Source organism: uncultured Campylobacter sp. (assembly GCF_944323605.1).
GTDB lineage: Bacteria > Campylobacterota > Campylobacteria > Campylobacterales > Campylobacteraceae > Campylobacter_D.
The window spans coordinates 1-57,128 of record NZ_CALUTC010000001.1 but is presented as its reverse complement, the minus strand read 5'-3'; the positions used below and the strand labels follow the sequence as shown (position 1 = coordinate 57,128).

General features: G+C 31.1%; 64 protein-coding genes and 5 tRNA genes (1 of these 69 running past the window's edge). 52 read left to right on the top strand and 17 right to left on the bottom strand.

The genetic code is table 11. The annotated features are described in order from the left end of the window. From pyrH to acpP, 7 genes are all read right to left on the bottom strand, one after another. On the bottom strand, window positions 1–661 hold the 5' portion of the coding sequence (pyrH, locus tag Q0J35_RS00345; RefSeq protein ID WP_297191922.1) for a UMP kinase. It extends 53 nt beyond the left edge of the window; the window shows 661 of its 714 coding nt (coding positions 1–661); the start codon lies at window positions 659–661; the stop codon falls past the left edge of the window. Window positions 662–712: 51 nt separating this feature from the next. After that, window positions 713–1,855 (bottom strand): M23 family metallopeptidase, encoded by a 1,143-nt coding sequence (locus Q0J35_RS00340; protein ID WP_297191920.1) that lies wholly within the window; start codon window positions 1,853–1,855, stop codon window positions 713–715. Further along, window positions 1,852–2,658, bottom strand: a complete 807-nt coding sequence (locus Q0J35_RS00335) for an FtsX-like permease family protein (RefSeq protein WP_297191918.1) — start codon at window positions 2,656–2,658, stop codon at window positions 1,852–1,854. Before Q0J35_RS00335 ends, Q0J35_RS00340 begins: the two co-directional genes overlap by 4 nt. Beyond that, window positions 2,645–3,310, bottom strand: a complete 666-nt coding sequence (locus tag Q0J35_RS00330) for an ABC transporter ATP-binding protein (RefSeq protein WP_297191916.1) — start codon at window positions 3,308–3,310, stop codon at window positions 2,645–2,647. Before Q0J35_RS00330 ends, Q0J35_RS00335 begins: the two co-directional genes overlap by 14 nt. Before the next feature lie 107 nt (window positions 3,311–3,417). Then, window positions 3,418–4,365, bottom strand: coding sequence for an acetyl-CoA carboxylase carboxyltransferase subunit alpha (locus Q0J35_RS00325; protein WP_297191913.1), 948 nt, complete (start codon window positions 4,363–4,365; stop codon window positions 3,418–3,420). Window positions 4,366–4,369: 4 nt separating this feature from the next. Beyond that, complete coding sequence (locus tag Q0J35_RS00320) at window positions 4,370–5,584, bottom strand: beta-ketoacyl-ACP synthase II (protein ID WP_297191911.1); 1,215 nt, start codon at window positions 5,582–5,584, stop codon at window positions 4,370–4,372. A gap of 36 nt (window positions 5,585–5,620) precedes the next feature. Continuing rightward, the gene (gene acpP / locus Q0J35_RS00315; RefSeq protein WP_297191909.1) at window positions 5,621–5,854 is read right to left on the bottom strand and encodes an acyl carrier protein; all 234 of its coding nucleotides are present in this window, start codon (window positions 5,852–5,854) and stop codon (window positions 5,621–5,623) included. A 165-nt stretch (window positions 5,855–6,019) separates the two neighbouring features. On the opposite strand from acpP, the gene Q0J35_RS00310 reads away from it, so the two are divergent. The 16 genes from Q0J35_RS00310 to Q0J35_RS00235 all read left to right on the top strand — a co-directional run bounded on the left by Q0J35_RS00310 (window position 6,020) and on the right by Q0J35_RS00235 (window position 28,045). Beyond that, a complete protein-coding gene (locus tag Q0J35_RS00310; protein WP_297191907.1) occupies window positions 6,020–7,189 on the top strand; it encodes a sialidase family protein in 1,170 nt (389 codons plus the stop codon). After that, window positions 7,180–7,764 (top strand): hypothetical protein, encoded by a 585-nt coding sequence (locus Q0J35_RS00305; RefSeq protein ID WP_297191905.1) that lies wholly within the window; start codon window positions 7,180–7,182, stop codon window positions 7,762–7,764. The genes Q0J35_RS00310 and Q0J35_RS00305 overlap by 10 nt, the downstream gene beginning before the upstream one ends. Continuing rightward, window positions 7,745–9,763: an alkaline phosphatase family protein gene (locus tag Q0J35_RS00300; RefSeq protein WP_297191903.1), complete on the top strand. Its 2,019-nt coding sequence runs from the start codon at window positions 7,745–7,747 to the stop codon at window positions 9,761–9,763. Before Q0J35_RS00305 ends, Q0J35_RS00300 begins: the two co-directional genes overlap by 20 nt. Further along, a complete protein-coding gene (locus Q0J35_RS00295) occupies window positions 9,750–12,053 on the top strand; it encodes a nucleotidyltransferase (RefSeq protein WP_297191901.1) in 2,304 nt (767 codons plus the stop codon). Before Q0J35_RS00300 ends, Q0J35_RS00295 begins: the two co-directional genes overlap by 14 nt. A 2-nt stretch (window positions 12,054–12,055) precedes the next feature. Beyond that, window positions 12,056–13,849, top strand: coding sequence for a glutamine--fructose-6-phosphate transaminase (isomerizing) (gene glmS / locus Q0J35_RS00290; protein ID WP_297191898.1), 1,794 nt, complete (start codon window positions 12,056–12,058; stop codon window positions 13,847–13,849). Then, window positions 13,846–15,615: a 6-hydroxymethylpterin diphosphokinase MptE-like protein gene (locus Q0J35_RS00285; protein ID WP_297191897.1), complete on the top strand. Its 1,770-nt coding sequence runs from the start codon at window positions 13,846–13,848 to the stop codon at window positions 15,613–15,615. The genes glmS and Q0J35_RS00285 overlap by 4 nt, the downstream gene beginning before the upstream one ends. Further along, window positions 15,612–17,660, top strand: a complete 2,049-nt coding sequence (locus Q0J35_RS00280) for a motility associated factor glycosyltransferase family protein (RefSeq protein WP_297191895.1) — start codon at window positions 15,612–15,614, stop codon at window positions 17,658–17,660. The genes Q0J35_RS00285 and Q0J35_RS00280 overlap by 4 nt, the downstream gene beginning before the upstream one ends. A gap of 16 nt (window positions 17,661–17,676) precedes the next feature. Next, window positions 17,677–19,593 carry a motility associated factor glycosyltransferase family protein gene (locus tag Q0J35_RS00275; RefSeq protein ID WP_297191893.1) on the top strand — a complete coding sequence of 639 codons (1,917 nt, stop codon included), beginning with the start codon at window positions 17,677–17,679 and terminating at the stop codon, window positions 19,591–19,593. A gap of 84 nt (window positions 19,594–19,677) precedes the next feature. Next, window positions 19,678–21,066, top strand: coding sequence for a C4-dicarboxylate transporter DcuC (dcuC, locus tag Q0J35_RS00270; protein ID WP_297191891.1), 1,389 nt, complete (start codon window positions 19,678–19,680; stop codon window positions 21,064–21,066). A gap of 36 nt (window positions 21,067–21,102) precedes the next feature. Then, window positions 21,103–21,594: an S-ribosylhomocysteine lyase gene (gene luxS / locus Q0J35_RS00265; protein ID WP_297191889.1), complete on the top strand. Its 492-nt coding sequence runs from the start codon at window positions 21,103–21,105 to the stop codon at window positions 21,592–21,594. 107 nt (window positions 21,595–21,701) lie between these two features. After that, a complete protein-coding gene (locus Q0J35_RS00260; RefSeq protein ID WP_297191888.1) occupies window positions 21,702–23,363 on the top strand; it encodes a 2-isopropylmalate synthase in 1,662 nt (553 codons plus the stop codon). 3 nt (window positions 23,364–23,366) lie between these two features. Continuing rightward, window positions 23,367–24,629 carry a 3-isopropylmalate dehydratase large subunit gene (gene leuC, locus Q0J35_RS00255; RefSeq protein ID WP_297191887.1) on the top strand — a complete coding sequence of 421 codons (1,263 nt, stop codon included), beginning with the start codon at window positions 23,367–23,369 and terminating at the stop codon, window positions 24,627–24,629. Between the two features lie 9 nt (window positions 24,630–24,638). Then, window positions 24,639–25,133, top strand: coding sequence for a 3-isopropylmalate dehydratase small subunit (gene leuD, locus Q0J35_RS00250; protein ID WP_297191885.1), 495 nt, complete (start codon window positions 24,639–24,641; stop codon window positions 25,131–25,133). After that, window positions 25,130–26,203: a 3-isopropylmalate dehydrogenase gene (gene leuB / locus Q0J35_RS00245; protein ID WP_297191883.1), complete on the top strand. Its 1,074-nt coding sequence runs from the start codon at window positions 25,130–25,132 to the stop codon at window positions 26,201–26,203. Before leuD ends, leuB begins: the two co-directional genes overlap by 4 nt. A gap of 8 nt (window positions 26,204–26,211) precedes the next feature. Further along, a complete protein-coding gene (locus Q0J35_RS00240; protein WP_297191881.1) occupies window positions 26,212–27,015 on the top strand; it encodes a glycosyltransferase family 2 protein in 804 nt (267 codons plus the stop codon). Further along, the gene (locus Q0J35_RS00235) at window positions 26,990–28,045 is read left to right on the top strand and encodes a glycosyltransferase family 4 protein (protein WP_297191879.1); all 1,056 of its coding nucleotides are present in this window, start codon (window positions 26,990–26,992) and stop codon (window positions 28,043–28,045) included. Before Q0J35_RS00240 ends, Q0J35_RS00235 begins: the two co-directional genes overlap by 26 nt. Window positions 28,046–28,102: 57 nt before the next feature. On the opposite strand, the gene Q0J35_RS00230 is transcribed toward Q0J35_RS00235, so the two are convergent. The 5 genes from Q0J35_RS00230 to Q0J35_RS00210 all read right to left on the bottom strand — a co-directional run bounded on the left by Q0J35_RS00230 (window position 28,103) and on the right by Q0J35_RS00210 (window position 32,736). After that, a complete protein-coding gene (locus tag Q0J35_RS00230) occupies window positions 28,103–28,609 on the bottom strand; it encodes a MotE family protein (protein WP_297192811.1) in 507 nt (168 codons plus the stop codon). A 14-nt stretch (window positions 28,610–28,623) separates the two neighbouring features. Beyond that, entirely contained in the window at window positions 28,624–29,049 is a 426-nt protein-coding gene (locus Q0J35_RS00225) for a flagellar FliJ family protein (RefSeq protein ID WP_363315687.1), read from the bottom strand. After that, window positions 29,046–30,293 (bottom strand): adenylosuccinate synthase, encoded by a 1,248-nt coding sequence (locus tag Q0J35_RS00220; protein ID WP_297191875.1) that lies wholly within the window; start codon window positions 30,291–30,293, stop codon window positions 29,046–29,048. Before Q0J35_RS00220 ends, Q0J35_RS00225 begins: the two co-directional genes overlap by 4 nt. After that, on the bottom strand, window positions 30,294–31,673 hold the full coding sequence (gene ccoG / locus Q0J35_RS00215) for a cytochrome c oxidase accessory protein CcoG (protein WP_297191873.1): 1,380 nt from the start codon (window positions 31,671–31,673) through the stop codon (window positions 30,294–30,296). It lies immediately after the preceding gene. 187 nt (window positions 31,674–31,860) lie between these two features. After that, window positions 31,861–32,736: an EamA family transporter gene (locus tag Q0J35_RS00210; protein WP_297191871.1), complete on the bottom strand. Its 876-nt coding sequence runs from the start codon at window positions 32,734–32,736 to the stop codon at window positions 31,861–31,863. A 61-nt stretch (window positions 32,737–32,797) separates the two neighbouring features. On the opposite strand from Q0J35_RS00210, the gene murA reads away from it, so the two are divergent. The 36 genes from murA to Q0J35_RS00030 all read left to right on the top strand — a co-directional run bounded on the left by murA (window position 32,798) and on the right by Q0J35_RS00030 (window position 55,556). Further along, window positions 32,798–34,054, top strand: a complete 1,257-nt coding sequence (gene murA, locus Q0J35_RS00205; RefSeq protein WP_297191869.1) for a UDP-N-acetylglucosamine 1-carboxyvinyltransferase — start codon at window positions 32,798–32,800, stop codon at window positions 34,052–34,054. Window positions 34,055–34,057: 3 nt separating this feature from the next. Continuing rightward, on the top strand, window positions 34,058–35,227 hold the full coding sequence (locus Q0J35_RS00200; RefSeq protein WP_297191867.1) for a molybdopterin molybdotransferase MoeA: 1,170 nt from the start codon (window positions 34,058–34,060) through the stop codon (window positions 35,225–35,227). Window positions 35,228–35,259: 32 nt separating this feature from the next. Then, window positions 35,260–35,334 (top strand) — tRNA-Gly (locus Q0J35_RS00195). A gap of 110 nt (window positions 35,335–35,444) precedes the next feature. Then, window positions 35,445–35,870 (top strand): PepSY-like domain-containing protein, encoded by a 426-nt coding sequence (locus Q0J35_RS00190; RefSeq protein WP_297191865.1) that lies wholly within the window; start codon window positions 35,445–35,447, stop codon window positions 35,868–35,870. A gap of 265 nt (window positions 35,871–36,135) precedes the next feature. Beyond that, window positions 36,136–36,447, top strand: coding sequence for a 30S ribosomal protein S10 (rpsJ, locus tag Q0J35_RS00185; protein ID WP_297191863.1), 312 nt, complete (start codon window positions 36,136–36,138; stop codon window positions 36,445–36,447). Window positions 36,448–36,468: 21 nt separating this feature from the next. Then, window positions 36,469–37,047 carry a 50S ribosomal protein L3 gene (gene rplC / locus Q0J35_RS00180; RefSeq protein ID WP_297191861.1) on the top strand — a complete coding sequence of 193 codons (579 nt, stop codon included), beginning with the start codon at window positions 36,469–36,471 and terminating at the stop codon, window positions 37,045–37,047. Then, on the top strand, window positions 37,044–37,658 hold the full coding sequence (rplD, locus tag Q0J35_RS00175; protein ID WP_297191859.1) for a 50S ribosomal protein L4: 615 nt from the start codon (window positions 37,044–37,046) through the stop codon (window positions 37,656–37,658). Before rplC ends, rplD begins: the two co-directional genes overlap by 4 nt. A gap of 1 nt (window position 37,659) precedes the next feature. Further along, window positions 37,660–37,941, top strand: a complete 282-nt coding sequence (locus Q0J35_RS00170; protein ID WP_297191857.1) for a 50S ribosomal protein L23 — start codon at window positions 37,660–37,662, stop codon at window positions 37,939–37,941. 1 nt (window position 37,942) lies between these two features. After that, window positions 37,943–38,773, top strand: a complete 831-nt coding sequence (rplB, locus tag Q0J35_RS00165) for a 50S ribosomal protein L2 (RefSeq protein WP_297191855.1) — start codon at window positions 37,943–37,945, stop codon at window positions 38,771–38,773. Window position 38,774: 1 nt separating this feature from the next. Further along, window positions 38,775–39,056 carry a 30S ribosomal protein S19 gene (rpsS, locus tag Q0J35_RS00160; protein WP_297191852.1) on the top strand — a complete coding sequence of 94 codons (282 nt, stop codon included), beginning with the start codon at window positions 38,775–38,777 and terminating at the stop codon, window positions 39,054–39,056. 12 nt (window positions 39,057–39,068) lie between these two features. Then, window positions 39,069–39,458: a 50S ribosomal protein L22 gene (gene rplV, locus Q0J35_RS00155; protein ID WP_297191850.1), complete on the top strand. Its 390-nt coding sequence runs from the start codon at window positions 39,069–39,071 to the stop codon at window positions 39,456–39,458. A 1-nt stretch (window position 39,459) separates the two neighbouring features. After that, window positions 39,460–40,170: a 30S ribosomal protein S3 gene (rpsC, locus tag Q0J35_RS00150; protein ID WP_297191848.1), complete on the top strand. Its 711-nt coding sequence runs from the start codon at window positions 39,460–39,462 to the stop codon at window positions 40,168–40,170. Window positions 40,171–40,172: 2 nt separating this feature from the next. Then, window positions 40,173–40,598, top strand: a complete 426-nt coding sequence (gene rplP / locus Q0J35_RS00145) for a 50S ribosomal protein L16 (RefSeq protein WP_297191846.1) — start codon at window positions 40,173–40,175, stop codon at window positions 40,596–40,598. Continuing rightward, a complete protein-coding gene (rpmC, locus tag Q0J35_RS00140) occupies window positions 40,585–40,779 on the top strand; it encodes a 50S ribosomal protein L29 (RefSeq protein WP_297191844.1) in 195 nt (64 codons plus the stop codon). The genes rplP and rpmC overlap by 14 nt, the downstream gene beginning before the upstream one ends. A gap of 3 nt (window positions 40,780–40,782) precedes the next feature. Continuing rightward, window positions 40,783–41,034: a 30S ribosomal protein S17 gene (rpsQ, locus tag Q0J35_RS00135; RefSeq protein ID WP_297191842.1), complete on the top strand. Its 252-nt coding sequence runs from the start codon at window positions 40,783–40,785 to the stop codon at window positions 41,032–41,034. Beyond that, window positions 41,034–41,402: a 50S ribosomal protein L14 gene (gene rplN / locus Q0J35_RS00130; RefSeq protein ID WP_297191841.1), complete on the top strand. Its 369-nt coding sequence runs from the start codon at window positions 41,034–41,036 to the stop codon at window positions 41,400–41,402. Before rpsQ ends, rplN begins: the two co-directional genes overlap by 1 nt. Further along, window positions 41,402–41,623: a 50S ribosomal protein L24 gene (gene rplX / locus Q0J35_RS00125; RefSeq protein ID WP_297191839.1), complete on the top strand. Its 222-nt coding sequence runs from the start codon at window positions 41,402–41,404 to the stop codon at window positions 41,621–41,623. The genes rplN and rplX overlap by 1 nt, the downstream gene beginning before the upstream one ends. 7 nt (window positions 41,624–41,630) lie before the next feature. Next, complete coding sequence (gene rplE, locus Q0J35_RS00120) at window positions 41,631–42,176, top strand: 50S ribosomal protein L5 (protein ID WP_297192810.1); 546 nt, start codon at window positions 41,631–41,633, stop codon at window positions 42,174–42,176. Window position 42,177: 1 nt separating this feature from the next. Further along, on the top strand, window positions 42,178–42,363 hold the full coding sequence (locus Q0J35_RS00115) for a type Z 30S ribosomal protein S14 (RefSeq protein WP_094324350.1): 186 nt from the start codon (window positions 42,178–42,180) through the stop codon (window positions 42,361–42,363). Window positions 42,364–42,374: 11 nt separating this feature from the next. Continuing rightward, window positions 42,375–42,770 carry a 30S ribosomal protein S8 gene (rpsH, locus tag Q0J35_RS00110; protein WP_297191834.1) on the top strand — a complete coding sequence of 132 codons (396 nt, stop codon included), beginning with the start codon at window positions 42,375–42,377 and terminating at the stop codon, window positions 42,768–42,770. Between the two features lie 59 nt (window positions 42,771–42,829). Further along, on the top strand, window positions 42,830–43,366 hold the full coding sequence (gene rplF, locus Q0J35_RS00105) for a 50S ribosomal protein L6 (protein WP_297191832.1): 537 nt from the start codon (window positions 42,830–42,832) through the stop codon (window positions 43,364–43,366). 9 nt (window positions 43,367–43,375) lie between these two features. Then, window positions 43,376–43,732 (top strand): 50S ribosomal protein L18, encoded by a 357-nt coding sequence (rplR, locus tag Q0J35_RS00100; protein WP_297191830.1) that lies wholly within the window; start codon window positions 43,376–43,378, stop codon window positions 43,730–43,732. Window positions 43,733–43,743: 11 nt separating this feature from the next. After that, window positions 43,744–44,187, top strand: a complete 444-nt coding sequence (gene rpsE / locus Q0J35_RS00095) for a 30S ribosomal protein S5 (protein ID WP_297191828.1) — start codon at window positions 43,744–43,746, stop codon at window positions 44,185–44,187. Between the two features lie 4 nt (window positions 44,188–44,191). Further along, window positions 44,192–44,581 (top strand): 50S ribosomal protein L15, encoded by a 390-nt coding sequence (rplO, locus tag Q0J35_RS00090; protein WP_297191825.1) that lies wholly within the window; start codon window positions 44,192–44,194, stop codon window positions 44,579–44,581. A gap of 2 nt (window positions 44,582–44,583) precedes the next feature. Continuing rightward, entirely contained in the window at window positions 44,584–45,849 is a 1,266-nt protein-coding gene (secY, locus tag Q0J35_RS00085; protein ID WP_297191823.1) for a preprotein translocase subunit SecY, read from the top strand. Window positions 45,850–45,957: 108 nt separating this feature from the next. Next, a complete protein-coding gene (locus Q0J35_RS00080; protein WP_297191820.1) occupies window positions 45,958–47,154 on the top strand; it encodes an MFS transporter in 1,197 nt (398 codons plus the stop codon). A gap of 63 nt (window positions 47,155–47,217) precedes the next feature. Beyond that, the gene (locus tag Q0J35_RS00075) at window positions 47,218–48,054 is read left to right on the top strand and encodes a biotin synthase (protein WP_297191818.1); all 837 of its coding nucleotides are present in this window, start codon (window positions 47,218–47,220) and stop codon (window positions 48,052–48,054) included. After that, window positions 48,035–49,198 (top strand): cation:proton antiporter, encoded by a 1,164-nt coding sequence (locus tag Q0J35_RS00070; RefSeq protein ID WP_297191815.1) that lies wholly within the window; start codon window positions 48,035–48,037, stop codon window positions 49,196–49,198. Before Q0J35_RS00075 ends, Q0J35_RS00070 begins: the two co-directional genes overlap by 20 nt. 134 nt (window positions 49,199–49,332) lie before the next feature. Beyond that, entirely contained in the window at window positions 49,333–49,545 is a 213-nt protein-coding gene (gene rpsU, locus Q0J35_RS00065) for a 30S ribosomal protein S21 (protein ID WP_002780697.1), read from the top strand. 36 nt (window positions 49,546–49,581) lie between these two features. Continuing rightward, window positions 49,582–50,124, top strand: a complete 543-nt coding sequence (locus tag Q0J35_RS00060; RefSeq protein WP_297191813.1) for a CPBP family intramembrane glutamic endopeptidase — start codon at window positions 49,582–49,584, stop codon at window positions 50,122–50,124. 45 nt (window positions 50,125–50,169) lie between these two features. Continuing rightward, on the top strand, window positions 50,170–50,769 hold the full coding sequence (locus Q0J35_RS00055; protein ID WP_297191811.1) for a UPF0323 family lipoprotein: 600 nt from the start codon (window positions 50,170–50,172) through the stop codon (window positions 50,767–50,769). A gap of 8 nt (window positions 50,770–50,777) precedes the next feature. Next, window positions 50,778–51,950 carry a glutathionylspermidine synthase family protein gene (locus Q0J35_RS00050; protein WP_297191807.1) on the top strand — a complete coding sequence of 391 codons (1,173 nt, stop codon included), beginning with the start codon at window positions 50,778–50,780 and terminating at the stop codon, window positions 51,948–51,950. Between the two features lie 2 nt (window positions 51,951–51,952). Then, window positions 51,953–52,885, top strand: a complete 933-nt coding sequence (locus tag Q0J35_RS00045) for a D-2-hydroxyacid dehydrogenase (RefSeq protein WP_297191805.1) — start codon at window positions 51,953–51,955, stop codon at window positions 52,883–52,885. Continuing rightward, the gene (locus tag Q0J35_RS00040) at window positions 52,875–53,366 is read left to right on the top strand and encodes a YajQ family cyclic di-GMP-binding protein (protein ID WP_297191802.1); all 492 of its coding nucleotides are present in this window, start codon (window positions 52,875–52,877) and stop codon (window positions 53,364–53,366) included. The genes Q0J35_RS00045 and Q0J35_RS00040 overlap by 11 nt, the downstream gene beginning before the upstream one ends. Window positions 53,367–53,375: 9 nt before the next feature. Continuing rightward, entirely contained in the window at window positions 53,376–53,843 is a 468-nt protein-coding gene (locus Q0J35_RS00035) for a hypothetical protein (protein ID WP_297191801.1), read from the top strand. Next, window positions 53,844–55,556, top strand: coding sequence for an ATP-binding protein (locus Q0J35_RS00030; protein ID WP_297191798.1), 1,713 nt, complete (start codon window positions 53,844–53,846; stop codon window positions 55,554–55,556). A 4-nt stretch (window positions 55,557–55,560) separates the two neighbouring features. On the opposite strand, the gene Q0J35_RS00025 is transcribed toward Q0J35_RS00030, so the two are convergent. The 5 genes from Q0J35_RS00025 to zupT all read right to left on the bottom strand — a co-directional run bounded on the left by Q0J35_RS00025 (window position 55,561) and on the right by zupT (window position 56,828). Further along, a tRNA-Ser gene (locus Q0J35_RS00025) sits at window positions 55,561–55,648 on the bottom strand. Between the two features lie 26 nt (window positions 55,649–55,674). After that, window positions 55,675–55,748: transfer RNA gene (locus tag Q0J35_RS00020), tRNA-Cys, on the bottom strand. Between the two features lie 5 nt (window positions 55,749–55,753). Further along, window positions 55,754–55,843: transfer RNA gene (locus Q0J35_RS00015), tRNA-Leu, on the bottom strand. Window positions 55,844–55,846: 3 nt separating this feature from the next. Beyond that, window positions 55,847–55,921 (bottom strand) — tRNA-Gly (locus Q0J35_RS00010). A gap of 70 nt (window positions 55,922–55,991) precedes the next feature. Further along, window positions 55,992–56,828, bottom strand: coding sequence for a zinc transporter ZupT (zupT, locus tag Q0J35_RS00005; RefSeq protein WP_297191796.1), 837 nt, complete (start codon window positions 56,826–56,828; stop codon window positions 55,992–55,994). Window positions 56,829–57,128: the final 300 nt, after the last annotated feature.

Sequence of the window (57,128 nt, the reverse complement as noted above, 5' to 3'; positions counted from 1 at the left end):
TATCCTCTTCAAACATATTGCAAACCACTATAGGTAAAGAATTGTCTCTAGCTAAAGCTATGGCAGTATTGTCCATCACTTTTATCTCATCTTTCATAGCGTCTTCATAGCTTAAGGTATCTAAAAATCTAGCATCTTCAAATTTGTGTGGATCTTTATCATAAACTCCATTTACTTTAGTGGCTTTTATAACCATATCAGATTGAGTTTCTAATGCTCTTAATATAGCGGTGGTATCGGTTGTAAAATAAGGATTACCAGTGCCTGCTGCAAATATCACTACCCTACCCTTGTCTAAATGTCTTTGTGCTCGTCTCATTATGTAGGTTTCGCAAAAAGCTTCCATTTGTATAGCACTTTGAACTCTCACTTCAAGCCCAGAGCTTTCCAAAGCTTCTTGCATAGCTATGGCATTTATAACGGTTGCTAGCATTCCCATATGATCGCCACTTGTTCTTTTTATCAAACCATCTCTTGCAGCAGAAACGCCTCGTATAATATTTCCACCGCCTATAACTATGCCAACTTCTATATCGCTTAATATTAGTTTTTTAATCTCAGAAGCTATATATTTTAAAATAGAATTTTCTATACCAAAGCCGTTATTTCCAGCTAAAGCTTCCCCTGAAAACTTTATCAAAATTCTTTTTTTCTCGCTCATAAATTCTCCTCATAATCAAAAGCAATTATACTCTAAAAGGCTTAACAATGGCTAATTTAAGCTTATTAATTCTAAAGGATTTATATGAAATTTTTCTTGAGTTACTTCAAATGTTAAATCATCTTGAACTCTACCTAAAACTTCGCCTTTTTTTACATTTTTACCGACCTTTATAGTAGGAGAAATCCTATCTAAATGTGCATAAATAGTGTGCAAAGAATTACTATGCTCTACAATTACAACTCTTTGAAGCAAATTTGTTTCCTTTGCAAATACAACCTTGCCGGACAAAACGCTTTTTACGGTAGCGTTTTGGGTTTTACTTCTTAAAACTACATTTTCATTAAATATCTTTATCTTGTAAATTGGGTCTGTAAAATTTCCAAATTTTTGCTTTACGGTAAAATTTTCAAGCGGTGCTATGGTTTTTCTACCAGTGTATTTTTTTACCTTACTTCCTTGATAGCTAGAGCCAAGCTGTCTTACATTTGTTTTGTTGCTTTTTGGTGGTGGGCTTTGAGTTATCTGAAGCTCTTCTAATGTGGCTCTTAGCTCTTTTTGCTGTTTTTGCAAATCATCTAATCTTTTATTATAAATAGCCCTATTTGTTTTTTGCTCTTTTATTTCATTGATTTGCTTTTGTCTTAAATTCTCAAGGCTATTTAATTCATTTTTGTATTTTTGTAAATTTGTATTAATTCCTTCTATTTGTCCTTGTTTTTGGGTGATTAATTTTGAAATTTCCTCATAATCCTTAGAAAGCTTGTAAAATTCTTCCTTAAAAACAGAATCTAAACTGCTTAAAAGCTCAAAAGCCATAAAACTTTCCTCGCTTTCTAAATAACCGCTGGGTATGCTTATATCAAGTGCAAAATCTTTAGCTATTAAATTTATAAGCTTATTTTCCATTTCATTTTTATCTTTTAAAAGGTTTTGATTTTGGGAATTTAAAAGCTCTAGCTCTTTATTTTGAGCATCAACTATAGTATTTAATTCATTGCGTTTGCTGCTTAAATTTTGAATTTGAGAAGCTATCTGTTTTAAATTTTGTTCGCCCTTTACTATATCTGCTGCTAATTCCTCTAATTTTTTATTAAGTTGCTTTTGTATTTTTTCATTTTCTTGCAAATTTTTATCAACATCATTTGCAAATAAAAAAAAAGAAAGGCTTAAAAATATAAAAATATATCTCATTTTTTAACTTTAAACATAACAGAATTTACGCAAAGCAAAGAAACTATTATGGTAACAGTAAATATTATGCTTATGTGGAGTAAAAAATTTATATCTAAAACCTGCATATTTAAGCTTAAAAATGTATTTGCTATAAAATCTAAAGAAAAAACATATTCAAAACAAGCAAAAAGTAAAGCACAGGCTACAAAACAGTCAAATATTACTATTTTATAGAGTATAAGAGAACGAAACCAAAATGCAGCCCCAAACAGACACATAATTTCTATACGCTCGGTATGCTCGTAAAGCCAAATTCGCATTTGTTTTAAGAATAAAACTAAACTAAGTAAAATAATAATAAATAAAAATAACCACAAAATAGACTTAACAAGATTTAACAAGGTATATACATTATCATAAGTTTTAGCAAAAACTTCTACCTTAGATATGCCAGACATACTAGAAAGCTTTTGTTTTATCTCATTTAATTCGGATTGATGTGGTAAATAGTCAAGTTTTAAACTATAAAATTTTGGCAAAGATTTTTCTAATAACACAAGATTGTTCTGGGATATGTCGTTTTTTACTCTTTCTAAAAGATATTTAGAATCAATTTGTCTTAAAGAAAAAATTTGTGGAAGCTGTGCTTGTAATTTTTCCTTTCTAAGTTCATCTTTGCTTACTATTATTATATTATAATCCTCATTAAAACTTTGCTCGTAATGCTTTACTGTTTGATTTATGATGAGTATGCACTCAAAAGCAAAGGTCATAAAAAATAACGGCAATATAAGCGATAGATGTGTCCTAAAAAATTTCATCCATTTTTCCATTTATTATGTTAAACAATCTATAATTAAGCCTTAAATTTGTAGGAATTCTGTGCGTTACCACGACTACACAAGTGCCTAATAACTCTTTTGCTGACTTTAACAAAGTCCAAATAATATCAGATGAATACTCATCTAAATTTCCTGTCGGCTCATCACAAAGCAGGAGTTTAGGATTATGTGCCAAGGCTCTAGCCATAGCTGCTCTTTGTTGTTCTCCGCCCGAAAGCTGGTCTGGTTTTTTCTTTGCTTTAAAGGTTAGTTCTACGTGCTTTAAGAGCTTTGCACTCTGCTCTTCACAAATTTTCTTGCTATATCCTTTTATCATCAAAGGAAGCATAACATTTTTTTCTATGCTAAATTCCTTTATAAGCTTATAGTCTTGAAAAATAATACCTATCTTTTGTCTAAGTGCTAAAAGTTCATTGTTTGATATATTTTCTAATGCACTTTCGCAAACAGTTAGCTTGCCAGAAAGAGGTTCTAAATCTCCATAAAAAGATTTCAAAAGAGTGGATTTGCCACTTCCACTTTTACCCGTTATAAACACAAAATCGCTATCATTAAAGACAAAATTAGCCTTATTAATCACAAGCTCATCATATCCTAAACATAAATTTTGTGCTTTGATTAAAACAGGCATAACAATCTCCTAATTTTGTTTTATACTGTGATAAAATATAGTAAATTAAGGATTAACAAACTTAAAAATAAAAGCATTTTTTAGAATTTCAAAGAAAAAGAATAAACTTATTTAGCTTGCTCTTCGCTATAAACACCTTTTGTAAGTATTTTATGCATACGGTCTGCTACAAGTTCTCTTATATCCACTTTTTCTAATTCATCTAAAACCTTGCCTACATAGTTAGCCAAATTAGAAGCTGCTTTTTCCTTATTTCTATGTGCCCCATTCACAGGTTCATCGATAACGAAATCTATAAGTTCTTGTTTTTTTAAATCATCAGCTGTTATTTTTAAAGCTTTAGCAGCTTGCTCACTCTTAGTAGGATCATTCCAAAGTATAGCAGCACAACCTTCTGGAGATATTACAGAAAAGACAGAATTTTTCATCATAGCAAGTCTATCAGCAACACCTACGGCTAATGCTCCGCCACTCCCTCCTTCTCCTATAACCACTCCTATAGTTATAGTCTGTAAAGAGCTAAGTTCATACAAATTTCTAGCTATAGCCTCACTTTGTCCTCTTTCTTCTGCACCTATTCCAGGATACGCTCCGGGAGTATCTATGAGAAATAAAACCGGTATTGAAAATTTTTCTGCTAATTTAGCTACTCTCAAAGCCTTTCTGTATCCTTCAGGGTGAGGCATACCGAAATTTCTATAAATTTTATCATTTGTTCCTCTACCTTTTTGCTCACCTATAACCATAATCTTTCTTGATCCTAGATAACCAGCAAAACAAACTATTGAAGGGTCATCTCTAAATGTCCTATCCCCGTGAATTTCATAAGCATCATTTAGTATAAGTTCTATATAATCAAGTGCATAAGGTCTATCAGGGTGTCGTGCAAGTTGCAATCTCTGAAAGTCGGTCAAATTTTTATAAGTTTTTGAAATCTCTTTTTCTAGATTCTTTTCTAGTATTTTTACCGCTTCTTTGTCGCCCTTTATTTTTGCGTTAGTTATATCCTCATCTATTTGCTGTATATTTTTTTCAAAATCCAAATAAGAAGCCATTTTATCAATCCACTTTTGCAAAAATTAAAGAACCATTAGTGCCACCAAAACCAAAAGAATTACTCATAACCGCTTTTAAGTCGGCTTTTCTAGCGGTATTTGCTACATAATCAAGATCGCAATCATCATCTTTTTCTTCTTGATTTATGGTAGGCGGAACTATGCCTTTGTTTAAAGCCATTATAGATATAACAGCCTCTAAAGCACCAGCAGCACCTAAACAATGCCCAATTTGACCTTTAGTAGAACTTACAAGCGGTGTATAATCCTTAAATAAAGCTCGTATGGCAGCCGTTTCATTTTTATCGTTTGCAGGAGTTGAAGTGCCATGTGCATTTATGTAGTCTATTTTTACATTATTAGCCATTTTCAAAGCCATTTGCATAGCTCTTAATGGACCATCAAGAGTAGGAGAAGTTATATGATGCGCATCAGCACTTTCGCCAAAACCTAATAATTCAGCATAAATTTTAGCACCTCTTTTTTTAGCGTCTTCGTATTCTTCTAGCACTAAAGCAGCTGCACCTTCTCCCATAACAAAACCGTCTCTACCCTTATCAAAAGGTCTTGAAGCTTTTTTTGGATCATCATTTCTAGTGGAAAGTGCTTTCATAGCAGCAAAACCACCTATACCAACCGGACAAATAGCAGCTTCAGCACCAACAACCAGCATTTTTTTAGCAGTCCCTAAACTTATACTTTTGTAAGCCTCTCCTATAGCGTGAGTGCTTGCAGCACAAGCAGTTACACAGGCCAAATTTGGTCCCTTTAAGCTATGTTCTATAGATATAACACCACCTAACATATTAACAAGTGCTGATGGTATGAAAAATGGAGTGATTTTTCTAGCTCCTTTTTCAAAACAGGTAATAGAATTTTTCTCTATATTTGGCAAACCACCTATACCAGCTCCAGAAACTACTCCAAAACTATCCTTATCAAAATCATCGCCTAAAGCAGCATCTTGCATAGCGTCTCTAGCAGCTTTTATGCCAAGTTGTATAAAACGGTCTAGTTTTTTTATTTCTTTTGGGTCTATATACTGTGCTGGATCAAAGTTTTTAACTTCGGCAGCAATTTGCACAGGAAAATCACTCGCATCAAAGAGACTTATTTTATCTACCCCGCTTTTACCTTCGCATATGGCATTAAAAGAAGAATCTTTATCTAAGCCAAGTGCATTTATCATTCCTATACCTGTAATTACAATTCTTGCCAAAATTTTCTCCTTGAAAAGCCAGTAAAATAGGCTAAATTATTTTTGTATTTTTTCTATATAATCCACCACATCTTTTATAGTAAGAAGTTTTTCAGCTTCGCTATCAGGTATCTCTACGCCAAATTTCTCCTCTAAAGCCATAACAAGCTCAACAACATCTAGCGAATCAGCACCTAAATCTTCTATAATCTTGGATTCCATTTTAACAGAATCAGCCTCAACACTTAGTTGTTCTACAACAACAGCTTTAACATCTTCAAAAGTTGCCATTTTTTCTCCCTAATTTTTTTGTTACTAAAAAAGTATTTTATAATAAAAAAGTTTAACAAAGTAAAAGTATTTTAAAAAAAATGTTTTTTTTGAAAAAAATTGTGGGATTTTACATCTTTATTTTGTATAATTTAACTTTTATTTAAAATACAAAAAAGGCTTTGAATGAAAAATTTTATATTTTTCACAACTTTATCCTTAGTGCTTAGCTTTTTACTTTTTACAAATAATCCTTTGCATAAAGATTTTTCAAACTCAAATTTTATTTTAAATAAAAAAAATGAAGAAAATAAATACATATTTCACACAAGATATTTTACTAAAGATAAAGAAGATAAAACTGCAAGCCTTCACTCACACTCAAGCTCTTTAACACATACTAAAAAAGGAAATATGCTGGTTTTTTTTGCTGGGACAAGAGAAGGTGCAACTGATGTAGCTATATATCAAATCTTTTTAGATGATTTAAATTCAATGAAAAATCCTAAAAAAATTTTAGATTCATCTATGCTTTCTGATATGAGTGGCAAATTTATAAAAAAGCTTGGTAATCCAGTAGTCTTTACAGATTTAAACGGAAAAACTCATCTTTTTGTTGTCGGAGTTAGTCTTGGAGGCTGGGCTACTTCAAAAATTTATCATCTTGCTTTTGATGAAGAAGTAGAAAAACTACAATATAAAGAAGAGTTAAAACTAGGGCTTATAGCGAATTTATCACATCTTGTTAGAAATAATGCTGTTTTAATGCAAGATAATCAACTCAATCAAAGTGGTTTTATGCTGCCTATATATCATGAATTAGCCAGAAAATATCCACTTTTAGCATATTTTGATGAGAATGGAAAATTCTTATACGCAAAAAGGATAAATTCTCTTAAAAATCAACTTCAACCAAGTATGACAGTATTAAATGAAAAAGAAATTTTGCTTTCTTTTAGAAATTACAATACTTATGATAATACTTTATTTTTGCAAAAATGCGATATAAATGCAAAGTGTGAAAAACCGTTTGAAACAGGGCTTAAAAATTACGACAGTGCGAATTTGCTCTTTTCATTTTACCAAGACAAAAAATTACATACATTTTTAATACAAAACAAAAGCGATGATGAAAAAAATCGTCGTAAAGAGCTTGTAATATACGCTTTAAACGGCAAAAAACTTTGCGAAATTTATACCTTAGATAAATCTCAAGAAATCTCCTATCCTAGTGTGTTGATAGAAAATTCTATGCTTTACACAAGCTATACATACGATAGAGTTAAAATAGGGCTTAATATCTTGCCATTAATCTTTCTAGCTCAAGCAAATTTAAAGGATAAGCCTTGTTTTTAACAGCTAGTGCATTTTTTATAAGTCTTTTGTTGTGTGTGGATAAGATTTTATCTAAAAAAATGTATAAAATTTTAGTTTTTACCATTATAGGTTTAGCAAGCATCGTGCCATTTTACAAGAGTGATTTTGGTGTTTATTATTCGTTTTTAGAGCTTTTGTATTCTTTTTTTGATGAGCCGTCTATATTTGCAGTGCTTTTGCTTTGTTTTGCATTGCTTAAAAAAATTCTAAATATCACAAGCAAATTTAATCCCTATGCTTTTATTTTTTTAAGCCTTATAATAGCTTTAGTATTTCTTATAAATTTAAACTTAATAAAAATAGATACAACAAATATAAATTTAATCTTTTTAGATTCTATTTTTGCATTTGTTTTCTTAGTCTTGCTATATATTTTTGATAAAAATATGGCTTACATAGCTTTAATATGCGTTTTTATATCTTGGTTTTTAGATAAAAATATTTTTAATGTCTTATTTTGTGTATATATTTTCATATTTTCTATAGTATTTAGCTCGTTTTTTCTGATAAAAAAATTCATAAAAAGGTGTAAAAGTGCAAAAACAAAGCTTTAAATCCCTACTATATCAATGTTTTATATTTTTCTTTTTCTTGTATTTTTTATTTTTTGTTTTAAGACTTTTATTTTTTTTATATATTGGAGTGTATCAATCAGAGCTTGGCGAAGCTAGTCTTGATGATATATTTAAAAGTGCATATAATGCCTTTAGATATGATGGGCAGATTATAGGGGCTTTGGCAGTTTTGTTTTTTTTGCTAAGAATTTTTAGTTATAAAATAGCAAAATTTTACGCATTTATAACAATCTTAATAACTGTTTTTGTAAATATAGCCAACATAGGCTTTTATGAAATTTATAAAGATGTTTTTAATGCTACTTTACTTGGCTTGGTGTTTGATGATAAAAAAGCTATATTTGATACAGCATTAAGCGGAGATTTTAATCTTGGCTTTAAATTTTTAATATGGCTTATTTTAAGTGTATTTTTTTATATTATTTTAAAATTTTTACTACAAATTTCAAGCTTTGATGAAAATAAAAAATCATATATTAAAAATTTTGCTCTCTTCATAATCTTTGCACTGCTAAGCACATTTGCTATAAATTCAACATTTGGTTTTAAAGGCATATCGCTTGGAAAAGAGCTTGTGCCTGTAGAAAACATTTTCTTAAGAAAAACCACCTTTGGAAGCTTTAGGGATTTGTTTTATGTATTTAAGGCTTACAAACAAATTTATAATTCAAATTTTAAAGATTATATAGATGAAGATCCATTACAAGTAGCCAAAGCGTTTGTTAAAGATAAAAATATCTCCGAACAAAACTCAAGCATAAATTTGTTAAAAGCTTTAGAACATACAGTGAAAAATCCTTCTCACAAAGAAGTAAAACATATATTTTATTTGATAGCAGAGTCTTATTCTGCTTGGCATTTTGATGAGGAATTTGATGAGTTAAATTTAAGCTCTGCTATGAAAGAACTTTTAAAATCTCCTCACGCTTTTAAGGCTAAAAATTTCTTGCAAGACGCATCTGGCACTATAAAAAGTTTAGATGTTCAAATCAGTGGTCTTTTGCAGTTTGAAATACCTTTAAATTTATCTGTTGGAAAAAGCCCTGTTTTTGAGACGTCTCCGGGCTTTATATTTAAAAAGTTAGGGTATAAAAATTATTTTTACTACGCTGGTTCTGGGACTTGGCAAAGGATAGATGCTTACACTGCATCTCAAGGCTTTGATAATATTTTTTACAATACAAATATAATAAATTTTGCAAAGGAGAATGGATTAAAAGCTCCTTTTGCAAATGCTTGGGGAGCCTATGATCACCATTTATATGATTTTATAAGAGCAAATACTAAAAAAGACGAAAAAACCTTTTCTATGATTCTTAGCACCTCATATCATCCTCCACACGATGTCCCTCTTGAGCAATTTGACATACCGTTTGATAAGATAGATTCTTTTATAGAAAAAAATAAAAACAAAATTGCAAATAAAGAATTAGCAAGAAAGGTTTTATCGCATATATATTATCAAGATAAGCAAATAGCAAATTTTATACAAAAAACCTCCAAAGAATTCCCTGATAGCCTTTTTGTGGTAACGGGAGATCATTATGATATGAAATACATATATGGAGCTGAAAGCTTAAACATAAGAAATCAAATTCCATTTATACTTTATGCACCCAGCCTAGACTTTAGCACAGTTTATGAAAGTGGTTCTCACATCGATATAGTGCCTAGTATAGTAAATTTAGTAGCAAAAGATGGTTTTAAATATTCTAGTTTTGGAAAGGCTATGCTAAGCACAGATAAAACCTCATCTTTGCAAAATAGAGATAGAATTTTAGGATACTTAGCTAGTGCAAACGACCGTTTTATTACCGATTCATCTAGCATAGAATATTTTAAAGATAAGCAAAAGCAAGAAAAGGATTTAGAGTTAGCCAAGGATCTTATGAAAGATTTAAAAAGAGCTAAAGCACTTTCTTGGTGGATTTTTTATAATGGCTATGAGCTTTACGAGGATAAACTTGATAAATATTGAAATTTTAAGTCAAATAAAAAAAGAGCTAAAAGATACACAAGAAAGCTCTTATAAGCATTTTGCAAAACAAGGTTCTTTTGCCTTGTATTATTCTAAAGATGTAGATTATTTTGTAAAAAAGGCGTATGATATAGTGCTTGAAAACTTTTTTGAGGACTTTTTACCAAACAATGTGCCATTTTGCATATGTGCTAGTAAGTCTTATGCCTCATTTAAGCTTTGTCCAAAACAAGAGCTTCCTTTACTTTTTATCTACAAGGATTTAAAAGCTTATAAAATAAGGCAGATTATAAAGGCTATAATAAGCTTACTAGGGGATTTAGGATACGTGATGTCATACGAGATAAAAGAATTATCCGCCTTTGATAATGATGTAATAAATTTTAATCTAGTAAATACTCGCTTCTTGTGCGGGTCTAAACTTATATTTAAAATTGCAAAAACAAAGATAGATGAGATAAAAAAACAAAAAGATTACATAAAAACTATGTGTGAAAAAGAATTTAATCTTAGTAAAATTCCTTTTATAAGACAAGAATTTAACATAAAAAAAGATTTCGGCGGACTTTCTTTTATATATATGCTAGATATTATATTTAAACTTTACAAAGATAAAATAAGTGAAAATTTTGATGAGGATATACTTAGCAAACTTAGACTTTGTAGTGATTTTTTGCTGTCTTTAAGCTCTGCTATGAATTTGCAAAACGACAAAGAAAGTGATATTTTTTTATTAGAACAAATGGACGAATTAAGCACGGTATTACTCATAAAAAGCAAAAAAAACAAAAGTGCAAAAGAAGTGCTTTTAACAAGGGCTATGTCAAATTTGCATTTCATAGGCATTTTTTGCTCTTACGTGTTTTCTTTGCTTGATAGCAATGAAAAAAAAATTTATGAAAATTTAAGTCTTACTAAACTTATGCAAAGACTTTGCGAATACAAATCAAAAGAGGAATTTAAAGCATATATGGCTTTTGAGATTAAGAAAATAGATTTTGACAAAGATGAACTCTTGCTTTGCTATGAGTATTTTTTACAGCTTTTATATAATGATAATTCATTTTACACCTTAAAACTCCTACTTGATAGTGATCTTCTAAAAGAATTTTTAAAACCCTTTTACAACATACGTTTCTTAATAGACTTTGAAAGGGAATTTAGCCTATGTGAAAATGCTTTTTTATGCTTAAAGACTTACGAGGAAAATTTAAGCGAATTTAAGGATTTAAACTTAAGCAAAGATGAAACAATGATTCTAAAACTAAGCATACTTTTAAGCTCTTTAAGAGAGGAAAATGAGCTTTCATTAGCAAATGTTTTTAGATCTTATTGTGCAAAACTTGATTTAGATATGCAAACAGTGGAATTTGGGCTTGTATTTTGCAAAAATTACTTTCTTATGAGAGAGACTATTTTAAAAGAAGATATTTACAATGAAACAGTAATTTTTTCACTTACTTCAAAGCTTAAAAATGAGAGATTTTTAAAAATTTTACATAAACTAAGCCTTATAAGTGCTATAGCCTTAAAAGAAAATAACAGTTTTTTTATAAGAAATTTAAATGAACTGCTTAAAAACTGTCTTGAAGCCTTAAGTGATGAAAATTTTTTAGATGAAAGTTTTAGAAGAGTTAAAAAAGAGCAAATTTTAAAAAGAAGCAAAATTTTTACAGAACTTGATGAAAATATGCAAGATAAGATAAGACATATAAAATCAAATTTATTTTTTATTAAACATAACAATGATGAAATAGTAAATATAGCACTTTTGGCAAGAAAGGGGGAAAATTTTATACTAAACATAGAAGAAAATTTTTGCTTGGAAGTATTTGCGAATCGAGATTTAAGAGTGGCTAATATACTAAAGGCTCTATCTAATTTAAATTTGATTAATATGAGTTTTTATGAACTTTTTGATGAAAAAATTTACATAAAATTTATATATGATAATCTTATAAACAAAGAGCAAAAGGATAAAATTTATGAGCTTTTAAAAGAGTGCTTAAAAACAAATTTTAAAATGACTAAAAAACCGACCATTAAAAAAGATGAGCTAAAATTTGACCTTGCTTATTCTAAAAATTATGTTAAATTAAATTTAAATAGCAAGGACACGAAGGGCTTAATGGCTTTTGTTATGGATATTTTTGCTAATTTTGGCATAATACTTAGTGAAGCAAGAATAAAAACGGTTAGACAAAGGACTAGAAATACCTTTATCTTTGAAAAAAATGAGCTTTTCTTACAAAAAAAAGATGAGTTTATAAAATCTTTAACAAGCGAGTAAAAATGTGTGGTATAGTTGGTTACATCGGTTCTAGGGAGAAAAAAAATATTATCTTAGAAGGCTTAAAAGAGCTAGAATACAGAGGCTATGATAGCGCTGGATTAGCTGTATTAAAAGACAAGGAGCTTGATTTTTTCAAGGCAGTTGGAAAGCTTGAAAATTTAGCTAATAAATGCGAAGCTTTTTCTAGCGAGGGCTTTGGTTTTGCAATAGGACACACAAGATGGGCAACGCACGGAAAACCTACTGAAATAAATGCTCATCCGCATCTTGGAGAATATTCTTGTGTTATACATAATGGAATCATAGAAAATTATAAAGAAATAAAAGAAAAGCTAGAAAAAGAAGGTATTAGCTTCTTAAGTCAAACAGATACCGAGGTTATAGTGCAGCTTTTCGAGTATTACGCTAAAGATATGGACGCTTTTGATGCATTTAAAAAACTTGTATCTGAATTAAAAGGTGCTTTTGCTACCTTGCTTATCTCAAAAAAAGAACCTACAAAGGTATTTTTTGCAAAAAATGCAGCACCTTTAATCATAGGGAAAAACGCAGATGAGACATTTTTTGCTTCAGCAGATGCCGCTTTAATAGGTAAAGTTAATGATGTAATATACCTAGAAGATGTAAGTTATGGCTATGCAAGCAAGAATGAATTGCTTATATATGAAAACGATATACTAAGAGCAAATACCTTTGTTAAACTGCCTAGTGATAAAGCTTATGCTCAAAAAGATGGTTTTAGATTTTTTATGGAAAAAGAAATTTATGAGCAAAGTAATGTATTAAGCGAAGTTTTAATGGGACGTATAGAAGGCGAGGAAATTATATTTGATGAGCTTAAAAATGAAAATTTAAAAGATGTAGAAGAGCTTAGCATTTGTGCTTGTGGGACTAGCTATCACGCAGCTTTGTCTTCTTCTTATCTTTTTAATAGACTTTCTAAGGTAAAAACTTCTGTTGAAATAGCTAGTGAATTTAGGTATAAAGACGGTATAGTAAAAGAAAATTCTTTATTTGTAGTTATATCTCAAAGTGGAGAAACTGCCGATACATTAGAAGCTTTAAAAATAGCTAAGCAAAAGGGTGCAAAAACGGTAGCAATTTGTAATGTAGATAATTCTAGCATAGTGCGTTTAGCGGATTATTCTATATTAACAAGAGCTGGTATTGAAAAAGGCGTGGCATCTACAAAGGCTTTTGCGACACAAATTTTAACACTATGGATGTTGGCAATCTTTATAGCTCAAAAAAAGGGTTTTGATATGAATAAAGAGCTAAAAGCACTAAGACATATACCAAAAGTAGCACTTGTTACTCAAAAACTGCACGATAAAGTTCATAGACTTTCAAAAAGATATCTTGATGGACACGGATTTTTCTTTATAGGAAGAGATGTGTTTTACCCACTTGCCTTGGAGGGAGCTTTAAAGCTAAAAGAGCTTTCTTATTTGCACGCTGAAGGATATCCAGCAGGAGAGATGAAGCACGGACCTATCGCTCTAGCAGATAGTAAGCTATATACCATAGCCTTGATGCCTGAGCTTTGCCTTTATGACAAAACCAAATCAAACGTAGAAGAGCTTATAGCAAGAGATTCTACCGTGCTTTGCATATCTCCTAATGAATTTGAATTAAGCGATGATTTCATAAAGACAAATAAACAAGAGCATTTTATGTGTGAATTTTTTGAAATGATGATAATCGTTCAACTTTTAGCTATGGAAATTTCTATAAGGCTTGGAAACGATGTAGATATGCCAAGAAATTTGGCAAAAAGCGTTACCGTTGAATGATAAATCTCGATAATAATCTTAGAGCTTTATCCCTTATAAAAAGCTCTATTTTAGATGATTTATATAAGATAAATATACAAAATTTTGACCTTTTAAAAGATGAATTTGGTTTAAATGTAAATTTTAAAGGGAAAATGCTTTATAAAAATGCAAATGAAGAGCTTTTAAGCTCTTTAAATTTCTTTAATGATAACTGCACTTTATATCCGGTTTTATTTTTTTATGGGCTTGGTTCTGCCGCTCTTTATAAGCTTTTGCTTGAAAATGAAAATTTAAAACATCTTATAATCTTTGAAAAAGAACTAGAGCTTATAAAGCTATGTTTGTGTTTTTTTGATTTTAGCAAATATATATGCGAACAACGGTTGATAATTATAAATTCTTTTGATGATGGTGAAATATCTAAAATCTTTGAGATAGAAAATATAATCTTAGCCCATAAAATTTATAAACTAAATATACATAGCTATTTTTATGAAACAAATTTTAAAGATGATATAAATAATTTAAATTTAAAGCTTATTTCTTTTATGAAAAACAAGGCATTTTCTTATGGAAATGACTATAAAGACGCTCTTGCTGGTATAAAAAATACTATCTTAAATTTAAATGATATGCTGGAAAATCCACCGATAAGACCTTTTTTAAAGGAAAATAAATTTAAATTTAAAACAGCGATAATAATATCCACCGGACCATCCTTAGAAAAGCAATTGCCTCTTTTAAAAGAAGTGCAAAACAATCTTATAATTTTTTGCCTTGATTCAAGCTATAGCATACTTTACGAGCACAATATAATCCCTGATTTTGTATTTTCTTTAGAAAGAATACCTTTAAGCTCTGAATTTTTTAACAACGACTATAAAGAATATGACAAAAATATTATATTTATCATATCAGCATTGACCCACCCAAACACTGTAAAATATCTTAAAAGAAATAAACGAAATTTTATCCTAGCACTTAGAGCCTTACATTTTAGCACATCTTTAAAACTTGATGACTTTGGCTATCTAGCAGATGGATTAAGTGTTGCGAATATGGCTTTTGAAATGGCTTGTGTGCTTAGATTTGAAAATATCATTTTAATAGGGCAAGATCTTGCTTATAGCGAAGATAAAAATTCTCATAGCAAAAATTATATATATAAAAATTTGCATAAAAATGATTATGAAAGAGATTTTAATCACTATGAATGCGAAGCTTATGGCGGCAAAAAAACCGTGCAAAGCTCTTTTGTCTGGACGCTTTTTAGAAAAATTTTTGAAAAAGATATAGCCTTAGTTAGCTCAAAACTTGGCATAAAAGTATATAATGCCACAGAGGGCGGAGCAAGGATAAATAATTCTATAGAAAAACCTTTTAAAGAGTGTTGTGAAAAGCTTTTAAAAGAGGATCTTAAAAAAGAATTTTTTACTGTAAAAAACAATGAAACGCAAATAAAATCCTTAAAAAAGAAAGCTAAAAAGAGGATAAAAGAGCTTTTGCAAATTCAAAATACCTTTTTAAAAGATTTTCAAAAATGCAAAAAAGATGATATAAAAAATTTGGAACTATTAATGCTTAAGCTTAGAAAAAGTGAATTTTTTTCAGAGCTTTTTTTGCCTCTTTATTTTGAAAAGGCAAGTGAGCTAGTAAAAATGAAAGCTCTTGATTTTAATGAAAAAGACGTAAAAGAACTTTTAGAATCTTTTTTTAAAGAATCTTTAACTTTGCTTTCTTTGCAAGATGAGCTTTTGACAAATTATTTAAAGGATAGGCTTTGAAATTTACACAAGAACAAAAGGATATGTTTAGAAAAAACATAGATGCAATACAGGTAAAATCTTTTAAAGATAAGATCTGTGCTATTAAAAAACCTAATTTATACAAGGTTGTTTTAGGCAAAGATCCTTTAGATATAAATTTTGTAGATTTAAGAGATAATAAAAAAATATACAAAAATCCTATTAAAGATTTAGAAGATATGCTTAAAAAATATGATGTAGAGTATAGATACTATAAAGTTTTAACCTTTTACGGTTTTGGAAACGGTCTTTTGTTTAAAGGGCTTTTGCAAAATCCTAATCTAGCTCATATCTTGGTCTTTGAAAGAGAAATAGAAATACTTTTTTTAGCATTTCATTTTGTGGATTTTTCAAAAGAATTAAAAGAAAACAAAATAATAATAAGTTTTTCTAAAGAAGCTACTTACAACTCTTTGCTTCCTTTATATAATCACAAATCTTTATTTTATTTTTACAGCAGAACGTATTTTATGGATATAACAACTGTGTATTATGAAAAATTTGAAGAAGAAATTTTGTATTTAAATAGACTAGTTAGCACGGCCATTAAGAATTCTATATTAATGAATGGAAACGATCCTTATGATGCCTTGCAAGGAATTTCACAGTATGTTTTAAATTTAAAAGATAAGCTCACAAACTCAAATTTTAAAGATTTTTTAAGGCTTAGAAAAAATACAAGCAAAACAGCTATCATAGTCTCAACGGGACCATCTCTTATAAAACAACTCCCACTTTTAAAACAGTATAGAGACAAAGTAGTGATATTTTGTGCTGATTCTGCTTATCCTATACTTTATAAATACGCAATCAAACCTGATTATGTATCTATGCTTGAAAGAACTGAAATAACAGCTGAATTTTTTAATCACGATTTTGGTGATTTCGATGAAGATATAGTGTTTTTACCTTATACTATTGTCCATCCAAACGCCTATAAATATTTAAATAAATATAATAGAAAATATATATCTATAGATAAATTACTAAGTTTTCAATTATATATGAATTTAACAAAATACGGTTATATAGATTATACTATATCGGTAGCTCACTTAAATTTTATAGTAGCTTATATGCTTGGAAACGAAAATATAATATTTATAGGGCAGGATTTAGCCTATGCTGATAATGGAAATTCCCACCCTGATGAGTATCAAAACAGTGCTACTTATGAAAGTTCATTATATACTCCTTTTGATATAGAGGCTTACGGTGGTAATAAGCTTGTTAAAACACATACTATTTGGAAATCTTTTAAAGATTCCTTAGAAACGCTAACAAGCAGTTTGTGTAATAAAATCAAAATTTATAATGCAACAGAAGGTGGTGCTAGGATAGAACATACTATAGAAAAGCCTTTTAAAGAATGCTGTGAGGAGCTTTTAAAAGAAGATATTCAAAGACCTTTTGTAAAAATTCCACTTCCTAGCAAAAAACAAGAAGATGAGCTTATGCTAAAGGCTTATTTTAGGGTATATCTTTCTGCTAAACACTGTGAAAAAGAAGAAAAGAATATGAATGAAAGACTAAGCATTTTAAGCGAAAAATTACAAAAATATAAAAATGCCGATAATTTAAAAGAATTTGAAAAAGATATGGAAGATGAAATAAATAATATTGATAAATTAAGGCAATTTATGTTGGACGATAAAGAATTTTTTGATATATATGAACTATTGCAGCCATTAGCAAATCAACTGATGCTACATCTTGCTAAATGTTACACTCTACCCGTAAGAGATGAAAACGAAAGACTTGCAAAAATGTATTTGATATTTAAAGAAAATGTGCTTTTTGCCGATTATTTTAGAGGTGCTGTAAAAGAGCAAAAAAATACACTTTTAAGGGATATAAAAGTGCTTGAGGAAGAACTTTTAAAAAGAGGCTTTGAAAAAAGGTTGTTAAAGATCAAAGCTCGCTCTGAAAATATCATAAACAAAGATGGGGGGGGGGCTTTAAAAATTATGTTTAATTTTTTACTAAAAAGACTTTTTAATAAAAAAAAAGACGGTTTAATATAATATAAAAGGATGAAAAATGGAAAAAACAGATATTTTTGACAAGAATTTAAACAGTATGAGAGCTAGATTTTATGAACCCTTAGTTAAAAAATTAAAAAAGATGAAAAATACTAAAAAATTTGAGCCTTTTTTTGACTTGTATGAGCCTTTAAATTTAAATATCACAGAGCTTAAAACAAAAGAAAAGATGTATGCTAAACCATTTGAAGAGCTAAAAGAAAGGATAGAAGAAATAAACAAAGAAAAAGCTAAATTTCCTATGCTATTTTTTTATGGTATTGGAAATGGGCTTTTATATAAGGCTTTGCTTCAAAATAAAAATTACAAAAGAATAGTAGTATTTGAAAAAGAAATAGAGCTTATATTTATAGCTCTTTGTCTGGTTGATTTCAGTGAGGATTTATACAAGGCTAGACTTTGTTTAGTAAATAGTCCTCAATACGACGGTGCTAGGGCTGACTTTTTATTTACATCTAGGGAAATAAACCTGCTTTATCGCTCATATCATTTAGAGCTTAACTGTTCTTTTTACGAAAAATACAAAAAAGATATTTTACATATAAATTCTATCAATAAAAATACAATGATATCAAATTCCTTAAAAAGAGGAAACGATGCAAAAGATGCTTTAATAGGCATAAATCATTTTATAAAACACCTGCCAAAAATGCTTACTCACGCTTCTTTAGAGGAGCTTATAAAAAAAAGAAAAGGCAAAGCAGATACTGCTATAATAGTAGCAACAGGACCAAGCCTTGATAAGCAACTTCCACTTTTAAAAAAGTATGCAAAAAAGGCTAGTATTTTTTGCCTTGATGCTTCTTATCCTATATTGCACGAACATGGTATCAAGCCTGATTATGTATTAACCTTAGAAAGAGTGGTAGCCACATCAGAATTCTTTGATAATGACTTTGGCGACTTTGATAAAAACGTGCTTTTTGTAGCACTAGCCTTAACCAATCCAAAAACTATAGAATACCTAGAAAGAAATAAAAGAGAGTATATATTAACTCCAAAAACTCTGCCATTAGCAATGGATATGGATTTTAAAGAATACCAAAGCCTAACGGGAATGTCAGTTTCTCATATGGCTTTTTTACTAGCTACAAGATTAAAACACAAAAATATCATTTTTATAGGGCAAGATTTAGCATTTGGCAAAGATGATAAGGGGCATTCTAAGAATTACTCAAGAGGGGAAGAAAAATCAAAACAAGAAACCAACCGTCTGGCAAAACACACGGTCAAAGCTTATGGTGGAGTTGGGACTGTAAAAACCACAGAGGTTTGGTTTCTTTTTAAAAACATTTTTGAACCTATGTTTGAAAGGGCTAAACAAAATTTTAATATTTACAACGCAACAGAAGGTGGTGCTAGGATAGAACATACCATAGAAAAGCCTTTTAAAGAATGCTGTGAGGAGTTATTAGGCAAAGATTTAAAAAAACCATTTGTAAAAATAAAACCTTACAAAAGAGAACACCAAAATAAACTCCTTTTATATGCTTACAAAAAAATAAAAACCTATCAAAGAAGAGGAGAAAATCTAGCAAAAGAATGCAGAAGAGTGTCTAAACAAATGACTTATTTTATAAATCCTCAAAGTAAGCAAAATGCGAAAAATAAACCCAGCCTTACTTCTGTATATCAAAATTTAGATAAGATTAAAAATAAACTTGGCACTAAAAAATACGCCTTTTTAGGAGAGGTTTTAGGTCCTAATTTACATCATTATGAAAGCTCCTTAGCACCGCTTTATCTTCAAAATGTGCTAAGCGAAGCAGATAAGCAAAACAAAATGGTAGCTTGGATTTACGCTCACGAAGCTTGGGTTGATGAAGTGCATAATCTAACCTTACTTCAAAATGGAGTTTTCAAAGCAGCTATAGTGCCGCTAAGGGAATTGCTAGAAAAAAGAAAGTTGATTTAACTTTTATAAAATATTTTATTTCCTTGTAAAAAAGTTAGAAAAAGTGTAAAATTATACCTTATACATAAATTCAAAGGTATATAAATGGACTTAATATCTTTAGTTCTAACACTTTTTTTTGTAAGCTTGGTGGCGTATTTTATTTTAAAAAACTACAATCCCATCTTTATTTTCTTTTTTTCGGGCATAGTTATTTTAATATCAGCTTTTTATCTAAACGGCACATTGATCCCTACAACAAAAAGGGCTTTAGAAGATATTACATTTATAACAAATTTGCTAGATTCTTTTGCATTTATAACAGATAGTTTTAAGAAAAACTTAGCAGGAGTTGGACTTGTGATAATGTCAGTAGCTGGTTTTGCTGCTTATATGAAACACATAAACGCATCATCAAAATTAGCATACATAGCAAATAAACCTCTTGGCAAAATCAAAAATAAATACCTAGTTTTAAGCGGAACTTTCGTGGTTGGAATGGCATTAAAAATAGTCATTTCATCATATGCTGGGCTTTTAATACTACTATTAGCTTGTATTTATCCTGTATTAATTACCATAGGGATTAGACCTTTAACAGCAGTTTCTGTGCTTTCTTTAATAGCGATTGATTACGGTCCAAAGGACGCAAATTCTATAAATATGGCAGCTATGGTTGGCGAAAGCGATAATGTTATAGGTTTATTTTTAAATTATCAAATTTACACAGTTATAGCCTACGTAGTGGTTATAGCACTTGTCATACCTTTTTATTATAATTATATAGATAAAAGAGATGAGGCTAAAAAAACAGATGATGTAAAGGTTGAAATACCTGAAATAAAAGATCCAAAATGCCCATTATTTTATATATTTTTACCTTGGCTTCCAATAGTTTTTTTATTTTCTGCTTATTTTTTAAATGTAAAACTAGACGTAATCACTGCAAATTTTTTAAGCATTGCCATAGTATTTACAATAGAATTTATAAGGCACAAAGACGGAAAAAAGCTTGGTGAAGATATAATGGTTATATTAAAAGCTATGGCTGATATTTTTATAACAGTTGTATCTATAATAATAGCAGCAGGGATATTTGCAGAGGGCATAAAGGCTCTTGGAGGAATTTCTATATTAGCTTCTGCTGTATCAAATATGGGAGCATCAGCTATCATACTAAGCATAACAGTTTTAAGCTTTTTGGTATATTTTGCCTCTGTAATAATGGGCTCTGGAATAGCCGCTTTTAATGCATTTGGCAAACTAGCTCCTGATATAGCGACAAAGCTTGGCATACATCCTATGGTTTTAGTTTTACCGATAGAAATAGCTTCTTGCTTAGGACGTGCTACCTCGCCTATATCTGGCGGAATTTTAGTTTTAGCAGGTTATGCAAAGCTAAGTCCTATGAGTATAGTTAAAACAAGCACTCCTCTTTTATTACTTGGAATGCTTGTTAATATACTAGTAGCTTACTCTTTTACCATTTTTTGATATAATTTATCCTAAAATTTACAATAAGGAGAAAAAATGCCATTATTAGATAGTTTCAAAGTCGATCATACTATTATGCCAGCACCTGCCGTGCGTTTAGCAAAAACTATGCAAACTCCAAAAGGAGATACTATATCAGTATATGATCTTCGTTTTTGTGTGCCAAATAAAGAAATTTTATCAGAAAAAGGAATCCATACTTTAGAACATTTATTCGCCGGATTTATGAGAGAACACTTAAATAAAGACGGAGAAGTTGAGATCATAGATATATCTCCTATGGGCTGTAGAACCGGCTTTTATATGAGTCTTATAGGAAAACCTAGCGATGAAGATGTAAAATGTGCTTGGGAAAAAAGTATGAAAGATGTATTAAATGCAAAAGAGATACCAGAAGCAAATGAATACCAATGCGGAACTTGCAAAATGCACTCTATCAACGAGGCTCAAGAAATAGCACAAAAAGTTTTAAATTCAAAAATAGGCATAATGGACACTCAAAAACTGCTGCTGAAAGACTTCGCTTAAATAAAGGAATTTCTTTTTTTTGAGATTCCTAACTTTCTAAAAACTAGCTTTTAAGCTAGTAAAAAAAATAAAATGTTAAAATAGATCAAAATATTAAGTAGGACAAGATGAATTACAAAAAATATCACAGAGGCTATTATATGCCGCCTAAAGAAAGTTTAAAGTGGAGTAAAAAGGAATTTATAGACAAAGCTCCTATTTGGTGTAGCGTGGATTTAAGAGACGGGAATCAAGCCTTAATCACACCTATGAATTTAGAAGAAAAGTTGGATTTTTTTAAGCTCTTGGTAAAAATAGGCTTTAAAGAAATAGAAGTTGGATTTCCAGCAGCATCAGCTACAGAATTTGACTTTGTAAGAAAACTTATAGATGAGGATCTTATCCCAGATGATGTAAGCATACAAGTCTTAACGCAAAGTAGAGAGCATATCATAAAAAAAACATTTGAAAGCTTAAAAGGTTGCAAAAACGCCATAGTGCATTTTTACAACTCGACCTCTTTTGCACAAAGACAACAAGTCTTTAAAAAGAGCAAAGATGAAGTAAAGAAAATAGCTACAGATGGGGCATTATGCGTAAGAGAATTAGCAAAACAAACACAGGGAAATTTTCGTTTTGAATACTCGCCAGAAAGCTTTACAGGCACAGAAATTGACTATGCTTTAGAAGTTTGCAATGAGGTTATTGAAATTTTAAACCCTAGCAAAGAAAAAAGTATGATTATTAACCTACCTGCTACTGTTGAAATGAGCTTACCACATATATACGCTTCTCAAATCGAATTTATGTCAGAAAATTTAAATAAAAGAGATAGTGTGCTAATTTCCTTGCACCCACACAATGATAGAGGCTGTGCTGTGGCTGCTGCTGAACTTGGAGTTTTAGCCGGTGCTGATAGGATAGAAGGAACTCTTTTTGGAAATGGCGAAAGAACAGGAAACGTAGATCTTATAACATTAGCTATGAATTTGCATACACACGGAATCGATAATAAGCTTGATTTTAGCGATATACCAAGCATAGCGAATTTGTATGAAAGAGTCAGCAAGATGAGCGTATATGAAAGACAACCATACTCCGGAAAACTTGTATTTGCAGCTTTTTCTGGTTCTCATCAAGACGCTATAGCTAAAGGTATGGCTTATCATAAAGAAAATTCACTTTCTACTTGGACTGTGCCATACTTGCCAATAGATCCAAAAGATCTTGGAAGGGTTTATGAAAGTGATGTGATAAGGATAAATTCACAAAGTGGCAAGGGTGGAATTTCTTATATATTAAATCAACATTATAAAGCCGATTTGCCGTCTATTTTAAAAGAGGAATTTTCATACCATATAAAAGATATTTCAGACAAAGCTCAAAAAGAATTAAACCCAAATGAAATTTGTGAAATTTTTGAAAGAGATTTTGTAAATCTTACAAGTCCGCTTGAAATTTTAGACTATAATTTTAACAAAAAAGATAGTATGCAAGTTACGCTAAATTTAAGTTTTAATGGAGAGAAAAAAACTAAACAATCACAGGGAAATGGTCGTCTTGATAGTATAGCATCTGCCTTAAAAGAAGTGCTTGATATAAATTTTGAAATTTTAGACTATAGCGAGCATTCCTTAAAAGAAGGATCAAAGTCTCAAGCAATATCTTATGTGTATGTGGATTTTGAAGGAAAAAAAATGTTTGGTGTAGGCATTGATGAGGATATCATCGCTGCCTCTATAAAAGGTTTAACAAGTGCCATAAATAGGGCTTTAAAAAAGGAAGGATAAAAAATGTCTATGACAATGTCGCAAAAAATTTTAGCAGACCGTGCAGGGCTTAAAGAAGTAAAAGTTGGGGATTTGATAATGGCAAAACTTGATATGGTTTTGGGTAATGATATAACAACTCCGGTTGCGATAAATGCATTTAAAAAAGCCAAATTTACTCAAGTTTTTGATAAAAATAAAATCTCTTTAGTAATGGATCATTTTGCTCCAAACAAAGATATAAAAGCAGCCACGCAGTCTCAACAATGTCGCTGCTTTGCAAACGACTTTGATATAAAACATTACTATGATGTTGGAAATATGGGGGTAGAACACGCACTTTTGCCAGAACAAGGCATAGTTACCATTGGAGATTTAGTTATTGGTGCTGATTCTCATACTTGCACTTATGGAGCTTTAGGTGCTTTTTCTACAGGAGTTGGCTCTACTGATATGGGTATGGCTATGGCTACTGGAGAAGCTTGGTTTAAAGTGCCATCTGCACTTAAATTTAACATAACAGGTAAGCTTAGAAAAAATGTAAGCGGAAAAGATGTAATACTTCATATAATAGGCTTAATAGGCGTTGATGGTGCAAGATATAAAAGTATGGAATTTAGCGGTGAGGGGCTTAAAAATCTTACAATAGATGATAGGCTTTGCATTGCAAATATGGCTATAGAAGCAGGTGCTAAGAATGGAATTTTTGAAGTAGATGATGTAACTATCGAGTATGCAAAAGGTAGAACTTCTAAAGAATTTAGAATTTATAAAGCTGATGAAGATGCAGAGTATGAAAAAGTGTATGATATAAATTTAGATGAGATAGAACACACAGTAGCCTTTCCACACTTGCCTGAAAATGCCAGAACCAAAAAGGATTGGGGAGATATAAAAATAGATCAAATCGTAATAGGCTCTTGCACCAACGGTCGCCTTAGCGATATGAAAGCAGCTTATGAAATTTTAAAAGGTAAAAAAATCGCTAAAAACACTCGCTGTATTATAATACCAGCCACACAAAATATTTACCTAGAATGCATTAAACAAGGCTATCTAAAAACTTTTATAGAAGCAGGTGCAGTAGTATCAACACCAACTTGCGGACCTTGTCTTGGCGGACATATGGGTATCTTAGCAGCAAATGAAAAATGCGTATCAACAACAAATAGAAATTTTGTAGGTAGAATGGGACATGTAACAAGTGAAGTTTATCTAGCTTCTCCCGAAGTTGCCGCAGCTAGTGCCATAACAGGTAAATTAAGCTCACCAGATGAAGTTTTATAAGGAGAACTTATGAAAGTAAAAGGTTTTGTGCATAAGTATAATGATAATGTAGATACAGATGTTATAATACCCGCTAGGTATCTAAATACAAGCGATAATAAAGAATTAGCCTCGCACTGTATGGAAGATATAGATAAAGATTTTGTTAAAAAGGTAAAACCGGGCGATATAATGGTTGCTGGATATAATTTTGGTTGTGGCTCAAGCAGAGAACACGCCCCTATATCCATAAAAGAAAGTGGAATTTCTTGCATTATAGCAAAAAGTTTTGCTAGAATTTTTTACAGAAATGCCGTAAATATAGGTCTAGCTATAATAGAATCAGATGCAGCAGATGAGATAGATGACAAAGATGAAGTAGAAATTGACTTTAGCAGTGGAACTATCACAAATTTAAGCAAAAACAAAACTTACAAAACAACTCCTTTTCCATCATTTATACAAGAAATAATAAATGCAAATGGCTATGTAAATTATATAGCACAAAAAAAGGATAAAAGGTGAAAAAAAATATAGCCGTAGTAAGAGGCGATGGAATAGGCGTTGAAATCATAGAAGAAGCATTAAAACTGCTAAAAACAGTAGCTAAAATTTACAAGCACGACTTTTCTTTTAATGAAGTTTTAGCAGGTGGTTGTGCCATAGATAAAACAGGACAGTGTTTGCCTGATGAAAGCTTAAGAATTTGCAAAGAAAGCGATTCGGTGCTGTTGGGTGCTGTTGGTGGTTTTAAATGGGATAATGAAGTAAGCACAAATAGACCAGAACAAGCCTTGCTTAGAATAAGAAAAGAATTAGGATTGTTTGCAAACATACGCCCTGCTTTTTTGTTTCCTATGTTAAAAAATGCCTCTCCCTTAAAGGCTGAAATTTTAGAACAAGGCATTGATTTGATAATAGTTAGAGAATTGACAGGTGGGGTTTATTTTGGAGAACATAAAACCAAAAAGATAGAAAATGAACTTGTAGCAAGCGATGATATGACTTATAAAGAAAGCGAAATAAGACGTATAGCTAAAGTTGCTTTTGATATAGCTAAAAATAGAAAAAAAGAGCTTATTTCAGTTGATAAGGCAAATGTTCTTGATAGTAGTCGCCTTTGGAGAAAAATAAGCGAGGAAGTGGCAAAAGAGTATAAAGATGTAAAACTAAGTCATATGTATGTAGATAATGCGGCTATGCAGCTTTGTGCTAGACCTTCACAATTTGATGTAATTTTGACTGAAAATATGTTTGGAGACATTTTAAGTGATGAGGCAAGTATCATAACAGGTAGCATAGGAGTTATACCCTCTGCATCTCTAAATGAAACCAAACAAGGTCTTTACGAGCCAATTCATGGCTCAGCACCAGATATAGCTGGACAAAACAAGGCAAATCCTATAGCTACTATACTAAGTGTGGCTATGATGCTAAGACTTTCTTTTGAGCTTGAAAAAGAGGCAAAAGCCATAGAAGATGCAGTGCAAAAAACTTTAAACCAAGGCTTTAGAACAGCTGATATAATGGATAAAGACTCTACCTTGCTAACTTGTTCGCAAATGGGAGATGAGATAATTAAAAATCTATCTTAGGATAAGAAATGAAAAATGACAAACTTACTTTAAGTGCGTGTATTTTAGTAAAAAATGCACAAAAGCACATAAAAGAATGCCTAGAAAATTTGCAAGATTTTGACGAAATCATCTTGCTTGATAATGAAAGTAGCGATGATACCTTAAAAATCGCTCACGATTTTAACAAAGAATATAAAAATTTAAAAATATATCAAAGCGAATTTATAGGCTTTGGTGCCTTGAAAAACTTAGCTATTTCTTACGCTAAGAACGAATGGATATTTAGCATAGACAGTGATGAAATCTTAGAAAAAGAGTGTTTAAACTACCTAAAAGACTTCTTTTCTAAAGCTGTAGATGAGAAAACTATCCTAGCCCTACCCCGCAAAAATCTATACAAACAAGAATGGATAAAGGCTTGCGGCTGGTATCCTGATTATGTTACACGCATTTTTAATAAAAATTATACAAAATTTAACAACAACCTAGTGCATGAAAGCGTGATAGTGCCTAAAGATTCAAATTTTAAAAAACTTGATTTTGGCGTGAAGCATTATACTTGTTCTGGAATAGAAAGCATAGTAACAAAGATGAATTTATACACAAGTCATTCAGCTAAAGAAAAATTTAAAAACTCCAAAAAAACATCTTTTAGCTCTGCTATATTGAGATTCTTTGTAAGCTTTACTAAGGATTATTTCTTTAGAAAGGGCATATTTTATGGATACAAAGGCTTTATAATTTCATTTATGAATGCACAAGGTTCTTTCTTAAGATACGCAAAGCTCTATGAGTTAAATAAAGATGAAGAAACTGTTAATAAGCTCTAAAGACATAAGCTCAAATGGCGGAGGAGAGAGGGTCGGTGCAAATTTAGCCAATGAGCTTTGTAAATACTATGAACTTGAAGTTGTAAGTTTTTTTAAAGAAAACGAAAATTTACATTTTGAAATAAATTCAAAATTAAAAATAAAATATCTATCAAATATAAAAGCAAAAAATGCCATTTATAAGTTTTTTATGAAAAGTATTTATAGGTATTTTTTAAGCTTAAAACTTTGTATGTTTATAAAGAAAGAAAATTTTGATTTTATTTTAGCAAACGATGGTTTTTTTGTGCCTTTTTTTAAAAATAAACATACAAAATATATTAGATTGTGGCATTTACAAGCACCAAGAAAGAAAAAGAAAATTTTTGATAGTTTTGATGATATAGTGGTATTATCAACAAAAGAACTTCTTACTTGGGAAAAGTATCATAAAAATATAACGGTAATACCAAATTTTTTAAACACAATTCCAAACAAAGAAACAAATCTAAGTCAAAAAGCAATTATAAGCGTAGGTCGTATGGATAGAGGAGATCAAAAAGGATTTTTTAGATTATTAGATATTTTTAGCTTAGTTTTAGACGATAAAAGTTTGCAGGAATGGAAGCTTTGTATAGTAGGTGATGGAATTTTAAGAAAAAGTTTAGAAGAAAAAGCTGAAAAATTGGGGATTATGAAAAATGTGGAATTTAAAAATTTCACAAAAGACATAGAAAAAGAATACTTATCGGCTAGCATTTACGCTATGACGAGCCATTTTGAGGGCTTTGGTATGGTTTTAGCTGAAGCTTGTAGCTATGGTTTGGCCTGCATTGCCTTTGATGTAAAATCAGGACCAAGTGATATAATTAATGATAAAGAAAGTGGCTTTTTAATAGAAGATAACAATATAAAAGATTTTACTGCAAAGCTTAAAATTTTAATGAAAGATGAAAGTCTAAGACATAAATTTAGCAAGAATGCAAAAAAACAAGCCCTTAAATTTGAAAAAGAAAATATTATAAAAAAATGGCTTAAGATTTTGACATAAAAGCCCACTCTTTTCTTAATATCTAGAAAACAAACACTTGGCTTAATAAATTTGTAATTAATTGCTAGCGTTATTTTCTTTGGTTTTATTATCATCTACTCGCTTTATTAAAAGTGTAAGCTCTGATGCTTTTTGAGGTTGCATTTTAGAAAGAACTCCTGAAATTTTCCTAGGTTCTAAAGATAAGATGATTTTTGTGGCTTCATCACCATCCATTTGAGTTAAAACATCAGCTATAGCACTTTCTTTCATAGATGAGTAAATTTCTTTTATTCTACCGTCTGTTTTGCTTTCTATCGCTTTTAAATTTTCTTCGCTTTGTTTTAAGATTCTTTCATTATCAGCTTTTAACTGCTCTATTTTTTTCATAGTTGCATTCAACTCCGCTTCTTTTTTCTCTAAAGCTTGCATTTTCTCCCTTTGCAAAGCCTCAAAAGAAGCTCTATAAGCCTCTAATGCCTGTTTAGCTTCATCATATTCTCTAGTTTTTAATTCAAGTTCTTGTCTTTTATTTTCTAAAACCCTTTCTTCATTTGCAAAAGCAAACAAGAAAAAACTTAACATAAAAACAATTTTTTTCATGTTTTTTTCTCTCCATAAACATACCTACTAATAGCTATTTCATCTATAAATTTCTCTTCTTCTTTTTTAATCTTTTCTTTTATTTTTTTTAATTCTTCGCTTTCTAGGTATTTTATCTTTTCATATTCAAGATTTGCTCTTTTATACAACATTTGATAATGCGATACTTCTTTGTTGCTAAGAATAAGTTTCTCTTTTTTATTTTCTTTAAAGGCTCTAGCTACTCCTAAAATCTCAAGACTTTGTTTTAAATTTTGAACAGAACCAGAACTAGGCAGAGAAAGCTCCTCGCACTGCCTAGAAGCTAGTTCAAATTCAAGCTCATTTTGCCTTAATCTAGCTCTAGCCTTACTTAAATTTGATTCTGCTTTATCTAAATTTTGTTTTTGTATCTTCAAAACTGAGCTGTATTTTGTTTTCACAGAACTATAGTATCCTCCCTTTCTGGAGAAGTTGATATATATTTTATCTTAGTTTTAATAAGCTCTTCTATGCGAGATATGTATTTTTTAGCATTGCTTGGCAAGTCTTTAAAATTTCTTACACCAGCACTTTTATCCCAGCCATCAAATTCCTCATATATAGGTTTTGCATTCTCTAAATCATTTGGAACAAAACTTACCTCTTCTCCATTATATTCGTATGCCTTGCAAATTTTTACAGTTTTAAACCCGTCTAAAACATCTAATTTCATCAAGGCTAATTCATCAAGCCCGTTTAATCTTGAAGCGTATCTAACTGCTACGGCATCAAAGTGTCCGCATCTTCTAGCTCTACCTGTGCTTGTGCCAATTTCATTGCCTATTTTAGATATTTTTTGTCCATATTCGCCTGTATCCTCACTAGGAAAAGCACCATTTCCAACTCTTGTAGTATAAGCTTTTGCTACGCCTATAACCTTACCACTATCTTTAGAATTTAAACCAAGCCCATTTAAAGCACCGCAACTTGTTGTGCTAGAGCTAGTTACAAAAGGATATGTCCCGTGATCTATATCTAGCATTGTCCCTTGTGCGCCTTCTATTAAAATCTTTTTATCTTTTTCCAAGGCATCATAAAGCATAGAAGTGGTATCTTTTATAAAAGGTTTAAAAAAATCACAATACTTTTGCAATTCTGATAAAAGCTCTTTTTTATTTGGTTTTTCTATATCAAATGCTTTAAAAATGGCTTCATTCATTTCAAAATCAGATATGATATCATCACAAAGCTTATTAGGATTCAAAAGCTCAAATACCCTATGACCAACACGCAAAATTTTATCAGCATAGCAAGGTCCTATGCCTCTACCTGTAGTGCCTATGGCATTTTTGCCTCTCATTTTTTCTCTAGATATATCCATAAGGCTATGGTATTTCAAATTTAAGTGAGCCTTTTGGCTTATAAAAAGCCTTCCTTTAAGGTCTTCAAAAGCCTTCATCTCTTCTGTTAAAGCTTCTAAAGAAATAACAACCCCGTCTCCTATTATATTTACACAATTTTTATGCAAAACACCAGAAGGTATAAGATGAAGTGCGTATCTTTTTCCATTAGCCCATATGGTATGTCCTGCATTATGACCTCCAGCACTTCTGCATACAAAATCATAATCTCTGCAAAGCCTATCTACTATCTTGCCTTTGCCTTCATCTCCCCACTGAACGCCAATGATAATATCAGCACCCATTTATTCTCCTGATTTTTCTTTTATAATTGTTTGTTTAGGATACACGAAAATGCTTTCTCTAAGCACTGATATATTTTCTTTATCATCGTTTGCATAAGCTTTGATAGTAATATGTAAAATCGTATCCTTACTATCATCGTTTGCTAACTCGCTATTTGCTTTTAAAACTACTATTTGTTTAGCTTGCTCCCCAGCTTCTAATTTAAAAGCTTTTTTAGGTCTTAAAATTTCTAGCTTTTCATTACTATCTTTAACAGTAGCCTCAAAATAATATTCGTGAGCTTTATTGTCAGTGTTTTGGAATAAAAATACATAAGAATTACTTATCTCTAAACTACCGTCTATTTTTTTATTTATATTATAAAGTTCGGTGCTTCTGTTTATATTTAAAAGCATATTTTCTTTTTTTGTAGTCATTGTTAAAAGGGCTATAAAAACTACAGCCAAAACGACTAAATAAGCAACGGTTCTAAATCTAAAATATTTAACCTTCCTGCCAGTGTTTATAGACTGTGAGCTAGTCCATTGTATAAGACTTGGTCTATTTAGCTTATTTTGCACGACAGAACAAGCGTCAGCACATTCTAGACAATTTATACAGTCAAGCTGCATACCCTGCCTTATATCTATGTGAGTAGGACAAACTGTTACACAGGCTTCACAGCCTATACATTCTCCTTGAGGTGGCTTTTTGTGTAGTTTTGTTTTTCCATCAAATATCACACCTCCTCTTTTTTCATCATATACAACTTGCACTGTATCGTGATCAAACATAACAGATTGTATCCTAGCATAAGGACAAACATATACACAAAATCTCTCTTGTATATAAACAACATCAAATGTTAAAAATAAAGAGGCACAAAATAAAATTCCAAGCAATAATAAGTGTTCTGCTGGGTTTTGCAAATACAAAAAGAAATCTTCAGGTGGGACAAAATACCATAATAAATTACTTGTAGCTATTAAAGACAATACGTAAAATATTAAAACAGCTAGTATTTTTTTAAACATATTTCCCGGATATTCTTTTTGTTTGTCCTTTATATTTTTACGAATTTTTAATAATTTTGTTTGTATCAAATCCCTATAAATAACTCTAAATATAGTCTGAGGACAAGCCCAAGCACACCAAATTCTACCGGCTAGAGTTGTTACAAAAAATATAGTTAAAAAAAGACCTATCAACACAAAAGGCATTAAAAAAAGCTCTTGTGTGCTAAAGGAAACAAAAAGCAAATCAAGCTTTTTGTGATCAAAGCTTAGCAAAAAAAAGTGGTTTCCATTTATACGAACAAAAGGTAATATCAAAGCCAATACAGCAATAACTCCGTAAGTTATGTATCTTTGTTTTGTGTAATTTGTGATTTTTCCTTGCATAGTATCTCCTTTAAAATTAGATTGTAGCACATTTCACATTAATAAGCAAGATTTTAAAAACAAAGAAAATTTTTTAAACAAATTTCAAACATTTCAATGCAAATTTAAAAAACTTTGTTCTGTTAAAAAGAGGCTTTAAATAGCTTTAGCTTTGTATTTTTAAATTCACTAAAGCCTGATAAATAAACTATCTAGATTTAGAATTTAAAAACACAGAAAATATTATCAAACAAAAAGCAAATATATCAACAAAGCTGTAAGTAGTGCCAAGAAACAAAAATGTCATAAAAGCAGCTGCTACCGGCTCTATACAAGCTATCATACTAGCTTTTAATGCTCCTATTATCTCTAATCCTTTTAAATACAAGCTAAAAGCTAATATAGTCCCTACAAATACTATACCAAACATGGTTCCATACTCTAAAAACGTAAAATTGTAACTTGGAATTTTGCCTAATAAAAGTATAAAAAGAATTATAGCACCTATTAAAGAAGCATAAGCCATAACAAAAATAACGCCATATTTTAGCATTATTTTTCTAGCACCTAAAGAGTAATACACTACACCAAAAGCAGAGAGTATCCCCCAAAATAATCCCCAAAAATTAAGCTTTTGCAATGAAAATTCTCCTTTAAAAGCTAAAAAAAACATAGCAATCAGCAATATAACAAGAGCCAATACATCTAATTTTTTAGGTAAAATTTTAGATTTTAAACAAATAATAAGCATTATAAAAATAGGTGCTGAATACTGAATCATCGTAGCTGTACCAGCATCTATATAAGCTATGGCTTTAAAATAAGCAAACTGTGTTAAAAGTAGTCCAAAACAAGCAAATAAAAGCAAAGACAAAACTTCTTTTTTATCTCTAAAAATACGCATATTATTTTTAGTAGAAGAAAATAAAGCTAGTATTAAACCTGTTAAAAACAATCTATAAAAACTTACCCAATCAACACTATATCCCTTTTTAAATAAAGACTCAGCCATAACTCCAGAACTAGCCCAAAACAATCCACCTAAAATGACTAATAAAACTCCAAATTTATAGCTTCTTTTCATAAAACTCCTATAATTCAAGACAAATTATAGTATAATTTATCTTTTTGTAAAAGGAAAAAATATGTATTATTTAGAAATAGAAGGAACGAGCAATCTAAACGGTTCTGTTGAAATAAGTGGAGCTAAAAACGCTGCTTTGCCGCTGATAGTATCTAGCATACTAGCAAAAAATGAAGTTAGTATGAAAAATATACCAAACGTTGCGGATATTAACACGCTTTTTTTGTTGCTTAAAAATTTAGGAGCATCATTTTCTTTTGAAAATCACGAAGCAAAAATAAATACTAGCACATTAAACAATACAAAAGCTAAATATGACATAGTAAGAAAAATGAGGGCTTCTATACTCACACTTGGTCCATTGCTTGCTAGATTCAAAGAATGTGAAGTATCTTTGCCTGGAGGTTGCGCCATAGGACAAAGACCTATAGATTTACACCTTTTAGCTCTTGAAAAAATGGGAGCAAATATAGCTATAAAGCAAGGTTATGTGGTTGCAAGCGGTGCATTAAAAGGGACTGATATAATATTTGATAAGATAACCGTAACAGGTAGTGAAAATATAATAATGGCAGCTTCATTAGCTAAAGGAAAAACAAAGCTAATAAATGTTGCTAAAGAGCCTGAAGTCGTGCAGCTTTGCGAAACCTTAAAAGAAGCTGGGCTTGATATAAAAGGCATAGGTGCAGATGAACTTGAAATTTACGGAACAGATGGAGAGCTTTTACCATTTAAAGAAATAAATGTTATACCTGATAGAATAGAGGCTGGAACATATCTTTGTGCAGGTGCTATAACAAATTCAAAAATAACAGTAAAAAAAGCAAACGCAAAACACCTTAGTGCTGTTTTAGATAAATTTAGACAAATGGGCTTTGGTATAGAAGTAAAAGACGATGAAATAACCATACTTCCAGCCAAAAAAATAAAAGCTATTGAAATTATAACAAGTGAATATCCAGGCTTTCCTACCGATATGCAAGCTCAATTTATGGCACTTGCTTTAAGGGCTGAAGGGACAAGTATTATAGATGAAAGACTTTTTGAAAATCGCTTTATGCACGTTAGCGAACTTTTAAGAATGGGTGCTGACATAAAATTAAATGGTCATATAGCAAGTATAACTGGCACAAAAGAGTTAAACTGTGCTGATGTTATGGCTACAGATTTAAGAGCTTCGTCTGCATTGATACTAGCTGCTTTGTTTGCTAAAGGAGTTAGCAGAGTGCATAGAATTTATCATTTAGATAGAGGATATGAAAAACTTGAGGAAAAATTTAAAAAACTTGGTGCTAATATAAAAAGACTTGAGGAATAAAACTTGGATACATTTGAAGCTATAAATTTTTTGAAGACAAAGACAAAAAAAATACAAGAATTTGAGCTTATAAATTTAAATGATGCTAAAGATAGAATTTTATTTGAGGATTTAAGAGCTGAATTTGATTCTCCTGCTTTTGATAATAGTGCTCTTGACGGATATGCTTTTGCATATGCAAATAAAGATAATCCTTTAAAAATAAAAGGAAGTATATTTGCTGGTGATTTAGAAGAATACAAAATTAATGATGATGAATGCTATAAGATAATGACTGGGGCTAAAATGCCTAAAAATACAGATACAGTGCTTATGCTAGAAGATGAATGCTTGGAAAATGGAGCATTGATAATAAAAACTGATATAAAAAAATTTAATGCCAATAGAAAAAAAGCGGAAGAATTTAAAAAGGGAGAAATTTTACTAAAAAAAGGAACTATGTTAAAGGCTTCTCATATAGCACTATTGGCTTCGCAAGGAAAATATAAAATTAAAGTTTTTAGAAAAATTAAAATTTGCATCTTTTCAAGTGGAAATGAATTAAAAGAGCCATTTGAAAGCAAAAAAGATGCACAAATTTACAATGCAAATGCTTATTCTATAATGGCTATATTAAATCATCCTTGTTTTGAAACAAACTATAAAGGCATTATACAAGATACAGTAAATGAGTGCAAAAACGCTATAAATACAAAAGATTGCGACCTTATAATCACAAGCGGTGCAGCTAGTGTAGGAGAAGCTGACTTTATGAAACAAGCTTTGTTTGAGCTTGGTTTTGAATGCTTATTGTCAAATATAAAGGCTAAATTTATAAAGCCTAGTAAATTTTTTGCTAAAGATAATAAATTTGTTTTTGTATTGCCCGGAAATCCAATATCAGCTATATTTTCTTGTTTTTTACTGGTTAAATCTTTTCTTTTTTTCACGCTAGAACAAAGTAATTTTTTTGCTGTAAAAACTTGCAAATTTAAAGGGGAAATAAATTTAAAAGGTGGTAGAAATGAGCTTTTTTTAGGAAATATAAAAGATAAACACTTCATACAAAGCAAACAAAATTCATCATATATGCTATCTATACTATCTAAAAATGAGTATCTTTTAATAAGCAAGATAGATAAAAAAGAGATTAAAAATGATGAAGATGTATCCGTCATAAAGCTTGACTTTTAATATCTTTTTATATAAAATTACACTCTTATTTTGCGGGAATAGCTCAGGGGTAGAGCACAACCTTGCCAAGGTTGGGGTCGCGAGTTCGAATCTCGTTTCCCGCTCCATTTTAAAATCGTTTTAAACTAAATTCACATTCACTTCATTATGCATTCACTTACACTTCACTTAATATAGCTATCATTACAACATAAAAATTAATTTTCAAGGAGACAAAATGAAAAAATTAAGAGTTGTAGCTTTAGCTACTTTATTTTGTGCAAGTTCATTATTTGCGGATATGGCAGTAGCCCCAAATACACTACCAGCTAAAATTCACAATTTTGTGAAACAGCATTTCAAAGGAGCTAACATTATGTTTGCTGAAAGAGATATGACATCTTTTGATATAGATCTTTCAGACGGAACAAAGATAGAGTTCAATATAAATGGCGATTGGACAGATATAGACGGCAGATACAAAGCTATACCTACAACATTTTTGCCTAATGCAGTAGTATCTAAGGTAAAAGCTGCACAACCAAACGCTCAAATAATGGAGGTTGATAGAACTATCAACGGCTATAAATTTAAATTCAACAATATGATGGAAGTTTATACAGACGCCAATGGTAATGTAGTAGGACAAAAATTTGACGACTAATCAAAAAATTACCTCTTAATAAAAGGGGTAATTAAACAAAAAAATCATCTAACAAAAATTAAAAATAAAGCACTCTAAAAACAAAAATTTAAAAAACACATTTTTTAAAAAATATATTTTTATCCTTTTTAAAAGGAAAAAAATAAAAATTTTATAAAAAAAAGCTTGACTTTTAAAAACACTTTTACTACAATACAAGCTTTGATTTTATTAAAATATTTTTCTGTTTAGCCTTTGCTATACAAGTTCTTTTAAAGGGAAAGTTATGGAAAGAATAAGGCTTAAGCTTAAAGCTTATGACCATAGAGTTTTAGATCGCACAGTTGCAGCTATAGTTGAAGCTGTTAAGAGGACAGGTGCAGATATAAGAGGTCCTGTGCCTTTACCTACTAAGGTAAAAAGATATACAGTTTTGAGATCTCCTCACATAAACAAGGATTCAAGAGAGCAATTTGAAATGAGAATTCACACTCGTATGCTCGATATAGTAGCAGCAACTCCTGATACTGTTGATTCTCTAACTAAGCTTGATTTAGCTCCAGAGGTTAATGTTGAAGTTAGAGCTATGGGAAAATAGTTGAGTGATTAAGGATAGATTATGGAATATATAGTAGAAAAGATAGGTATGAGTAGAACTGTAACCAATCCGAGTGTTGCTGTAACTTTGCTTAGAGTGCTATCTGCTAAGGTTTGTGAAGTAAAAGAAAGCGGAAAGGCTCTGGTTGCTTACTCGAACGGTAAAACAAAAAATAAATGCATACAAGGACAACAAAAAAAATACAACCTATCACCTGAATTTAATAGGTTTGTTAGCATTTTTGTTAATAATAAAGAGGTAGGCGATTTAGATGAAACCCCACTAAATGATGCTAAAATTTTAAAGGTTTCATTCAACTCAAAAGGTAGAGGATATAGTGGTGTTGTTAAAAGACACGGCTTTGCTGGTGGTCCTGCAAGTCACGGTTCTCGCTTTCACAAAAGGCACGGTTCTATCGGAAATAGAGAGTGGCCTGGTAGAGTGCAGCCTGGGATGAAAATGGCTGGACATTATGGAAATGTAAAAATAACAGTTAAAAATGAAGTTTTAAGTTATGATAGCGAAAGCAAAATTTTGGTATTAAAGGGTGCTGTTCCGGGTCATAACGGAGCTTTAGGTAGAGTAAGGATTTCAAAATGAGTAAAGCTATCGTTTTAAATGATAAATTTGAAAAATCAGGCGATTTAGAATTACCTGCTAGATACACAGAGATAAATCCTCACAACCTTTATCTTTATGTAAAATCATACCTTGCCTCGTTAAGAGCAAATACTGCACATACAAAAAATAGAAGTGAAGTTAGCGGTGGTGGCAAGAAACCTTGGAGACAAAAAGGACGTGGTGGTGCAAGAGCAGGTTCTACAAGAACTAACGTTTGGGTAGGCGGTGGAGTTGCTTTTGGTCCAAAAAATAATAGAAATTATTTCCAAAAAGTAAATAAAAAACAAAAAAGATTAGCTTTAGAAAGATCATTAGAAGATAAAGCTAGTGCAGGTATGCTTTTTGTTGTTCCATCTTTAATCGTAGAAAGTGCAAAAACAAAGGATGCAAACAGCATTATAAAAAAACTTGGATTAAAAGATGTCTTAATAGTTAAAGATTTTATAGACGAAAAAACATTTCTTGCGTATAGAAATTTAGCAAATTGTTATGTAGTAGATATAACAGAGGTGAATGCTTATTTAATATCTGTGTTTAAATCTGTTATTATAGAGCAAAATGCTTTGCAATCCATCATAAAAGAGGACTAAAATGGCAGATATAAGAGATATAAAAACTATACTTTACACTGAAAAAAGTTTAAAACTACAAGAACACGGTGTAGTGGTCATACAAACCTCTCCTAAGATGACTAAAAATGGATTAAAAACAGTTCTAAAAGAGTATTTTGGAATAGTTCCTTTAAAAATAAATTCTCTAAAAATGGAAGGTAAAGTGAAAAGATTTAGAGGTCGTTTAGGACAAAGAAATGACTACAAGAAATTTTATGTAAAGCTACCAGAAGGCGTTAGCTTAGAAAGTTCGGAGGCTTAATATGGCGATAAAAACTTATAAACCATATACACCAAGTAGAAGATACATAACAGGTCTAAGCTCTGATGATATTACTGCAAAACCTAGTGTGCGTTCTTTGCTTATAAAACTTCCTACTCATTCAGGAAGAAATAATAATGGAAGAATAACTAGCAGACACAAAGAAGGTGGAGCTAAAAAACTATACAGAATTATAGACTTTAAAAGAAGAAAATTTGGCATAGAAGGCAAAATAGAGGCTATAGAATACGACCCATACAGAAATTGTCGTATAGCATTAGTTTCTTACAGAGACGGAGAAAAAAGATATATATTGCAAGCTAAGGGACTTAAGGTAGGCGATATAGTTGCTGCTGCAGAAAGCGGGCTTGATATAAAACCTGGCAATGCAATGAAACTTAAAAATATACCTGTTGGTACTATAGTTCATAACATAGAGCTAAAACCGGGAAAAGGTGGACAAATGATCCGTTCTGCTGGAGCATATGCTCAACTTATGGGAAAAGAAGAAAAATATGTAATACTAAGGTTAGCCAGTGGAGAAATGAGACAGGTTTTAGCCGAGTGTATGGCTAGTATAGGTGAAGTAGGCAACGAGGATTGGGCTAACATAACTATAGGAAAAGCTGGTAGAAACCGCTACAGAGGAATTCGCCCTCAAACTAGAGGTTCTGCTATGAACCCAGTTGATCACCCTCACGGAGGTGGTGAAGGTAAGAAAAACTCAGGTCGTCACCCTGTTACTCCTTGGGGCAAACCAACAAAGGGTGCTAAAACTAGACGCAAGAAAGCTAGTGATAGACTCATAATATCAAGAAGAAAAGGAAAATAATATGGCTAGATCGCTAAAAAAAGGTCCTTTCGTAGATAAACACGTTATGAAAAAAGTGCTTGTGGCTAAGGAAACAAATGATAACAAGCCTATAAAAACTTGGTCTAGAAGAAGTACTATAATACCAGATATGATAGGATTAACATTTAATGTGCATAATGGCAAAAGTTTTATTCCTGTTTATATAACAGAAAATCACATAGGCTATAAGCTAGGTGAATTTGCACCTACCAGAACCTTTAAAGGACATAAGGGTTCGGTGCAAAAAAAGATAGGTAAATAAAAAGGATAATGTATGAGTAAGGCACTTATAAAATTCATAAGATTATCTCCTACAAAAACAAGATTGATAGCAAGAGAAGTTCAAGGTATGAACGCTGAGTTGGCTTTAGCAACCCTAAAATTTACACCAAACAAGGGAGCAAGATATATAGCAAATGCTATATCAAGTGCTGTTGCAAATGGCGGATTTGAAGCAAATGAAGTTATAGTAAGCTCTTGTCGTGTAGATGCTGGTTCAGTCTTAAAAAGATTTAGACCTAGAGCAAGAGGTAGTGCTAGTCGCATAAGAAAACCAACTTCTCATATTTTGGTAGAAGTTACAAAAGAAGAAAAAAAGGATAAAAAAAATGATAAAAAAGCACAAACTACTACTAAAAAAGTAGCAAAAAAGAAGGAAGAGTAGTATGGGACAAAAAGTAAATCCAATTGGCTTAAGACTAGGTATAAATAGAAACTGGGAATCAAGATGGTTTCCTACTAAGGCGAATTTGGTAGAAAATATAGGCGAGGATTATAAAATAAGAGCTTTTCTAAAAAGAAAACTTTACTATGCTGGCATATCTCAAATCCTAGTTGAAAGAACTGCTAAAAAGCTAAGAGTTACTGTGGTTGCTGCTAGACCTGGTATAATCATAGGCAAAAAGGGTGGAGATGTAGATAATCTCAAAAAAGAGCTACAAAATATAATTAAAAAAGATATAAATATAAATATAAAAGAAGAAAGAAAAGCAGGTGCTTCAGCACAACTCGCTGCAGAAAGCGTAGCTACTCAACTTGAAAAAAGAGTCTCTTTTAGAAGAGCTATGAAAAAGGTTATACAAAATGCACAAAAATCAGGTGCAAAAGGTATAAAAGTTTCTGTTTCTGGTCGTTTAGGTGGAGCCGAAATGGCTAGAACTGAATGGTATTTGGAGGGTCGCGTGCCTTTACATACTTTAAGAGCAAAAATAGATTATGGTTTTGCTGAAGCTAGGACTACCTACGGAAATATAGGCGTAAAAGTTTGGATTTTTAAAGGGGAAGTCTTACACAAAGGTATGCAAAATGAAAAAACAGAAGAAGAAAATACTCCTGCTAAACGAACTAGAAGAAGCAGAGGAAAGGGTGGTAAATAACAATGTTAATGCCTAAAAAGACAAAATACAGAAAAATGATGAAAGGTAGAAACAGAGGATATGCTTGCAGAGGGACTGAATTTACCTTTGGTGATTATGCATTAAAAGCTACTGAAGCGGGTCGTATAAATTCAAGACAAATTGAAGCTGCTCGTATTGCTTTAACTCGTTTTGTTAAGAGACAAGGTAAAACATGGATTAGAGTTTTTCCAGATAAACCTCTTACAAAAAAGCCTTTACAAACTCGTATGGGTAAAGGTAAAGCAGCTGTTGAAGAATGGGTTATGAATATAAAGCCGGGTCGTATAATATATGAAATGGCTGGCGTTAGCGAAGATATGGCTAAACAAGCTCTAACCTTGGCTATGCATAAACTACCATTTAAAACTAAGTTTGTTACAAGAGAGAGTCAAAATGAAATATATTGATTTAAAAGATAAAAATATAAACGAGTTAAATGAGCTTTTAAAAGAGAAAAAGTTGCTTTTATTTACTTTAAGGCAAAAGCTAAGGACTATGCAACTTACCAACAATCAAGAAGTAAAGCAAACTAGAAAAGATATTGCTAGAATAAATACAGCAATCAGTGCTTTAAAAAAACAAGGATAAGATATGGCATTTAAAAGAGAAATTCAGGGCATTGTTCTTAAAAAAAGTGGTGATAAAACTGTTAGTGTGCTTGTGGAAAGAAAGGTTGTTCATCCAAGATATAGAAAAATAGTAAAAAGATTTAAAAAATACCTCATCCACGACGAGAAAAATGTTGCAAAGGTAGGAGATACGGTTATAGCACTTGAGTGCAGACCTATATCTAAAAGAAAAGCCTTTCGATTAAAAACTGTATTGGCAACAGGAGTTGAGTAATGATACAAAGTTTTACAAGGCTAGCGGTTGCTGACAACAGCGGCGCAAAAGAGCTTATGTGTATAAAAGTTTTGGGCGGTAGTAAGAGAAGATACGCTACCATAGGTGATGTTATAGTCGCATCTGTTAAAAAAGCACTACCAAATGGCAAGGTCAAAAAAGGACAGGTTGTAAAAGCTGTTATAGTTAGAACAAAAAAAGAAATTCATAGGGAAAACGGCTCTTTGATTCGTTTTGATGAAAATGCAGCTGTTATACTTGATAACAAAAAAGAACCTATTGGAACGCGTATATTTGGACCTGTTGGTCGTGAGGTAAGATATGCGAATTTTATGAAAATAGTTTCGCTTGCTCCGGAGGTTTTGTAATGAAGCTTAAGATTAAAAAGAATGACACAGTAAAAATTATAGCAGGTGATGATAAGGGTAAGACAGGTAAGGTTTTAGCTGTGTTTCCTAAGAAAAATAAAGTTTTAGTAGAAGGTTGTAAGCTTGCTAAAAAAGCTGTAAAACCTAGCGATAAAGTCCCAAATGGTGGTTTTGTTAATAAAGAAATGCCTATAGACATTTCAAATGTAGCAAAGGTTTAGGAGTTTTATTATGAGATTAAAAGAAAAATATACTAAAAGCATAAAAGAAGCCTTAGCTAAAGAATTTGACATTAAAAATCCTATGCTTATACCTGCCATAGAAAAGATAGTTATAAGTGTTGGTGCTGGAGATTTAGCAAAAGATCAAAAGGTGTTGCAAAATATAGCAGATACAATATCTTTAATAGCCGGACAAAAAGCCTTAATCACTAAAGCTAAAAAATCAGTTGCTGGTTTTAAAGTAAGAGAAGGCTTTCCTGTTGGAGTTATGGTAACATTGAGAAAAAACAATATGTTTGCTTTTCTTGATAAACTAATAAGCATAGCTTTACCAAGAGTTAAAGATTTTAGAGGTCTTTCAAGAGATGGCTTTGACGGTAGAGGAAATTATAATTTTGGACTTGATGAACAACTTATGTTTCCAGAAGTTGAATATGATAAAATTTTAAGAACTCACGGTATGAATATCGCTATTGTAACAAGTGCAAAAAATGACAAAGAGGCACAGAAGTTATTAGAGCTTTTTGGTGTGCCTTTCTCAAAAGGAAAATAATATGGCTAAAAAATCAATGATAGCAAAGGCTGCTCGCAAAGCTAAATTTTCGGTGCGTGCTTATACTAGATGTCAAATTTGTGGAAGACCACATTCAGTTTATAGAGACTTTGGAATTTGTAGAGTTTGCTTGAGAAAAATGGCAAATGAAGGTTTGATACCGGGTCTTAAAAAAGCAAGTTGGTAAAGGGATAAGATATGATAAATGATATAATTTCTGATTCTTTAACTCGCATAAGAAATGCGTCAATGAGAAGGCTTGAAACAACAAAGCTACTTCATTCAAAAGTTATAGAAGCCTTGGTTAGAATTTTTCAAGATAAAGGATATATAGATAGCTTTGATATAGTGGAAGAAAACAAAAAGAAATTTATTAATGTGGTTCTTAAATACGATGCTAATGGTTATAGTATTATAAATGAGATAAAACGTGTTTCTAAACCTGGTCGTCGTGTTTATAGAGGAAAAGATGAAATCAAACGTTTTAAAAATGGATATGGAACGATAGTAGTTAGCACAAGCAAAGGTGTTTTACCGAATGATGAAGCTTTTAAAGCTGGGGTCGGTGGCGAAGTGCTATGCACTATTTGGTAAATATATGCTTTTTATGGCATTTGAGTAGAAATACCTTAGACAAATAAAAAGGATAAAATATGTCGCGTATAGGCAAACAACCAGTTAGCATTCCAAACGGAGTGGAAGTAAAATTAGAAGGAAATGTTCTTAAATTTAAAAAAGGCAATTTAAGTAAAGAATTAGATACTAAAGCTAATGTAAATGTAAGCTTACAGGATAATACATTAAGCTTTTCTCCAAAAGCAGACGATAGACAAAGCAGAGCATTTTGGGGAACATATAGAGCCTTAGCTCAAAATATAGTTATAGGATTAACTCAAGGGTTCTCAAAAACTTTAGAGATAAATGGTGTTGGTTATAAAGCTGCTTTAAAAGGTAAAATTTTAGAGCTTAGTTTAGGTTTTTCACATCCTATAAATTTTAATATACCAGAAGGAATAGAAATAACAGTTGATAAAAACAACATCATAGTAAAAGGTAGTGATAAACAACAAGTTGGGCAAGTTGCTGCTCAAATTCGTGAATTTAGACCGCCAGAACCTTACAAAGGCAAGGGTGTGAAATATTCCGATGAACGAATTATCCGCAAAGCTGGTAAAACCTCTAAAAAATAAGGATAGTATATGAGAGCAAATATTTTAAAAAGGAAACTTAAACTAAGATTAAAAAGAAAAAGAAGGGTAAGAGCAAATATATCAGGCACAGCTTCTTTACCTAGAGTTTCAGTCTTTAAATCAAATAGAACAATATATTTACAAGCTATAGATGATATAAATGCAAAAACTATAGTAGCAAGTAGCGGTGTTAAGCTTGGCATAAAAGCTAATAAAGAAGGTGCTAAAAAGATAGCTGCTGATTTTGCAAAACTTCTAAAAGCTAAAAAAATAGAAGAAGCAGTTTTTGACAGAAATGGCTATCTGTATCACGGAGTGGTAGCAGAGGTAGCAAATTCTTTGAGAGAAAATGGCATAAAGCTTTAAGGGAGATATAAATGCAAAAATATAATAGAGAAGAATTTGAAGAAACTATAGTAGATATAGGTAGAGTAACTAAGGTTGTAAAAGGTGGTAGAAGATTCAGATTTACCGCACTTGTTGTTATAGGAAATAAAAAAGGGCTTGTTGGAGTTGGTTACGGTAAGGCAAAAGAAGTGCCAGATGCTATAAGAAAAGCTGTAGATGACGCATTTAAAAATATAGTAGAAGTTAAAACTAAGGGTTCTACAATAGCTCACGATGTAGAAGTCAAATATAACTCAAGTAGAATTTTGCTAAAACCAGCTAGTGAAGGAACAGGTGTAATAGCAGGTGGTTCTACACGCCCTATTGTCGAACTTGCAGGTATTAAAGATATTTTAACAAAATCTTTAGGCTCAAACAACTCTGCAAATGTCGTCCGTGCTACTATAAAAGCTTTAACTATGTTAAAAGGATAATATTATGAATTTAACTAAGGCAAAAGGTTCAACTAGAAAGATAAAAAGAATTGGCCGTGGTCAAGGTAGTGGTATGGGAAAAACTGCTACTAGAGGTGGCAAAGGTCAAACTGCTAGAAAAGGTTATAACGAAAAAAGAGGATTTGAAGGTGGACAACAACCTCTTCAAAGGAGACTACCAAAGGTAGGCTTTAGCTCAAAAATAGAAAAACCTTATGAAATAAATGTAGAAAAAATAAAGGCTATAAAAGAGCTTGCTGAAATAAGCCTAGATAGCATAAAAGAGGTGCATAAAATTCCAAAAGCAGTAACAAAGATAAAACTAATAGGAAAAAGTGCAAAAGATTTAGCTTCTAAAATAAAAGATGAAAAAGTAAGTTTTAGCGGAAAATAATAATGAATAAATCACTAAGTAATAAAATACTAATAACACTAGCGTTTTTATTTGCTTATAGAATTCTTGCTTATGTCCCAGTTCCTGGAGTAAATGCTGATGTGGTAGCTGAATTTTTTAACAGAAATTCAAGCAATGCACTTGGGCTTTTTAATATGTTTAGCGGTGGTGCAGCAGAAAGATTTTCTATAATATCTCTTGGGATTATGCCTTACATAACAGCATCTATCATAATGGAGCTTTTAGCGGCTACTTTTCATAATATAGGGAAAATGAAAAAAGAAAGAGATGGTATGCAAAAATATATGCAAATCATTCGTTATGCAACCATCTTTATAACCTTAGTTCAAAGTATAGGCGTGTCTATAGGACTTCAAAATTTAAGAAGCGCACAAGGGCAATCTGCCATAATGATAGAAGATTTAAACACTTTCATAGCACTTTCAGCTATGTCTATGTTAGCTGGCACAATGCTTTTAATGTGGCTTGGTGAGCAAATCACACAAAAAGGCGTTGGTAACGGAATTTCTTTGATAATATTTGCTGGTATAGTCTCAAGCATACCTTCAGCTATTGATGGAACGATAGGACTTATAAATTCTGGGGAAATGAATTTCTTAGTAGCTTTTTTAATACTTATAGTTATACTTTTAACTATAGGTGCTATTATATATGTGGAACTTGGGGAAAGGAGAATTCCTATATCATACTCAAGAAAAGTAGTTATGCAAAATCAAAACAAGAGAATTATGAACTACATACCTATAAAAGTAAATTTAAGTGGTGTTATACCACCTATATTCGCAAGTGCTATTTTAATGTTTCCAGCTACTATTATGCAAAGTAGCACAAATGAATATGTTTTGATGATTAATGACTATTTAAATCCAAATGGATATTTATTTCATATACTTACTTTCTTTTTGGTTATTTTCTTCGCGTATTTTTACGCATCTATAGTATTTAATGCTAAAGATATAGCCGAAAATTTAAAAAAACAAGGCGGTTTTATACCGGGCATTAGACCTGGTGAGGGCACTGCAAATTACTTAAACACAGTAGCTTCTCATTTGACCTTATCAGGCTCTATATATCTTGGATTAGTATCTACATTACCTTGGCTGCTAGTTAAATTTATGGGAGTTCCATTTTATTTTGGTGGCACTTCAGTTTTGATAGTAGTGCAAGTTGCACTTGATACTATGAGAAAAATAGAAGCTCAAATTTATATGAATAAATACCAAACTCTTTCAGCAGTAGGTCTTTAAGTAAGGATTTTCCTTGCTTAAAGATAAATAAAATTCACAAATTTACAAAATAAGCTATATTTAATGAAGCATATTGCATAATTCATACAAACCCTAAAAGAGTATGAGATGACAAAGCTTGACAAGAAAATGATATATTTAACAGAAAGATTTAGGTTTAAAATAGCCATATTTTCTGTGGCTATGATGACCGTGCTTGGTGCTTCTCTCATATCTCCAGCCTTGCCTTCAATATCAAAACATTTTTACTATGTGGAAAACATAGAACTTTTAAGCGGATTGGTGCTTACCATACCTGCTCTTTCAACGGCTTTGTTTTCACCATTAGCTGGGTATTTAATGGACAAATTTGGCAAACTTATATTTTTATATCCAGCAACAGTTTTATGGATATTAACAGGATTTGTAGCTTATTTTATAGACAATATTTACCTGCTACTTTTATCAAGATTTATACTAGGAATCGCAACTGCTTTTATAACTACCGCAGCTTCTGCATTGCTTGGAGATTACTATGGAGTTGGGACAGGTAGAAAAGATAGGGCACTATCTTTACAAGGTTTAATCTTAGCCTTTGGCGGAGCTTTAATGACTGTTATAGGCGGTTTTTTAGCTTCTTTTTCTTGGAATTATGTATTTATAGTTTATCTAAGCGGTTTTATAATATTTTTCTTTTGCATTTTTTATCTTTTCGAACCTAGAGTAAATAAAAACAAAAAAGCTCTAAGAGAAGAAAAACAGAAACAAAAAATTGATTACAAACCTTTTATACCCGTGTATTTTATGGGATTTTTTATAATAATGATATATTATCTTATATCCGTTCAATTCCCACACTATATACAACATCATCTTAAACTAGATGCAAAATACATAGGTCTTGCTATGGCTACATCTGCTATATCTTATGGAATTTTTTCATTTTTGTATAAAGATATAGTTAAAATTTTAGATATTAAAAAAATATACATATATTCACTTTTATTACAGTCATTTAGTTTTTTAATGGTTTATATAAGCGATAATTTTTATATAAGCATACTGAGTCTTTTTATATTTGGTGGTGCTGGAGGACTTATTATAGTTAATAATTCCGCATATTTACTAGGTTTGGCACCTTCTTATGCTAAAGCAAGGATTTATAGCATACTCGCTTCTTGTATGTTTTTGGGTCAGTTTGTCTCACCATTCATAACAACTCCACTAACTCAAAATTTTGGCATAAAAAATGAATTTTTAATTTGGTCAAGCACCTTATTTATAGTTGCTATTTGTTATTGCTTTTTCAAAGTAAAAAAGGCTTAATTTCTTTTATTTTAAAATTAGTAAAGCTATAATAAAATTAAAAAAAATTAAAAGGATTTTAATATGCAAATAATGCTTTGTGCCATTTGTAATATAGCAAGCGGTGGTTGTAGTGAGGACTGCAAATACTGCACTCAAAGCGCACATGTTAAAACAGGTATAGAGAAATACAAAAGCAAACCAATAGAAAAAATAGTCCAAGAAGCTAAAATAGCTAAAAAAAATGAGGCTTTGGGCTTTTGTCTAGTTACTGCTGGAGCTGGTCTTGATGATGAAAAGCTTGATTATGTATGTAGAGCAGCTAAGGCAGTTTTAAAAGAAGTTCCTGATTTACTTTTAATAGCGTGTAATGGGATTGCCAATTTAGAACAACTAAAAGAGCTAAAAAAAGTTGGTATTTTTTCATACAATCACAATCTTGAAACATCTCGTGAATTTTTTCCACAAATTTGTAGCACACATACTTGGGAAGATAGATTTAATACAAATTTAGCAGCAAAAGAAGCTGGGCTTATGCTTTGCTGTGGAGGAATTTACGGACTTGGCGAAAGTGATGATGATAGAATAAGTTTTAGAAAAAGCTTAAAAGAGTTAAATCCCTTTTCATCTCCTATAAATTTTTTCATATCAAATGAAAATCTTAAACTAAAACAAAAACCTTTAGAAGCAGATGAAGCCTTACAGATAATAAGAGACACTAAACAAATTCTAAAAGATACGGTTATAATGGTTGCTGGCGGTAGAGAATTTGTGCTAAAAGAAAGGCAGTATGAAATTTTTGAAGCTGGAGCAGCAGCCATAGTAATAGGCGATTATCTAACAACAAAAGGAGAGGTTCCTAGTAAAGACATAAAAAAACTTAAGGATATGGGATTTACTTTTGCAACACAGTGTCACTGATATAAACAATTTGCAAATATTAGTAGTCATAGCTTTATGTTTGCTAATATCACCATATATAGCCAAATTTTTTAGACTTCCAATATCAGCTACCGAAATGATATTGGGTAGTGTTTTGGCTTATTTTTCATTGCTACCAAGTAGTGAGCTTTTCACTTTAGTATCTAGCATAGGTTTTTGTTATCTGATGTTTATGGCTGGTATGGAAGTAAATTTAAAATCTTTTTTTTCTATGAAAACATCTCTTGCTAAAAGAAGTTTTTTTTACATAAGTAATTTATATATATTAAGTTCTTTGCTGACCTATATAATGGGTTTGCCATATATTTTTATAATCATTTTTCCTGTTATGAGTGTTGGGCTTTTATCTATATTATTTAAAGATTTTGGAAGAGACTGTTATTGGCTTAATACATCTATGGTAGTTGCAACTCTAGCTGAAGTCATAAGCATAATACTTCTAACAGTTGTTGGGACTGTGCTAAAACAAGATATAAATTTATTTGAATTAATTATAAATTTATTATATATTTTTTCATTTCTAGCATTTTGTTTGTTAGCCTTTAAAATATTAAGAGTTTTGTTTTGGTGGTATCCACAATTAAAAAATGTATTAATGCCTAGCGAAGATAAAAATGAAAAAGACATAAGGCTTTGTATGAGTGTTTTTATGTTAATCATAGCTACTATGTTTATACTAAAACTTGACTTAGCTCTTGGTTCTTTTATAGCCGGATCTTTTATATCAACATTTTTTTCACGAAAACAAGATCTAGATAAGAGGCTTTCTAGTTTTGGATACGGGCTTTTAATACCTATATTTTTTATACATATAGGTTCAACTTTCGATCTTTCTTTACTAAAAGAAATTGAACTTATCAAAAATGCATTTTTCATAATGTTTGCTATGCTAGGTATAAGACTTATAAGTGTTATTGCATTTTATGAAAAATTTAATTTAAAACAAAGCTTACTATTTGTGCTTAGTCATTCTATGCCACTAACGCTACTAGTAGCTACAGCTACTCTTTCTTACAATGCTAAACTAATTGATAAAGAGCTTTATTCAGCTCTTATACTTACTGCATTGTTTGAAGCTATTTTGGTTATGAGTTTGATTAAGGTCATAAATTCTAAAGAGTGAAATTTCAATTTTTGCTCTGTTTTTGCATTTTTTAACTAAAAAATGATGCTAAATTTATCTAGCAAAAACTACAAAATATAAAGAATTTTTTGCTATAATTTAAGACAATTTTTAAAAGAAAGGTGGTGAAGCTAGTGCCTGGTATAAAAGTGCATCCAAATGAATCTTTTGATGAAGCTTACCGTAAATTTAAAAAACAAGTTGATAGAAATCTAGTTGTTACAGAAGTTAGAGCTAGAAGATTTTTTGAACCTATGACAGAAATTCGTAAAAAACAAAAAATTTCAGCTAGAAAAAAAATGCTTAAAAGACTTTATATGCTTAGAAGATATGAGTCAAGACTCTAATATAAAGCCCTAAATGGGCTTTTAAAAGAATTTTAATTGCTTAATAACAAAACCGCTATCATCTCTACCTTTGTTTTTATCACAGTATCTTTTATGCTTTATTTATTTTTTACAGTAAAAGCAAATTCAAGTTTTGTCGGCTTTCATAGCTTAAATTTTAATTTAGAATTTTTTGTATTGTTTTTTGTATCACTTATAGTCCCAATTTTAATAGCCTTATTATTTTTTATAGTATTTCCAAAAAAAAGCCTTTATTTTGAACCAATAAAAGAAATAGCTTTTAAAAATTCGCTTTCATTTTTATTTGTATTTTTCTTAGCAAATGCCGTAGCTGAAGAGCTTTTATTTAGAGGTGTCTTGCAAGAAAATTTTGGTCTTTTATTAGCCAGCATAGCCTTTGTTTTAGCACATATAGCTTATTATAAGAAGCCTATCTTACTCTTAGAGGTATTTTTACAAGGATTATTCTTAGGGCTTTTATATGAATTTTCTAAGTCCTTAATGCTTTGTATTTTAAGCCATACTTTTTTTAATTTTTTTATAGTTTTTATAATAAAAAGAAAAATATTAGTTTATTAATTTTTGATAGAATTCTAAATAAATTTAACACTAGGACAAAGCTATATGAAACATATTAAAAAAATTTTACATTTGAGTATGGTTAGTGGTTTGGTAGCAGTTGGTGGCGGTGCTTTAGCAGCTTGTGATAACTCACAAAATCAAATACCTCAACAAAATTCACAAAATCAACAAGGAGCTTTTGTAATCATAGAAGAAACCGCTGCTGGACAATACAAAATAAAAGAACAGTTTCCAAGTGCAGAAACAAGAGTTGTGTTGCAACAACTTGATGGAACAGAAAGAGTTTTAACAAAAGAAGAAATGGACGCTCTTATAAAAGAAGAAGCTGCTAAAATAGATAATGGAACATCAAATTTGACAAAAGATAACACACAAATGAGTAGCGGGGGGCTTTCATTAGGCGAAACATTATTAGCAAGTGCTGCAGGTGCTATACTTGGTAGCTGGATAGGTTCAAAACTTTTTAATAATCAAAATTTTGCAAATCAACAAAGAGGTGCTTTTTCAAATCAAAGTGCATATCAAAGAAGTATGAATAGCTTTAATAATAGAGCTACAAGCACACCGAATGCTGCTGGTCGCTCTGGCTTTTTTGGCTCTAGTGGTGGTTCAACTCAAGGCACACAAAGTTATGGATCTTAAGGCTTAAAATGAAATTTAAAAAAGTAAAAGCTCTTACTAAGGACTATTTGGAAAGTATAGGTTTTTCTTGGCATACGGATAATAATGGCTCTGATTATTTAGATGATGAATTAATTTGCATAAGCGAAAAGGAAGCAAATGCCTTTTATGAAGCTGGGAACGAACTGTATGATATGTTTGTGTCTGCAGCACAAAAGGTAATAGATGAAAACCGTTTTGATGAGCTTGGAATACCTTTTAATCTTATAGAAGCGATAAAAATGAGCTGGGAAAATGATGTGCATTGGCATTTGTATTCTAGGTTTGACCTTGCCGGAGGACTTGATGGAAAGCCTATAAAACTTCTTGAATTTAATGCAGATACCCCTACTTCTCTTTTTGAAACTGCTATACTTCAGTGGGCTTTACTAAGACAAAATGATATGAATGAAAGCTTGCAATTTAACAGCCTTTATGAATCTTTAATGGATAATTTCAAAAGACTTATAACATTAAATGATGATATTTCTAGCTTTGATGAGTATTATGAAGGCTGGAAAATTCTTTTTTCTAGCATAAAAGGCAGTAGCGAAGATGAGCTTACCACTAGACTCTTAGAACACATAGCAAAAGAGTCTGGCTTTGAAACAAACTTTGCCTTTATAGATGAGATTGAATTTAGCCCTGAAGGTGTATTTTACGAGCAAGAAAACTATGAATACTTATTTAAACTCATACCTTGGGAAAATATAGCTATAGAAGAAGGTGATTTGGCTATGCTTTTGACACAGATCATTAAAAATCGAAAAGCAATCATTTTAAATCCCGCATACACACTACTTTTTCAAAGCAAAGGAATTTTAAAAATTTTATGGGAGCTTTACCCAAATCATCCATTATTATTAGAAACTAGCGATAAGCCTTTAATTGGTAAAAAATGCGTTAAAAAGCCTATGTTTGGAAGAGAAGGAGCAAATATAAGCATTTTAGATGAAAATGGCAAAATAATAGAGCAAAATGATGGAGAATATATAGGTAATAACTTCATATATCAAGAATTTACTCAGTTAAATTCAAAAGATGATTTATACTACCAAGCTGGAGTATTTTTCGCTTATGAATCCTGTGGGCTTGGGTTTAGAAAAGGCTCTAAAATAATTGATAATTTTGCTAAATTCGTGGCACACTACATAAAGGAGTAAAAATGAAAATAGTTTGTTTAGATGCTGCAACTTTGGGTTCATATGATTTATCAAAATTTAAAAATTTTGGAGATTTCGTAAGTTATAAATTAACAAAAAACAATGAACGCATAGAAAGACTTAAAGATGCTGATGTAGTTATGACAAATAAGGTCATAATAGATAAAGAAGTTATAGATAATACAAATATAAAACTAATATTAGAAACCGCTACAGGTGTTAATAATATCGATGTTGAATATGCAAAACAAAAGGGCATAATAGTAAAAAATGCGGCAAATTATTCTACAAAAAGCGTAGTGCAGCATACATTTGCTCTTATATTTTCTTTTTTAAATCAAATTCCATTTTATGATAAATGGAGCAAAGAGGGCAAATGGTGCGAGAGCGAAATATTTACTGATTACAGTAGAATTTTATACAACATAAGCGGAAAAAAACACGGCATTATAGGACTTGGAACTATAGGAAAGGAAGTTGCTAAGATTTCTAGTGCTTTTGGTGCTAAAATTTGTTATTATTCAAGCTCTGGCAAAAACAATGATAACACATACGAACGCGTAGAGCTTGATGAGCTTTTCAAAACTTGCGATATAATAAGCATACACGCTCCATTAAATGAAAAAACAAAGAATTTAGTAAAGAAAGAAGAATTATCTTTGATGAAAGATAAGGCTATTTTGATAAATGTTGGTAGAGGTGGAATCGTAAATGAGAATGATTTAGCCCAAATTTTAAACCAAAAAGATATAAGAGCTGGGCTTGACGTGCTTGAACAAGAGCCAATGGCTAAAAATCACCCTCTTTTAAGCATAAAAGACAAGGAAAAACTAATCATAACGCCTCACGTAGCTTGGGCTTCTTATGAATCTTTAGAAGCTTTAATGGATATAGTATATAATAATTTAAAAGAATGGATTGAAAATGGCAAGTGAGCATAGTTTTGACATAAGTGCTAGTATAGACAAGCAAGAGCTTAAAAATGCACTAGAACAAGCCAAAAAAGAACTTGATAGCAGATATGATTTAAAAGGCATTAAATGCGAAATAGACTTTAACGAAAAGGAAGGAAATTTTAAGCTTTCTAGCTCGAGTGAAGCAAAATTAGATGTATTAAAAGATATATTAGTATCAAAACTAATAAAAAGAGGCATAAACGCATCTAGCATAAAAGAGCTTTCAAGAGAAAGTGGGGCTTTATTTCGCCTAAATTTAAAAGTAAATGATAGCATAGATTCTGATAATGCAAAAAAGATAAACAAGACTATAAAAGAAAGCAAGTTAAAAGTTACTTCCAGCATAAGAGGCGATGAAATTCGTGTAAGTGCGAAACAAATAGATGATTTACAAGCTGTTATTAAGCTAGTAAAAGAGTTGAATTTAGAGCTTTCTTTAAGTTTTAAGAATCTAAAATAAGAGGTCTTTGTGAGACAAATTTTTGCAGTCTTATACGTGCTTTTTTTATTAAATGCATGCTCATTTAAAAAAGCAGATTTTCAGCAAAGTAAGGCAGTGTTTATAAATGCAAAATTCGCTAACGGTTTTAGGGTGAGTGAGGCTGGATTTTTATATGCAAATAAAGAACTTACCAGACTTGAACTTTATAAATTTGGGCAAGGAATTTTAGAGCTTGAACTAAATAGACAAATTTGTTTAAACTCGATATGCTACAGCAGAGAAAATTTTAACAAAACATATTTTAAGGAAGCACATTACGACAAAATTTTAGATGATATTTTAGGAGAAAAACCAATATATGATGGGCTTAACTTGCAAAAAACAAGTTGTGGCTTTAAACAAGAAATAAATTTTATTTCTTATGAACTATGCTCTAAAGAACTTAGTTTCAAAGATGATAAAAATAAAATTTTACTTAAAATAAATAGGATATAAATGCTTGATTTAAAAGAATTTGTAAGTGCGAGAGATATAAAGAAAACTAAATTATTTAAAAATTTATCCTGTTCTTATGAACAAGCTTTGATATTAAAAGAACTATGCAAAAATATGATAAATGGTTTTTCTAGCATAAATACCTTAAATCTTTTAACAGCCATTTTTAAAAAAGAAAAATATGAATACTTAAATCACCTAAGCGATGTTAAGTGTTTGATAGATTTAGGTTTTGTATCTATATTTCACGCATTTAGCAGCGATTTAAAAAAAGATAGACAAAATTTATTATCCCTTTTAAACTGCGACTTAAGTCTTAGCGACACATTTTTATCATTTTTAGAAGAAAATTCTACACTAAATTTAAATAATCAACAAGCTTATACCGAGTATCTTGAATACTTAAAAGATGAATTCACAAGGATAGAGCTTTATAAAAGACTCTCCTTTAACTCATCATCAAGACTAAAAGAAGAGCTTAAACAATATGAAGCATATATAAAAACTAGGCTAAAAAAGAGCAAATTCAAAAATATATTAGAAGAAATCTTTAAAGAATACAAGCTAAGCAAAAAAGAAGAATTAATATTTATAGCCCTGCTAAAAGAAGAATACAGCTTAGACAGCGAAAATTCCAGTGCAAGAGATATTAATTCTTTGCTTTGTGTAATAAGTGAAAATGAATATGAAAAATTAGAAAACAAAGCCTTGCTTTCTGAAAATTCAAGGCTTTTAAAAAACAATCTCATAGACTACGACGAATACATAAGCACTTTTGGCACTTTTAGTAAAAGTTTTTATATAAGCGATGAATTTTTACAAAGGATTATCAATTCCAAAGGAAAGAAAAAGGGAGAAAGATTGGAATTGCAAAGCCTTGTAAAAGAACAAGATATCTTTGAGCTTATAGAACCAGATACAGATATTAACGATGTGATAATGCCAAATGGAACTAAAAACATACTTGAAAACATACTAAAACAAAGAGACAAAAAAGTCATACAAAGACTTTCAACTTGGGGCATAAAACATAGCGAAGATATAGAAGCAAAGATTATATTTTATGGTCCTGCTGGGGTTGGTAAAACTATGTCCGCTCTTGCTATGGCAAGATCTATGAAAAAAGTTGTTTTAAGCTTTGATTGCTCTAAAATTCTAAGCAAATGGGTTGGTGAAAGCGAACAAAATGTAAGGAAAATTTTTGATACATATAAAAAAATATCTTCATCTTGCAAAGAAAATCCTGTCTTGCTTCTAAATGAAGCCGATCAGTTTTTAAGCACAAGGGTAGAAGGTAGCAGCGGCTCTGATAAAATGCACAATCAAATGCAAAATATATTCTTAGAACAGATTGAAAAATTTAGTGGGGTATTGATAGCTACCACAAATTTTTTAGAAAGTTTAGATAGTGCATTTTCTAGAAGATTTGACTATAAAATAGAATTTAAAAAGCCAAATTACGAAGAAAGGGTGCAAATTTTTAAAAAATACCTGCCAAAAAATGCTTCTTTTGAAGATGATTTTGACTTAGAAAACTTAGCTAGATATGAATTAAGCGGTGCTCAAATCATAATGATTATTAAAAATGCAGCACTAAAAGCAGCTATATCAAAAGATGGAATTTTTAAACAAGTATATTTCATAGAAAGCATAGAAAAAGAGTTAAATTCGAGCTTTGATAAAAACAAAATAGTAGGTTTTAATAAATTTTAAGTAATGGCCGGGAGAAAGGGATTCGAACCCCTGGAGGCTTGCACCTCAACGGTTTTCAAGACCGCCGCTTTCGACCACTCAGCCATCTCCCGTAAAAAACATAGTTTCAGTAAGAGCTTGGAGGCGACATCCGGATTCGAACCGGAGATCAAGGCTTTGCAGGCCCATGCCTTACCGCTTGGCTATGTCGCCAATAGTGGTGCCCGGAGCCGGACTTGAACCGGCACGGAAGAAAAAATTCCGAGGGATTTTAAGTCCCTTGTGTCTACCAATTCCACCACCCGGGCGTATGGAGCGGGAAACGAGATTCGAACTCGCGACCCCAACCTTGGCAAGGTTGTGCTCTACCCCTGAGCTATTCCCGCAAAATAAAAGCTAAATTTTAACAAAATAAGCTTAAAAAAGCCTTTATTAAGAATAGTGTTAATGCTTTAACTAAGCTACATTTAGTAAAATAAGACTAAAAGCCATCACAGCCATACCGGCAAAAAGCCCATACAAACAGTGATGAGCTTCTCCATATACTCTAGCAGCGGGTAAAAGTTCGTCAAAAGAGATATAGACCATTATCCCTGCTATTATGGCGAAAGTAAAGGCTAAAGTTAGCTCTCCTATAAATGGGAGTATCAAAAAAAAGCCTATTAAAGCACCTATTGGCTCTGTAAGACCAGAAAGTGCGGCGTATTTAAATGCTTTTCTTTTTTCTCCCGTAGCGTGATATATAGGCAAAGAAACCGCCATACCCTCAGGTATATTATGAATAGCCACAGCTATAGCTATAGCAACGCCAAATGATATGTTATCAAGAGAAGATACAAAGGTGGCAAAACCCTCTGGTAAGTTGTGTATAGAAATAGCTATAGCAGTTAAAAGACCCGTTCTTTTCAAAGCTAAATTTGGACGCTTTACCCCGCTTACAAGCGGGCAAATTTTTAACTCATTATAATCATCTTTTTGTTTTATATGCAAATCTTCTGGTATAAGCCTATCCACTAAAGCTGCTAATAAGCTTCCCACAAAAAAGAAAAGTATAGCTAAAGAAGAGCCGATAAACTCACCATACACCTTTGTAAAATCTACAAAGCTTGAGGGCAAAATTTCCATAAAAGAGATATATATCATCACTCCAGCAGAAAATCCAAGTCCTATGGATAAAAAAGTAAAATTATCCTGTCTTGAAAAAAATGCTATCAAAGCACCAATAGCCGTGGATATACCAGCTAAGGTAGCTAATAAAAATGCTATAGATATTTGCGATAATTCTAAATCCATATTAAAAACTTTAAATAATATTTTTTATTAAAAAGTAAATTATATGAAAAAATAGTAAATTAAAAAGATATTTTTGTATAAAAATCTAAAGCTTTTCACTTCCTTTCAAATGTTTTCTTTATTCTATGTAACTTTACACTTTAAGCTTTATCATTTTTTATTTTAAAGTCTTTTAACTTTAAGTTTTAACCCTTCTTTAAACTCCATCTCTACCTAACTTTATACTTTAAACTTTTTTAAAAACTTTCTTTATCCTACGCACATCTTTCATAAATCTTAGATATTTCAATGCCCCCCCCC

What these genes read in the sequence shown, in the direction of transcription:
- leuC (WP_297191887.1), top strand. Translation starts at nt 23,367, where the DNA reads ATGTCTATGACAATGTCGCAAAAAATTTTAGCAGACCGTGCAGGGCTT.
- rpsS (WP_297191852.1), top strand. Translation starts at nt 38,775, where the DNA reads ATGGCTAGATCGCTAAAAAAAGGTCCTTTCGTAGATAAACACGTTATG.
- Q0J35_RS00210 (WP_297191871.1), bottom strand. Translation starts at nt 32,736, where the DNA reads ATGAAAAGAAGCTATAAATTTGGAGTTTTATTAGTCATTTTAGGTGGA.
- Q0J35_RS00080 (WP_297191820.1), top strand. Translation starts at nt 45,958, where the DNA reads ATGACAAAGCTTGACAAGAAAATGATATATTTAACAGAAAGATTTAGG.
- rpsQ (WP_297191842.1), top strand. Translation starts at nt 40,783, where the DNA reads ATGGCATTTAAAAGAGAAATTCAGGGCATTGTTCTTAAAAAAAGTGGT.
- leuD (WP_297191885.1), top strand. Translation starts at nt 24,639, where the DNA reads ATGAAAGTAAAAGGTTTTGTGCATAAGTATAATGATAATGTAGATACA.
- Q0J35_RS00115 (WP_094324350.1), top strand. Translation starts at nt 42,178, where the DNA reads ATGGCTAAAAAATCAATGATAGCAAAGGCTGCTCGCAAAGCTAAATTT.
- luxS (WP_297191889.1), top strand. Translation starts at nt 21,103, where the DNA reads ATGCCATTATTAGATAGTTTCAAAGTCGATCATACTATTATGCCAGCA.
- zupT (WP_297191796.1), bottom strand. Translation starts at nt 56,828, where the DNA reads ATGGATTTAGAATTATCGCAAATATCTATAGCATTTTTATTAGCTACC.
- rpmC (WP_297191844.1), top strand. Translation starts at nt 40,585, where the DNA reads ATGAAATATATTGATTTAAAAGATAAAAATATAAACGAGTTAAATGAG.
- Q0J35_RS00275 (WP_297191893.1), top strand. Translation starts at nt 17,677, where the DNA reads ATGGAAAAAACAGATATTTTTGACAAGAATTTAAACAGTATGAGAGCT.
- rpsC (WP_297191848.1), top strand. Translation starts at nt 39,460, where the DNA reads ATGGGACAAAAAGTAAATCCAATTGGCTTAAGACTAGGTATAAATAGA.
- secY (WP_297191823.1), top strand. Translation starts at nt 44,584, where the DNA reads ATGAATAAATCACTAAGTAATAAAATACTAATAACACTAGCGTTTTTA.
- Q0J35_RS00260 (WP_297191888.1), top strand. Translation starts at nt 21,702, where the DNA reads ATGAATTACAAAAAATATCACAGAGGCTATTATATGCCGCCTAAAGAA.
- rplB (WP_297191855.1), top strand. Translation starts at nt 37,943, where the DNA reads ATGGCGATAAAAACTTATAAACCATATACACCAAGTAGAAGATACATA.
- Q0J35_RS00055 (WP_297191811.1), top strand. Translation starts at nt 50,170, where the DNA reads ATGAAACATATTAAAAAAATTTTACATTTGAGTATGGTTAGTGGTTTG.
- Q0J35_RS00040 (WP_297191802.1), top strand. Translation starts at nt 52,875, where the DNA reads ATGGCAAGTGAGCATAGTTTTGACATAAGTGCTAGTATAGACAAGCAA.
- glmS (WP_297191898.1), top strand. Translation starts at nt 12,056, where the DNA reads ATGTGTGGTATAGTTGGTTACATCGGTTCTAGGGAGAAAAAAAATATT.
- rplX (WP_297191839.1), top strand. Translation starts at nt 41,402, where the DNA reads ATGAAGCTTAAGATTAAAAAGAATGACACAGTAAAAATTATAGCAGGT.
- Q0J35_RS00335 (WP_297191918.1), bottom strand. Translation starts at nt 2,658, where the DNA reads ATGAAATTTTTTAGGACACATCTATCGCTTATATTGCCGTTATTTTTT.
- Q0J35_RS00325 (WP_297191913.1), bottom strand. Translation starts at nt 4,365, where the DNA reads ATGGCTTCTTATTTGGATTTTGAAAAAAATATACAGCAAATAGATGAG.
- Q0J35_RS00240 (WP_297191881.1), top strand. Translation starts at nt 26,212, where the DNA reads ATGAAAAATGACAAACTTACTTTAAGTGCGTGTATTTTAGTAAAAAAT.
- dcuC (WP_297191891.1), top strand. Translation starts at nt 19,678, where the DNA reads ATGGACTTAATATCTTTAGTTCTAACACTTTTTTTTGTAAGCTTGGTG.
- rpsJ (WP_297191863.1), top strand. Translation starts at nt 36,136, where the DNA reads ATGGAAAGAATAAGGCTTAAGCTTAAAGCTTATGACCATAGAGTTTTA.
- rplC (WP_297191861.1), top strand. Translation starts at nt 36,469, where the DNA reads ATGGAATATATAGTAGAAAAGATAGGTATGAGTAGAACTGTAACCAAT.
- rplD (WP_297191859.1), top strand. Translation starts at nt 37,044, where the DNA reads ATGAGTAAAGCTATCGTTTTAAATGATAAATTTGAAAAATCAGGCGAT.
- Q0J35_RS00340 (WP_297191920.1), bottom strand. Translation starts at nt 1,855, where the DNA reads ATGAGATATATTTTTATATTTTTAAGCCTTTCTTTTTTTTTATTTGCA.
- Q0J35_RS00045 (WP_297191805.1), top strand. Translation starts at nt 51,953, where the DNA reads ATGAAAATAGTTTGTTTAGATGCTGCAACTTTGGGTTCATATGATTTA.
- rplN (WP_297191841.1), top strand. Translation starts at nt 41,034, where the DNA reads ATGATACAAAGTTTTACAAGGCTAGCGGTTGCTGACAACAGCGGCGCA.
- Q0J35_RS00330 (WP_297191916.1), bottom strand. Translation starts at nt 3,310, where the DNA reads ATGCCTGTTTTAATCAAAGCACAAAATTTATGTTTAGGATATGATGAG.
- Q0J35_RS00075 (WP_297191818.1), top strand. Translation starts at nt 47,218, where the DNA reads ATGCAAATAATGCTTTGTGCCATTTGTAATATAGCAAGCGGTGGTTGT.
- murA (WP_297191869.1), top strand. Translation starts at nt 32,798, where the DNA reads ATGTATTATTTAGAAATAGAAGGAACGAGCAATCTAAACGGTTCTGTT.
- Q0J35_RS00220 (WP_297191875.1), bottom strand. Translation starts at nt 30,293, where the DNA reads ATGGGTGCTGATATTATCATTGGCGTTCAGTGGGGAGATGAAGGCAAA.
- Q0J35_RS00030 (WP_297191798.1), top strand. Translation starts at nt 53,844, where the DNA reads ATGCTTGATTTAAAAGAATTTGTAAGTGCGAGAGATATAAAGAAAACT.
- Q0J35_RS00285 (WP_297191897.1), top strand. Translation starts at nt 13,846, where the DNA reads ATGATAAATCTCGATAATAATCTTAGAGCTTTATCCCTTATAAAAAGC.
- rplP (WP_297191846.1), top strand. Translation starts at nt 40,173, where the DNA reads ATGTTAATGCCTAAAAAGACAAAATACAGAAAAATGATGAAAGGTAGA.
- Q0J35_RS00050 (WP_297191807.1), top strand. Translation starts at nt 50,778, where the DNA reads ATGAAATTTAAAAAAGTAAAAGCTCTTACTAAGGACTATTTGGAAAGT.
- rpsE (WP_297191828.1), top strand. Translation starts at nt 43,744, where the DNA reads ATGCAAAAATATAATAGAGAAGAATTTGAAGAAACTATAGTAGATATA.
- Q0J35_RS00235 (WP_297191879.1), top strand. Translation starts at nt 26,990, where the DNA reads ATGAAGAAACTGTTAATAAGCTCTAAAGACATAAGCTCAAATGGCGGA.
- acpP (WP_297191909.1), bottom strand. Translation starts at nt 5,854, where the DNA reads ATGGCAACTTTTGAAGATGTTAAAGCTGTTGTTGTAGAACAACTAAGT.
- rplO (WP_297191825.1), top strand. Translation starts at nt 44,192, where the DNA reads ATGAATTTAACTAAGGCAAAAGGTTCAACTAGAAAGATAAAAAGAATT.
- rplR (WP_297191830.1), top strand. Translation starts at nt 43,376, where the DNA reads ATGAGAGCAAATATTTTAAAAAGGAAACTTAAACTAAGATTAAAAAGA.
- rplF (WP_297191832.1), top strand. Translation starts at nt 42,830, where the DNA reads ATGTCGCGTATAGGCAAACAACCAGTTAGCATTCCAAACGGAGTGGAA.
- ccoG (WP_297191873.1), bottom strand. Translation starts at nt 31,673, where the DNA reads ATGCAAGGAAAAATCACAAATTACACAAAACAAAGATACATAACTTAC.
- Q0J35_RS00310 (WP_297191907.1), top strand. Translation starts at nt 6,020, where the DNA reads ATGAAAAATTTTATATTTTTCACAACTTTATCCTTAGTGCTTAGCTTT.
- Q0J35_RS00230 (WP_297192811.1), bottom strand. Translation starts at nt 28,609, where the DNA reads ATGTTAAGTTTTTTCTTGTTTGCTTTTGCAAATGAAGAAAGGGTTTTA.
- Q0J35_RS00170 (WP_297191857.1), top strand. Translation starts at nt 37,660, where the DNA reads ATGGCAGATATAAGAGATATAAAAACTATACTTTACACTGAAAAAAGT.
- Q0J35_RS00190 (WP_297191865.1), top strand. Translation starts at nt 35,445, where the DNA reads ATGAAAAAATTAAGAGTTGTAGCTTTAGCTACTTTATTTTGTGCAAGT.
- rplV (WP_297191850.1), top strand. Translation starts at nt 39,069, where the DNA reads ATGAGTAAGGCACTTATAAAATTCATAAGATTATCTCCTACAAAAACA.
- rpsH (WP_297191834.1), top strand. Translation starts at nt 42,375, where the DNA reads ATGATAAATGATATAATTTCTGATTCTTTAACTCGCATAAGAAATGCG.